The 57,137-nt window shown below is 43.2% G+C and carries 57 protein-coding genes and 9 tRNA genes (2 of these 66 cut by a window edge); 24 read left to right on the top strand and 42 right to left on the bottom strand.

The window, feature by feature from the left end:
• Positions 1-1,526, bottom strand: partial view of a 2',3'-cyclic-nucleotide 2'-phosphodiesterase gene (gene cpdB, locus L4C54_RS17265; protein ID WP_428809144.1) — the 5' portion only. Its footprint begins 436 nt before the window's first position; the window shows 1,526 of its 1,962 coding nt (coding positions 1-1,526); its start codon is at positions 1,524-1,526; its stop codon lies off the left edge, out of view.
• 486 nt (positions 1,527-2,012) lie between these two features.
• Here cpdB and cysD point away from each other — a divergent pair, with 486 nt between their 5' ends.
• The 4 genes from cysD to cysC all read left to right on the top strand — a co-directional run bounded on the left by cysD (position 2,013) and on the right by cysC (position 6,831).
• Positions 2,013-2,921, top strand: a complete 909-nt coding sequence (gene cysD, locus L4C54_RS17260) for a sulfate adenylyltransferase subunit CysD (protein WP_428809143.1) — start codon at positions 2,013-2,015, stop codon at positions 2,919-2,921.
• A gap of 17 nt (positions 2,922-2,938) precedes the next feature.
• Complete coding sequence (cysN, locus tag L4C54_RS17255) at positions 2,939-4,366, top strand: sulfate adenylyltransferase subunit CysN (protein ID WP_428809142.1); 1,428 nt, start codon at positions 2,939-2,941, stop codon at positions 4,364-4,366.
• An 86-nt stretch (positions 4,367-4,452) separates the two neighbouring features.
• Entirely contained in the window at positions 4,453-6,177 is a 1,725-nt protein-coding gene (locus L4C54_RS17250; RefSeq protein ID WP_428802642.1) for an SLC13 family permease, read from the top strand.
• Between the two features lie 30 nt (positions 6,178-6,207).
• Positions 6,208-6,831, top strand: coding sequence for an adenylyl-sulfate kinase (gene cysC, locus L4C54_RS17245; RefSeq protein WP_428809141.1), 624 nt, complete (start codon positions 6,208-6,210; stop codon positions 6,829-6,831).
• 17 nt (positions 6,832-6,848) lie between these two features.
• Here cysC and L4C54_RS17240 read toward each other — a convergent pair whose 3' ends face one another.
• The 8 genes from L4C54_RS17240 to msrA all read right to left on the bottom strand — a co-directional run bounded on the left by L4C54_RS17240 (position 6,849) and on the right by msrA (position 13,197).
• A complete protein-coding gene (locus L4C54_RS17240) occupies positions 6,849-7,751 on the bottom strand; it encodes a TIGR03899 family protein (protein ID WP_428809140.1) in 903 nt (300 codons plus the stop codon).
• A gap of 298 nt (positions 7,752-8,049) precedes the next feature.
• On the bottom strand, positions 8,050-8,556 hold the full coding sequence (locus tag L4C54_RS17235; RefSeq protein ID WP_428802639.1) for a DUF3299 domain-containing protein: 507 nt from the start codon (positions 8,554-8,556) through the stop codon (positions 8,050-8,052).
• Between the two features lie 8 nt (positions 8,557-8,564).
• Positions 8,565-9,824, bottom strand: a complete 1,260-nt coding sequence (locus L4C54_RS17230) for an ABC transporter permease (RefSeq protein WP_428809139.1) — start codon at positions 9,822-9,824, stop codon at positions 8,565-8,567.
• Positions 9,821-10,537, bottom strand: a complete 717-nt coding sequence (locus L4C54_RS17225) for an ABC transporter ATP-binding protein (protein WP_428802637.1) — start codon at positions 10,535-10,537, stop codon at positions 9,821-9,823. Before L4C54_RS17225 ends, L4C54_RS17230 begins: the two co-directional genes overlap by 4 nt.
• 70 nt (positions 10,538-10,607) lie before the next feature.
• Positions 10,608-11,369 (bottom strand): zinc uptake protein ZrgA, encoded by a 762-nt coding sequence (gene zrgA / locus L4C54_RS17220; RefSeq protein WP_428809262.1) that lies wholly within the window; start codon positions 11,367-11,369, stop codon positions 10,608-10,610.
• 45 nt (positions 11,370-11,414) lie between these two features.
• Complete coding sequence (locus tag L4C54_RS17215; RefSeq protein ID WP_428802635.1) at positions 11,415-11,714, bottom strand: DUF2607 family protein; 300 nt, start codon at positions 11,712-11,714, stop codon at positions 11,415-11,417.
• A 172-nt stretch (positions 11,715-11,886) separates the two neighbouring features.
• Complete coding sequence (locus tag L4C54_RS17210) at positions 11,887-12,438, bottom strand: YtfJ family protein (RefSeq protein WP_428809138.1); 552 nt, start codon at positions 12,436-12,438, stop codon at positions 11,887-11,889.
• A 132-nt stretch (positions 12,439-12,570) separates the two neighbouring features.
• Complete coding sequence (gene msrA, locus L4C54_RS17205; RefSeq protein ID WP_428809261.1) at positions 12,571-13,197, bottom strand: peptide-methionine (S)-S-oxide reductase MsrA; 627 nt, start codon at positions 13,195-13,197, stop codon at positions 12,571-12,573.
• A gap of 150 nt (positions 13,198-13,347) precedes the next feature.
• On the opposite strand from msrA, the gene tamA reads away from it, so the two are divergent.
• The 3 genes from tamA to L4C54_RS17190 all read left to right on the top strand — a co-directional run bounded on the left by tamA (position 13,348) and on the right by L4C54_RS17190 (position 19,312).
• A complete protein-coding gene (gene tamA, locus L4C54_RS17200) occupies positions 13,348-15,063 on the top strand; it encodes an autotransporter assembly complex protein TamA (protein ID WP_428809137.1) in 1,716 nt (571 codons plus the stop codon).
• Positions 15,064-15,076: 13 nt separating this feature from the next.
• A complete protein-coding gene (gene tamB, locus L4C54_RS17195; RefSeq protein WP_428809136.1) occupies positions 15,077-18,853 on the top strand; it encodes an autotransporter assembly complex protein TamB in 3,777 nt (1,258 codons plus the stop codon).
• A 105-nt stretch (positions 18,854-18,958) separates the two neighbouring features.
• Positions 18,959-19,312 (top strand): DUF2799 domain-containing protein, encoded by a 354-nt coding sequence (locus tag L4C54_RS17190; RefSeq protein ID WP_428809135.1) that lies wholly within the window; start codon positions 18,959-18,961, stop codon positions 19,310-19,312.
• Positions 19,313-19,391: 79 nt separating this feature from the next.
• On the opposite strand, the gene ppa is transcribed toward L4C54_RS17190, so the two are convergent.
• Together ppa and fbp are read right to left on the bottom strand one after the other, a co-directional pair.
• Positions 19,392-19,919: an inorganic diphosphatase gene (gene ppa / locus L4C54_RS17185; RefSeq protein WP_428809134.1), complete on the bottom strand. Its 528-nt coding sequence runs from the start codon at positions 19,917-19,919 to the stop codon at positions 19,392-19,394.
• Between the two features lie 221 nt (positions 19,920-20,140).
• Entirely contained in the window at positions 20,141-21,151 is a 1,011-nt protein-coding gene (gene fbp, locus L4C54_RS17180) for a class 1 fructose-bisphosphatase (protein ID WP_428802629.1), read from the bottom strand.
• 241 nt (positions 21,152-21,392) lie between these two features.
• Between fbp and mpl the strand changes: the two genes are divergently transcribed.
• The 5 genes from mpl (at position 21,393) to thiQ (ending at position 27,073) form a co-directional block, all read left to right on the top strand.
• Positions 21,393-22,745 (top strand): UDP-N-acetylmuramate:L-alanyl-gamma-D-glutamyl-meso-diaminopimelate ligase, encoded by a 1,353-nt coding sequence (gene mpl, locus L4C54_RS17175; RefSeq protein ID WP_428809133.1) that lies wholly within the window; start codon positions 21,393-21,395, stop codon positions 22,743-22,745.
• Between the two features lie 35 nt (positions 22,746-22,780).
• On the top strand, positions 22,781-23,401 hold the full coding sequence (locus tag L4C54_RS17170) for a flavin prenyltransferase UbiX (RefSeq protein ID WP_428809132.1): 621 nt from the start codon (positions 22,781-22,783) through the stop codon (positions 23,399-23,401).
• 341 nt (positions 23,402-23,742) lie between these two features.
• Entirely contained in the window at positions 23,743-24,747 is a 1,005-nt protein-coding gene (gene thiB, locus L4C54_RS17165; protein ID WP_428809131.1) for a thiamine ABC transporter substrate binding subunit, read from the top strand.
• 32 nt (positions 24,748-24,779) lie between these two features.
• Positions 24,780-26,375, top strand: a complete 1,596-nt coding sequence (gene thiP, locus L4C54_RS17160; RefSeq protein ID WP_428809130.1) for a thiamine/thiamine pyrophosphate ABC transporter permease ThiP — start codon at positions 24,780-24,782, stop codon at positions 26,373-26,375.
• On the top strand, positions 26,369-27,073 hold the full coding sequence (gene thiQ / locus L4C54_RS17155; RefSeq protein ID WP_428809129.1) for a thiamine ABC transporter ATP-binding protein: 705 nt from the start codon (positions 26,369-26,371) through the stop codon (positions 27,071-27,073). Before thiP ends, thiQ begins: the two co-directional genes overlap by 7 nt.
• A gap of 90 nt (positions 27,074-27,163) precedes the next feature.
• Here thiQ and yjgA read toward each other — a convergent pair whose 3' ends face one another.
• The gene (yjgA, locus tag L4C54_RS17150; RefSeq protein ID WP_428809128.1) at positions 27,164-27,694 is read right to left on the bottom strand and encodes a ribosome biogenesis factor YjgA; all 531 of its coding nucleotides are present in this window, start codon (positions 27,692-27,694) and stop codon (positions 27,164-27,166) included.
• Between the two features lie 121 nt (positions 27,695-27,815).
• On the opposite strand from yjgA, the gene pmbA reads away from it, so the two are divergent.
• Positions 27,816-29,159 (top strand): metalloprotease PmbA, encoded by a 1,344-nt coding sequence (pmbA, locus tag L4C54_RS17145; RefSeq protein ID WP_428802622.1) that lies wholly within the window; start codon positions 27,816-27,818, stop codon positions 29,157-29,159.
• A gap of 153 nt (positions 29,160-29,312) precedes the next feature.
• On the opposite strand, the gene mgtE is transcribed toward pmbA, so the two are convergent.
• The 12 genes from mgtE to L4C54_RS17085 form a co-directional block, all read right to left on the bottom strand.
• On the bottom strand, positions 29,313-30,668 hold the full coding sequence (gene mgtE, locus L4C54_RS17140) for a magnesium transporter (protein ID WP_428802621.1): 1,356 nt from the start codon (positions 30,666-30,668) through the stop codon (positions 29,313-29,315).
• A 130-nt stretch (positions 30,669-30,798) separates the two neighbouring features.
• Entirely contained in the window at positions 30,799-31,077 is a 279-nt protein-coding gene (locus tag L4C54_RS17135) for an HPr family phosphocarrier protein (RefSeq protein ID WP_428802620.1), read from the bottom strand.
• A 45-nt stretch (positions 31,078-31,122) separates the two neighbouring features.
• Positions 31,123-31,983 (bottom strand): RNase adapter RapZ, encoded by an 861-nt coding sequence (rapZ, locus tag L4C54_RS17130; RefSeq protein WP_428809127.1) that lies wholly within the window; start codon positions 31,981-31,983, stop codon positions 31,123-31,125.
• Between the two features lie 8 nt (positions 31,984-31,991).
• Positions 31,992-32,438: a PTS IIA-like nitrogen regulatory protein PtsN gene (gene ptsN / locus L4C54_RS17125; protein ID WP_428802618.1), complete on the bottom strand. Its 447-nt coding sequence runs from the start codon at positions 32,436-32,438 to the stop codon at positions 31,992-31,994.
• Between the two features lie 2 nt (positions 32,439-32,440).
• Positions 32,441-32,728, bottom strand: coding sequence for a ribosome hibernation promoting factor (gene hpf / locus L4C54_RS17120; RefSeq protein WP_428802617.1), 288 nt, complete (start codon positions 32,726-32,728; stop codon positions 32,441-32,443).
• A gap of 25 nt (positions 32,729-32,753) precedes the next feature.
• Complete coding sequence (locus tag L4C54_RS17115) at positions 32,754-34,226, bottom strand: RNA polymerase factor sigma-54 (RefSeq protein ID WP_428802616.1); 1,473 nt, start codon at positions 34,224-34,226, stop codon at positions 32,754-32,756.
• Between the two features lie 51 nt (positions 34,227-34,277).
• Positions 34,278-35,003: an LPS export ABC transporter ATP-binding protein gene (gene lptB / locus L4C54_RS17110; RefSeq protein WP_428802615.1), complete on the bottom strand. Its 726-nt coding sequence runs from the start codon at positions 35,001-35,003 to the stop codon at positions 34,278-34,280.
• A gap of 2 nt (positions 35,004-35,005) precedes the next feature.
• Complete coding sequence (gene lptA / locus L4C54_RS17105) at positions 35,006-35,500, bottom strand: lipopolysaccharide transport periplasmic protein LptA (RefSeq protein ID WP_428809126.1); 495 nt, start codon at positions 35,498-35,500, stop codon at positions 35,006-35,008.
• A complete protein-coding gene (gene lptC / locus L4C54_RS17100) occupies positions 35,481-36,044 on the bottom strand; it encodes an LPS export ABC transporter periplasmic protein LptC (protein ID WP_428809125.1) in 564 nt (187 codons plus the stop codon). Before lptC ends, lptA begins: the two co-directional genes overlap by 20 nt.
• Positions 36,041-36,613, bottom strand: coding sequence for a 3-deoxy-manno-octulosonate-8-phosphatase KdsC (kdsC, locus tag L4C54_RS17095; protein WP_428809124.1), 573 nt, complete (start codon positions 36,611-36,613; stop codon positions 36,041-36,043). The genes lptC and kdsC overlap by 4 nt, the downstream gene beginning before the upstream one ends.
• The gene (locus tag L4C54_RS17090; RefSeq protein ID WP_428809123.1) at positions 36,613-37,584 is read right to left on the bottom strand and encodes a KpsF/GutQ family sugar-phosphate isomerase; all 972 of its coding nucleotides are present in this window, start codon (positions 37,582-37,584) and stop codon (positions 36,613-36,615) included. Before L4C54_RS17090 ends, kdsC begins: the two co-directional genes overlap by 1 nt.
• 20 nt (positions 37,585-37,604) lie before the next feature.
• On the bottom strand, positions 37,605-38,570 hold the full coding sequence (locus tag L4C54_RS17085) for a calcium/sodium antiporter (protein WP_428809122.1): 966 nt from the start codon (positions 38,568-38,570) through the stop codon (positions 37,605-37,607).
• A 244-nt stretch (positions 38,571-38,814) separates the two neighbouring features.
• On the opposite strand from L4C54_RS17085, the gene mlaF reads away from it, so the two are divergent.
• The 8 genes from mlaF to L4C54_RS17045 all read left to right on the top strand — a co-directional run bounded on the left by mlaF (position 38,815) and on the right by L4C54_RS17045 (position 44,244).
• Positions 38,815-39,609, top strand: a complete 795-nt coding sequence (mlaF, locus tag L4C54_RS17080) for a phospholipid ABC transporter ATP-binding protein MlaF (RefSeq protein WP_428809260.1) — start codon at positions 38,815-38,817, stop codon at positions 39,607-39,609.
• A gap of 14 nt (positions 39,610-39,623) precedes the next feature.
• Positions 39,624-40,400 (top strand): lipid asymmetry maintenance ABC transporter permease subunit MlaE, encoded by a 777-nt coding sequence (mlaE, locus tag L4C54_RS17075; protein WP_428809259.1) that lies wholly within the window; start codon positions 39,624-39,626, stop codon positions 40,398-40,400.
• Between the two features lie 2 nt (positions 40,401-40,402).
• Positions 40,403-40,894, top strand: coding sequence for an outer membrane lipid asymmetry maintenance protein MlaD (gene mlaD, locus L4C54_RS17070; protein WP_428802609.1), 492 nt, complete (start codon positions 40,403-40,405; stop codon positions 40,892-40,894).
• 4 nt (positions 40,895-40,898) lie between these two features.
• Complete coding sequence (locus L4C54_RS17065; protein WP_428809121.1) at positions 40,899-41,567, top strand: ABC transporter substrate-binding protein; 669 nt, start codon at positions 40,899-40,901, stop codon at positions 41,565-41,567.
• Complete coding sequence (locus L4C54_RS17060; protein WP_428809120.1) at positions 41,567-41,884, top strand: STAS domain-containing protein; 318 nt, start codon at positions 41,567-41,569, stop codon at positions 41,882-41,884. Before L4C54_RS17065 ends, L4C54_RS17060 begins: the two co-directional genes overlap by 1 nt.
• A 3-nt stretch (positions 41,885-41,887) precedes the next feature.
• Positions 41,888-42,142, top strand: a complete 255-nt coding sequence (ibaG, locus tag L4C54_RS17055; protein WP_428802606.1) for a BolA family iron metabolism protein IbaG — start codon at positions 41,888-41,890, stop codon at positions 42,140-42,142.
• Between the two features lie 9 nt (positions 42,143-42,151).
• On the top strand, positions 42,152-43,417 hold the full coding sequence (murA, locus tag L4C54_RS17050) for a UDP-N-acetylglucosamine 1-carboxyvinyltransferase (RefSeq protein WP_428809119.1): 1,266 nt from the start codon (positions 42,152-42,154) through the stop codon (positions 43,415-43,417).
• Positions 43,418-43,503: 86 nt separating this feature from the next.
• Positions 43,504-44,244 carry a 1-acylglycerol-3-phosphate O-acyltransferase gene (locus tag L4C54_RS17045; protein WP_428802604.1) on the top strand — a complete coding sequence of 247 codons (741 nt, stop codon included), beginning with the start codon at positions 43,504-43,506 and terminating at the stop codon, positions 44,242-44,244.
• Between the two features lie 294 nt (positions 44,245-44,538).
• Here L4C54_RS17045 and L4C54_RS17040 read toward each other — a convergent pair.
• From L4C54_RS17040 to mutY, 13 genes are all read right to left on the bottom strand, one after another.
• Positions 44,539-44,614: transfer RNA gene (locus tag L4C54_RS17040), tRNA-Asn, on the bottom strand.
• A 33-nt stretch (positions 44,615-44,647) separates the two neighbouring features.
• A tRNA-Thr gene (locus L4C54_RS17035) sits at positions 44,648-44,723 on the bottom strand.
• A 39-nt stretch (positions 44,724-44,762) separates the two neighbouring features.
• Positions 44,763-44,838 (bottom strand) — tRNA-Asn (locus L4C54_RS17030).
• A gap of 31 nt (positions 44,839-44,869) precedes the next feature.
• A tRNA-Thr gene (locus L4C54_RS17025) sits at positions 44,870-44,945 on the bottom strand.
• Positions 44,946-45,012: 67 nt separating this feature from the next.
• Positions 45,013-45,088, bottom strand: a tRNA-Phe gene (locus tag L4C54_RS17020).
• A gap of 221 nt (positions 45,089-45,309) precedes the next feature.
• Positions 45,310-46,935: a methyl-accepting chemotaxis protein gene (locus L4C54_RS17015; RefSeq protein WP_428809118.1), complete on the bottom strand. Its 1,626-nt coding sequence runs from the start codon at positions 46,933-46,935 to the stop codon at positions 45,310-45,312.
• 339 nt (positions 46,936-47,274) lie between these two features.
• Positions 47,275-47,350, bottom strand: a tRNA-Asn gene (locus tag L4C54_RS17010).
• 55 nt (positions 47,351-47,405) lie between these two features.
• Positions 47,406-47,481: transfer RNA gene (locus tag L4C54_RS17005), tRNA-Phe, on the bottom strand.
• A gap of 7 nt (positions 47,482-47,488) precedes the next feature.
• A tRNA-Thr gene (locus L4C54_RS17000) sits at positions 47,489-47,564 on the bottom strand.
• Positions 47,565-47,627: 63 nt separating this feature from the next.
• Positions 47,628-47,703 (bottom strand) — tRNA-Phe (locus tag L4C54_RS16995).
• Positions 47,704-47,806: 103 nt separating this feature from the next.
• The gene (gene mltC / locus L4C54_RS16990) at positions 47,807-48,958 is read right to left on the bottom strand and encodes a membrane-bound lytic murein transglycosylase MltC (protein ID WP_428809117.1); all 1,152 of its coding nucleotides are present in this window, start codon (positions 48,956-48,958) and stop codon (positions 47,807-47,809) included.
• A 121-nt stretch (positions 48,959-49,079) separates the two neighbouring features.
• Complete coding sequence (locus L4C54_RS16985) at positions 49,080-49,352, bottom strand: oxidative damage protection protein (protein WP_428802601.1); 273 nt, start codon at positions 49,350-49,352, stop codon at positions 49,080-49,082.
• Positions 49,349-50,425: an A/G-specific adenine glycosylase gene (mutY, locus tag L4C54_RS16980; RefSeq protein ID WP_428809116.1), complete on the bottom strand. Its 1,077-nt coding sequence runs from the start codon at positions 50,423-50,425 to the stop codon at positions 49,349-49,351. Before mutY ends, L4C54_RS16985 begins: the two co-directional genes overlap by 4 nt.
• A gap of 165 nt (positions 50,426-50,590) precedes the next feature.
• Between mutY and trmB the strand changes: the two genes are divergently transcribed.
• Both trmB and glsB read left to right on the top strand, forming a co-directional pair.
• The gene (gene trmB, locus L4C54_RS16975; RefSeq protein ID WP_428809115.1) at positions 50,591-51,310 is read left to right on the top strand and encodes a tRNA (guanosine(46)-N7)-methyltransferase TrmB; all 720 of its coding nucleotides are present in this window, start codon (positions 50,591-50,593) and stop codon (positions 51,308-51,310) included.
• 138 nt (positions 51,311-51,448) lie between these two features.
• Positions 51,449-52,369 (top strand): glutaminase B, encoded by a 921-nt coding sequence (glsB, locus tag L4C54_RS16970; RefSeq protein WP_428809114.1) that lies wholly within the window; start codon positions 51,449-51,451, stop codon positions 52,367-52,369.
• Positions 52,370-52,372: 3 nt separating this feature from the next.
• On the opposite strand, the gene L4C54_RS16965 is transcribed toward glsB, so the two are convergent.
• Positions 52,373-53,296 (bottom strand): LysR family transcriptional regulator, encoded by a 924-nt coding sequence (locus tag L4C54_RS16965; RefSeq protein WP_428809113.1) that lies wholly within the window; start codon positions 53,294-53,296, stop codon positions 52,373-52,375.
• A 167-nt stretch (positions 53,297-53,463) separates the two neighbouring features.
• On the opposite strand from L4C54_RS16965, the gene L4C54_RS16960 reads away from it, so the two are divergent.
• A complete protein-coding gene (locus L4C54_RS16960; RefSeq protein ID WP_428809112.1) occupies positions 53,464-54,564 on the top strand; it encodes a DUF1254 domain-containing protein in 1,101 nt (366 codons plus the stop codon).
• Between the two features lie 68 nt (positions 54,565-54,632).
• Here L4C54_RS16960 and hemW read toward each other — a convergent pair whose 3' ends face one another.
• The 4 genes in view from hemW to yggU are tightly spaced (at most 45 nt apart) and all read right to left on the bottom strand, a layout consistent with a single transcriptional unit that may run on beyond the window.
• Positions 54,633-55,805 (bottom strand): radical SAM family heme chaperone HemW, encoded by a 1,173-nt coding sequence (gene hemW, locus L4C54_RS16955; RefSeq protein ID WP_428809111.1) that lies wholly within the window; start codon positions 55,803-55,805, stop codon positions 54,633-54,635.
• 12 nt (positions 55,806-55,817) lie between these two features.
• Positions 55,818-56,408, bottom strand: coding sequence for an XTP/dITP diphosphatase (locus L4C54_RS16950; RefSeq protein ID WP_428809110.1), 591 nt, complete (start codon positions 56,406-56,408; stop codon positions 55,818-55,820).
• 28 nt (positions 56,409-56,436) lie between these two features.
• The gene (locus L4C54_RS16945) at positions 56,437-56,868 is read right to left on the bottom strand and encodes a DUF4426 domain-containing protein (protein WP_428809109.1); all 432 of its coding nucleotides are present in this window, start codon (positions 56,866-56,868) and stop codon (positions 56,437-56,439) included.
• A gap of 45 nt (positions 56,869-56,913) precedes the next feature.
• Positions 56,914-57,137 carry the 3' portion of a DUF167 family protein YggU gene (gene yggU, locus L4C54_RS16940; protein WP_428809108.1) on the bottom strand. 67 nt of this gene lie beyond the right edge of the window, so only the last 224 of its 291 coding nucleotides appear in the window; its start codon lies beyond the right edge, outside the window; the stop codon is at positions 56,914-56,916.

Genomic DNA, 57,137 nt, shown 5'->3' with positions numbered 1-57,137 from the left:
ATAGTGACATCAATCTTGTATTCAACGCCATCCATTACATCGAAGTTGTAAGTACGGAAACCATCCCAATCGATAAGCGATTGTGGTGCTGTTGTTGTTGCATCGATATGCTTAAATTGACCTGCAGAACACTCTAACCACTCTTGCACTTCACGACCTGTCACTTTAAGCGCAACGAGCGTGTTCGGGTAAAGGTATAAGTCAGCAGCGTTACGGAATGTTAGTTGGCCAGACTCTACTTCAGTAAAGTTAGCAGGATCATTCTTACGACCACCGGCTTTAAATGGTGCAGCAGCTGAAAGCACTGGGATGCCATCAAGATCAGGGTCACCTTGAATAAACGTCTCTACGTAATCTTTCTGTGCAAGGTTGACGATTTGAACCGTTGGATCATCTTGAACCAGTGACAAGAAGCTGTACATCACGTCATTTGCTTTACCAATGGGTTGGTTAACAAAGTCACGAGTGCCTTTATGATCGTCTTTAAGTGCTTCAATAATACCGGGATCAGCTTTGGCTAAAGATTTTTTGTTCGCTTTATCGAATATTGGTCGAGCTTCTGATTGGCCTTTAACCACGCTCCAGTTACCGTCTTGCTGTTTTAGAACTAGATCCATTACACCAACATGGCTACCCCAGCGACCAGGCATAACAGCGGTAACACCGTTGATCGTACCTTTCTCGTTATCAACACCTTGAATGTTGTCGAAACCACGACCAGGGAATACAGCATGAGAGTGACCAAATGCGATTGCATCAATGCCATCTACTTCTGACAAGTAATAAGTAGAGTTTTCAGCGCCTAGCTTATGAGGATCAGAAGAAACACCTGAGTGAGGAATCGCGACGATAACATCTGCGCCTTCTTTCTTCATTTCAGGAACAAGCTTCTCTGCCATCTTTTTGATGTCTTTCGCGAAGACTTGACCTTCTAGATTCTTCTTATCCCAAACCATGATTTGTGGTGGAACAAAGCCGATGTAACCCACTTTGATTTCGTGAGCTTTTCCATCCACATCTTTAAAAGTGTGAGTCTTAATTAGATACGGCTTGAAGTAATGATCGCCGGTCTTCTCATCAAATACGTTGGCACTAACGTATGGGAAGTTTGCGCCATCAAGCGTTTTTGCGAGGAAATCTAAACCGTAGTTGAATTCATGGTTACCAATGTTACCCACATCATAATTAAGCTGGTTCATTGCCTTGTAAACAGGGTGAACTTCGCCTGCTTCAATGCCTTTTGCAGCCATGTAGTCACCCATTGGGCTGCCTTGGATAAGATCACCATTATCGACTAAAACACTATTTTTTACTTCTTGTTGTGCTTGTTTTACTAGTGTCGCGGTGCGAGCAAGGCCGATTTTTTGTGACGGAGCATCTTTGTAGTAATCGTAATCCATCACGTTGGTGTGAATATCTGTTGTTTCGATGATACGTAGCTTGATGGTATCGGCCATTACAGGGCCAGCCATCATTAACATGCCACCAAGAACTGCCATCGAAAGGGGTTTCACTGCCATTTTCATTTTGTTCTCCATTACGGGGGATAAAGAATAATCTTGATTAATGTAACAAAAACTAGTGCAACAAAGTGTTGTGGTTATATTAAAACGTGATCTGCTTGCATGATGGGTCAAATAACTGCCAACAAGATCTCACTAATGTAAATGCAATGTTCAACTTCAATTGTGCTTGAAAATCAGAAGATTATTTTGCTTATCCATTTTTGTTATAAAAAATGAACTTTTAGAATTTCAAGTAATATAAAGAGATGGTCATAATGCACTCATAGATAAAATGGATGCGATTATGGTGACACATTAAATTCTGTGTACATTCTAACCCGCCCCAAAAAATCATTACTGTTGATTAGGATAGACGCTTTTGTCTTAAAGGTTAGATGGAATCTTTTCTAATACTCATTTCAACAATAGTGCTATTGCCAACTCAATATAATCCTGACCATAGATTTAGGGACAAAATTAAGCCTAAAGGCTTACAAGGAAATAGATATGGATCAACAACGCTTAACCCACTTGAAGCAACTTGAAGCTGAGAGTATTCATATTATTCGAGAGGTCGCTGCTGAGTTTGATAACCCAGTAATGATGTACTCGATTGGTAAAGACTCATCGGTCATGCTTCACCTTGCTCGCAAGGCTTTCTATCCAGGGAAAATACCGTTCCCGTTATTGCACGTCGATACGGATTGGAAGTTTCGTGAAATGATCGAGTTTCGCGATCATGTAGCGAAAAAACATGGCTTTGATCTTTTGATTCATAAAAATCCAGAAGGGTTGGCAATGGGTTGTAGCCCGTTTAAACACGGCTCTTCAAAGCATACTGACATAATGAAAACTCAAGGCTTAAAGCAAGCATTAAATAAATACGGGTTTGATGCGGCTTTTGGTGGCGCACGTCGCGATGAAGAGAAATCACGAGCAAAAGAGCGTGTTTATTCATTTAGAGATAAGAACCATACATGGGATCCTAAGAATCAACGCCCGGAGCTATGGAAAACGTATAACGGTCAGGTGAATAAAGGCGAGAGTATCCGAGTATTTCCGTTATCGAATTGGACTGAACTCGACATTTGGCAATACATCTATCTTGAGAATATTGAGATTGTACCGCTTTACCTTGCAGATAAGCGTCCGGTCGTTGAGCGTGATGGAATGCTAATCATGGCTGATGATGATCGCTTAGAGCTACAAGAAGGCGAAGTTATTGAAGAGAAGTATGTTCGTTTTCGTACTCTTGGCTGCTACCCACTAACCGGTGCTGTTGAATCAGAAGCGAATACACTGCCTGGCATTATTGAAGAGATGTTGGTGGCAACATCGAGTGAGCGCCAAGGGCGGGCGATCGACCATGATCAGTCAGGATCAATGGAATTGAAGAAGCGACAAGGTTATTTCTAAGGATCTAAGGAAAGAATATGAACAATGTAATTGAAGCTCAGGTGGCTGAGCTTGGTATTGAAGGCTACCTAAATCAACATCAACATAAATCATTACTTAGATTCCTTACTTGTGGCTCGGTAGATGATGGAAAAAGTACTTTAATTGGACGCTTACTTCATGACACTCATCAGATTTATGAAGATCAACTAGCAGCGGTACACAATGACAGCCAACGTGTTGGGACGACAGGTGAAAAGCCAGACCTTGCTCTATTAGTGGATGGTTTGCAGGCTGAGCGTGAGCAGGGCATTACCATTGATGTAGCGTATCGCTATTTCTCAACTCAAAAACGTAAGTTCATCATCGCAGATACTCCGGGGCACGAGCAGTATACAAGAAACATGGCAACCGGTGCGTCTACGTGTGATGTTGCGATTATATTGATTGATGCCCGTAAAGGGGTGTTGGACCAAACACGTCGTCATTCGTTTATCTCTAATTTGGTCGGCATTAAGCACTTTGTCGTTGCCGTGAATAAGATGGACTTGGTCGATTATTCGCAGGAAACGTTTGAAAGAATTCGTAACGAATACCTCTCGTTTGCTGAAAACCTACAAGGTGAAACCGATATTCAAATACTTCCTCTTTCTGCGCTAGAGGGTGAGAACGTAGCATCGCCAAGCAAAGAGATGAGTTGGTTTAAAGGGTCAACACTGCTTGAGTTACTTGAAACCGTTGATATCGATCGGTCAAAACTAGAAGGTGAATTCCGTTTCCCTGTTCAGTATGTGAATCGTCCGAACTTAGACTTTCGTGGCTTTGCTGGCACCATCGCTTCAGGCACGGCTAAAGTTGGCGATAAAATCAAAGCGCTTCCTTCAGGCAAAGAGTCGAAAATTGCACGTATTGTTACGTTTGATGGCGATTTAGAAGAGGCGCAAGCAGGCCTTGCTGTAACACTAACATTGGAAGATGAGATCGATATCAGCCGCGGTGACTTGATCGTACTTGATAGTGCTCAAGTCGAATCGACTAATCACCTTTCTGCGGATGTGGTGTGGATGACAGAGCAAGCTCTGCAACCTGGGCGTGAGTACGATATTAAGATTGCAGGTAAGAAAACGGTAGGCCGTGTTGAGGCAATTCGTTACCAGTATGACATCAATAATCTGTCGACCTTCTCAGCCGCTGAGCTTCCTTTAAACGGTATTGGCTCTTGTGAGTGGACATTCACGGAATCCGTCGCTGTAGATAGCTACCAAGATTGTACTGATACAGGTGGCTTTATCATTATTGATCGCCTTAGCAATGTCACGGTAGGTGCTGGTCTGGTGCGTGAAAGTTTAGCTGAGGTTGAGCTGCAAGTAGGTAATATTTCAGCATTTGAAGTAGAGCTAAATGCGCTAGTTCGTAAGCACTTCCCACACTGGAATGCGAAAGATCTTAGCCAACTATTAAAATAGTGCTTTGGTAAGTGACTGTTTAAATGAAATACTTTGATAAGTAACAATATGAAGTGAGCAGTCACTATCATATCTAAGGATGGATTATGTGGGAGCAAGGATTGGTCATGGCGATGCTACTTGGCATCATCACCTGCTTGTTGGTCACTCGAATAAAGCCGAGTATTATTTTTGCTAGCGCGGCATTTTTAGCGTTTATGGCAGGAACGATTGAGCTTACTTCGATTGCGACTAATTTCACTAATTCATCCTTATTAACGTTAGTGCTACTCATTTTGGCGTCGTGTGCGCTTGAGAAAACACGATTGATTAGCTGGGTTAGCCGAAATATCTCAGAAGGGCGTTTAGGCACAGTTGTCGCCAAGTTGGGTATTTCGACGGCACTGTTATCGTCATTTACCAATAATACTGCAGTGGTGGTTTCACTGATTGGTGCCATTAAACGCAACCAAAAGCACGCACCATCAAAGTTGTTAATTCCACTCTCATACGCCGCTATTTTAGGCGGTACATTGACTCTGATTGGCACCTCAACAAACCTGATTATAAATAGTTTTGTTGAAGATGTTGGCTTGCCTAGTCTCACATTTTTCACTCCGACTCTCATTGGATTAGCAGTCTTAGTGGGTGGGGTGATTATTCTGATCCCATTAAGCTACCTGCTACCTAACTATGATGACCACGCGCAAGATGATCTGCCTTACTTTTTAGAAGCGATTGTCGAGCCGGGTTCGCCGTTGGTGGACAAAAGCATTAGTGAAAATAATCTGCGAGCACTGAGAAAACTGTTTTTAGCCGAAGTGATTCGCGATGGTGAGAGCATGCCATCGGTTGAGCCTGATTTTGTGCTTCAAGCTAAAGATAGGTTGCTGTTTTGTGGAGACATAGAAAGCGTTGCGACACTGCAAGAGATACAAGGATTGACTCTGTTTGGGCAACATCACTTGAATGGGCAGGGGTTCGTTGAAGCGGTCGTGAGTTCATCCGCCAGTTTTTGTAATAAGACACTTAAATCGAGCCATTTTCGTGACCGTTTTGATGCGGTCGTCGTGGCTATTCGACGTGGTCACGAGCGCTTAGAAGGTGGTCTTGGCAATATCGTTCTTACCGCTGGTGACACTTTGGTTCTTGTCCCTGGTAAGCGTTTTGAGACCGAGCGTCGTGCGCATCGTCGTGAGTTTGTTTTGATTAATGATTTAGATTCCAGTGCCAAGTTAGATTCCAATAAATCCAGCCTTGTATTAGCGGGTTTCGCTTTGGTCATTGGTTTAGCTTTGCTAGAGCTGGTTCCCATTATTAAAGGGCTTTTGGTTTACATACTGGTGCTGCTTGCCTTTGGCGTTGTGAAAATTAATGAGCTTCGTCGTCGCTTCCCTATTGATATTGTGGTTATTGTTGGCTCTGCCCTCTCAATTGCTCAACTAATGCTTTCCTCTGGCTTATCAGTTCGTATGGGTGAGATGTTTATGGAAGCCTTTAATGGCTGGGGCGTATTTGGCGCGTTAATCGCAGTCTACTTAATGACATTAATATTGACAGAGTTAGTGACCAATAATGCAGCGGCCGCATTGGCTTTTCCTATTGGCTACAGTATGGCACTAGGTTACAACGTCGATCCTATGCCGTTTATTATGGCTGTGTTGTTTGGTGCAAGCGCGAGTTTTATCTCTCCTTACGGGTATCAAACCAACCTTCTGGTTTACAGCGTGGGCAACTACAAATTAACTGATTATATGAGAATAGGGATCCCAATTTCGATTGTGTACTCAGTGCTTGTACTAAGCCTAATTCCTATTTTTTTCCCATTTTGAATTTAAAGCTTTAATTTAAGGAAGTAAGTTATGGCTACTTTGACGCCAGAGAAAGATGAAAATGTTGTGTGGCACCAACACGTTATTGATAAAGAGTATCGAGCGAAAATAAAGCAGCAAAAACCATCAGTGCTTTGGTTTACAGGCCTTTCTGGATCGGGTAAATCAACCGTTGCTGGTGCGCTTGAAAATAAACTCGCTGAACTTGGCTACCATACCTATCTGTTAGATGGCGATAACGTTCGCCATGGGTTATGTAGCGATCTTGGTTTTTCAGAGCAAGATCGTCGTGAGAACATTCGTCGTATTGGTGAACTGTCTAAACTGATGGCAGATGCTGGGCTTATTGTATTGTCAGCATTTATCTCACCACATCGCTCAGAGCGTCAGTTAGTTCGAGAGATGCTACCAAGTGGAGAGTTTTTGGAGGTGTTTGTGAATGCGCCTCTAGATGTGTGTGAGAAGCGTGATCCGAAAGGCTTATACAAAAAGGCTCGAGCAGGAGAGATCACTAATTTTACCGGAATCGATTCTGTGTATGAAGCGCCAACTAATCCTGAAATTGATCTACTGGCGGGTGAGTCTTCTATTGATGAATTAGTCGAGCAATGCCTTGCTGTACTTCGTAAACAAGGCATTATTCAAGCGGGTTAAACGTGAGGTTAGGCGAATTAAACGGTGTGATGGATGGTACTTTTCACATCTGTATGCACCGTGAACTTTTGGCTCAGTAGTGCGATCACTTGATCGTAATACTGGGCATTCGGTTTATTACCTAAAAGCTTACATAGCTCGTTACCTGTAGGGCTAAAGCGATAATAAAGCAGTCTCACACCTTTCGTTTGAGGCTGAAGCGAATGATTCTTACCCTGATAGCTTAATGGTAGTGGAGGATCGATCTCTATCTCCCCCGATTCAAGCTCAGTACCATGCAGTAACCCAAGTTCAATTAAGACCAATAAACTCGAATAGGGAAGCTGAAAATTACCGGTATTGACGGCGGTTGTGGTGTCCCGTTTACCAAAGCTAAATATTCCATTACGTGCTTTATAGCCAACCAATAATTTCTTACTGTTATCGGTACCAAAGCTGCAAGCTAGTGAGGCTGCTTTCTGCAGTACCTGAGCTTCTTTTGGACTCATATCTTGTAGCACTTTGAGCGCTTTCATTGAGGTAGAGCCTGGGTTCGTCACTTCTCGCTTTAAGACCTGTGCCCATAACCTTTGCATTGAAGGGTTATGTATCTCTTGTGCCATATCAAAATATCGATATAGCCAATCTCTATCGGGCTTTCCTGCGGTTTCATCTCGACATGCGGCATGAGTGGCTTTAAGGATTTGTTCGAGATTCTTCTGCCGTTGCTCGTGCCTTTTTCGCTCTCTTTCCATTGCTCTATCAAGTGGTGTTTTTTCCACTGGATCTTCTTGCAGAAGCGCGTCTAGACCATAAGTTTGAGCGATATTAAGCACACAGCTAGCACTGTCTTTAATGTAGGTCGATTTTTTCTCTTGTTGCTTCTTGGTGTTACCTGTCGGTTCATGTTCGATAACGATGGGTTTGTTATCACTTGCCATAGATGTCCCTCATGCCACTGAGCTTTTTCACAACTACTTAAAATGTAACGTGTTATGAGCAGGACTGCTAGAGAAAGACTAAATGATGTACAAAAAATGAGACTATTAAAGATGATAACAATTTGTTAAAGTTGTTATCATTGATTGAGAGGGCTTATGAAGTATATCAAAGAGAATAAAGTTAAAAAGCACCTATCAATCCTTCTACTCTTACTGCTATATATGGCGATATTAGCGTATTTATCTAGCTTTCTATCATAGAGTAGAAGATTGACAGGTCAGTTTGTTACGTTAACGGCTACATGTCGTCATATTCAGTAATAGCAGTCCCTTCTAGGAAGTAAGCGGTTTCTGCTAGTTCATGACTGATTGTTTCGGTTTTTAACGTTCCTGTTACATATATCACATCCCATAATTGTTGCACGGGTGCACCTTCAGGAAACTTCACGTAGATAATCTGATTGGGCGGCGGTGGCGGAACGTGAATACAAGCACCAAAATAGGGTACAAGTAGAAATTCAGTGACTTTATTTGCATCCCCTTCAAGCGGAATAACAAAACCTGGAATTTTAACTTTACTATTATTAAGTTCAGGTCGAACAGTCCCAACTTTTGACTGTGCCATTACATCGCCAGAGTGATCAAGCGCAGGCATGCCCGCATTATCAAATTGATTTCGCTCAGATTCTGGAACTAAATCTATCCAATTTAGCACCATCGCTTCTTCAGCTGTGCCAGCAGCTGTAGCAATGTTAGGCACTAGTGCTGCTAGAGACAACACAATGCTTAAGAGAATTTTATTCATATTGATTCCTAAATCCTAATAGTCATACCGTCGCTTAGAGACTGTCTGTAAGCTCTTAGCGCTGGAATAAAGCCGATGATAATACCCGCCAGTTGAACAAATCCTAACAGAGTCCACTCGTAGGTGGTAATCGCACTCATGGTAATGGTTATTCCATATTGTTGCTGGATTATTGGTTGTCCAACTGCTAGGGCGAGATATAAGCCACTCACACCAACTAAAATACCAACAAATGTCAGTGCGCTTGCCTCACTAATGAGTAGGGCAAAGACATGTTTTGGACGTGCGCCCATCGCTCTGAGAATTGCCATTTCTCGCCTTCTCTCTTGAAGGCTCGTTAATAGACTGCTGAGCATACCAAGTAAGCCTGCGATAACAACAAATATTGAGACAGCCATTAGTGCCTGCTCTGCAACCGACATCATTCCCCAAAGCTCATGTAGAGCAACGCCGGGCATAATAGCGCTTAACGGTTCTTGTGGGTAAGTATTGATTTGGCGTTGTAGAGCAAATGTTTGAATTTTAGATTTTAGCCCAAGCATCATTGCTGTGATCTGCTTAGGTTCAAATTGATGCTGGCTTAGTTGCTCGGCTGAAGGTGCATTACCTAGGTTTGCCCCCGACTCCCAACCGACATGAATGGCTTCAATAGCTTCAAGAGAAGTGTGGACCGTTTTATCTACTGGTGTCCCTGTAGGCGCAAGAATACCGACGACGGTAAAGGGAAGGTTGTCGTGTCGACTGAATCCAACGTCACCAATGCCATGAGCAATGATGATTTCGCTGCCTACCTTGTAATCTAGAGATCTTGCGACATCTGAACCGATAACCGTTTCAAAAAGAGTATTGAATGGCTTACCTGCACTGAAAGTAAGTGATTGCTTACTTCCATATTTATAATGTTCAAAGTAGCTGTCATTGGTTCCCATCACTCGGAAACCGCGATGTGAATCGCCTAAAGAGATAGGAATCGCCCAGTCTACCGCTCGGTGTTGACGAAACTCTTGGTAGCTTTTCCAGTCGATGTTGTTGGTGGCGTTACCAATTCTAAATACAGAGTAGAGTAGTAGGTTCACTTGCCCTGAGCGTCCGCCAACAATCAAGTCAGTGCCGGAAATCGTATTGGCAAAACTATCTTTCGCTTGAGTTCGTATACGCTCAACGCCCATCAGCAATATGACTGAAATGGCGACGGTTAAAATAGTGAGTATTGCTGTCGCTTTTCTATTACGAACACTTTTCCAAGCAAGGCTTGTTATGGCTTTCATTGGTTTTCACCTGCTTTATTTAACTGCTTTAGATTAATGGAGCGGTCAAACAGCGCTTCGAGTGTTGGATCGTGACTAACAAATACTAAGGTGGATTTAGCAAGGTTTGCCTGCTCCATCAAAAGCTCGATAAATGCGCTACGGTTTTCATGGTCAAGTGCCGAAGTTGGTTCATCAGCGATAATGAGCTTGGGTGAGCCGATCAGGGCTCTTGCTGCCGCGACTCGTTGTTGCTGCCCAATACTCAGCTCAATCACCGGTTTATTGAGTAGTTCCTGTGGTAGGTGCAAACGAGTTAAGAGTTCTTTCGCTTCTTGCTCTGGAGACTGCTGCAGTTGTTTTTTTCGTTGTGTAGAAAATTGACAAGGCAGGATGACATTCTCAATCACACTCAGATATGGAAGAAGATTAAATTGCTGAAAAATATAACCGATATTATCGGCACGAAATTTATCACGTAAGCTTGGGTTAAGCGTACGAATTTCCGTACCTAATACATCAACCTGACCTTGCTGCACTTGGTTGATGCCAGTTAGTAGCCCTAGCAGTGTTGATTTACCACAACCACTTGGACCTTTAATAAAGACGTGCTCACCCTCTTGAATCGAAAACTCGGGGATATCTAATATCGCTTGGCTAGCATTTGGCCAAGTAAACTGCAAATTCGTTATGTTGACTACCGTGTTAGCGGTATCAGACAAGGTACTATCCATTTCAAATTCCAATCAGTGAATGTGCTAGGGCAAGTGACTTACCCTAGCAAAAATATCTTAATAATGAAGGCTAAAAAGAGACTGTATTGTTCTTCGGTGTTAATTTCGTTGCCGACTGTGCTTTGTCAGTAAGTAAGTTAACACTGATCGATTCTGTGCCTTTAAATTGTTCGAACCAATCGGTTGAGATAGTTTGCAGTTTATTTATGTCATCACAGTGAAAGTGGTATTCAATCGTGAAAGTGCCGTGCCCATCATTATGATCGCCATGGTCATGCCCTTCATGATCGTCATGTCCATCGTGCTTGTCGTGGTCGTGGTGCTTGTGATCATCATGACCTTCATGCTTATCGTGGTCATGATGTTTGTGATCGTCATGGCCTTCATGCTTATCGTGGTCATGGTGTTTGTGATCGTCATGGCCTTCATGCTTATCGTGGTCATGGTGTTTGTGATCATCATGTCCATCATGCTTGTCGTGGTCATGATGTTCGTGATCGTCATGGTCATCACCACCTAACGTATGTGTCACTGACTTAAATTCAACATGACATTTTGCTGCAGCGTTTAAAGCGAAAATATTGTCTACATTGTCTAAAGTTTTAAGTGCGCTTGCTAGCGTCTCTTTTTGTTGTTCGTTTTGTGGTTGATGCTCAAATCCAACGACATCAGCACCAGGAGCGGTGACTTCAATCAGTAGTTCGTGTGCATCTTGAGCGATATTGAATTCTACATGGCCGTGAACGTGTGCTTCATGTTGGCGAAAAGTGCTATCAGCGAGGATTGGAGTACTCATAAGTAAGCCGATAGTTACAGCAAGCGTTGTCTTCATTTTCATTTGGATCTAATCCTTAATTGTTGAATATATATAGTACATCTAATAGTAAGAGATTAGTTGAAATGGAGGAGAGCGCGCTAAGTAAGCATGGAAAGGAACAACGATTGTCGCTGTGATATAGAAAAGTGGCGCACTGCTTAGAAGGACTTGATCAAGCCCTGTGGGCATAGCGTGTGTAAGCCCGTTAGCCACTGCTGAAAATAGTTGGCACTGGTGTTGGCTATGGTGCTCTGGATGAAAATCATACTGATGTTCCACGTATGCGAAATTAAGCCATAATACTCCAAGTAAAGAGCATAGCGAGATCAGTCGTTGAGTAGCTGTTATCGGCTGAATCATGGCAACGTGAGCAGTCCAGTAGAGTGTAAGTGTTATAGTATAACAATATTGTTGGCATGAATGTCAGAGTAATTTGAGTAAAAATTCCACTAAGAAAAACAGCGATAACACAAAGGCTATCGCTGATAATAGAGTATTGATTAAGGCTTGTTAATTTCCTTTGTTTGGCTAATTAAAGCTGTCCACGGATAAGCGTTAAAATAGACTCTATGTTGCTTTCATCTAAAGCTCCTTCCTGAACAAAAACAACGACTCCATCTTTGTCTTGAACAATAATGGCCGACGACTCTTCTTCTAGTCCCCATGCCTCTGCTACAGCACCATCAGCATCGAGAACCATTGATGACCAAGGAAACTCTTTCTTACTGTTTTGAGCTTTGGATTTTACTATTGAGCCTGTTCCCCACATCGCATCATCTTGGTTAATGATGGTGGTGGTTTGATATACATCTTCTGGGAACTTAGCCGCTGTGATTGCGGCCATTAGTGGCGCGTTGAGTTCTTTTGAACTGCCACGCCCTGCGATAGCTTGGATAACACGAACCTTGCCTAACATGGCTTGATTATTCCATGATTGAAAGCTGGTTTCGCCATCCGTTAGTATGATTTCCCCATGCTTTTTAACCTCAACATCGTTAACGGGTTCACCCAAAGAGATGTTGTGAGCGTTAGTTAGAAATGGAGAGCAAGCAAGTATCAGAGTAAGAAGTTGTTTCTTTTTCATTATTATATTCCTTTTGATTGGCCGAAAAAGTATATACCCAAACCCTATCAAAGAGAGAAATCCAGTTAACTAAGGCGTGAACTCTGTGGCTTATTTGGTCTAATTACTCTAATTCGTTGCAGAGTAGAGAGATTATTTGAGAAAACAAACGCCTGTACCGCCTAATCCACAATAACCATTAGGATTCTTAGCAAGATACTGTTGATGATACTCTTCTGCATAGTAAAAGCGGCCAGCGGGTAGTACTTCGGTTGTAATCTCGCCTTTACCTTGCTTAGAAAGAAGGCTTTGATACTGCTGTTTAGATTCAGTAACCGTCGCTGCTTGCTCATCACTGTAGATATAGATGGCTGATCGGTATTGTGTGCCAGTATCGTTACCTTGTTGCATGCCTTGGGTTGGATCATGTCGCTCCCAAAAATGAGTCAGGAGTTGTGTGAGCGAAATGATCGACGGGTCGTAAAAAATACGCACGACTTCAGTATGGCCAGTTTGTCCGGTGCACGTCTCTTCATAGGTCGGGTTTTTCGTATAACCGCCGGCATAGCCAACAGAAGTACTAGTGACTCCCTCTAATGGCCAGAACAATCGCTCGGCGCCCCAAAAGCAGCCCATTCCAAATAACACTTGGTGTTGACCAAGTTGAGGAGATTCGGTAATAGGCGTGTTATTTACATAATGCATTACAGGTGGCACTAATGCAGTGTCTCGGCCAGGTAGTGCATCATGTGGGGTAACCATCACTTGTTTTGGATTCATCACGATCGATCTCATAATATATGTAACCTGGTTAGTATTAAGAGGTTAATAAAAAGTGCTAATTATATGAATAGCTAAAGACTAACTGAATTAATCTAGGTATTATTTTTATTAGCAGTAACTCTCATTTGTGGTTTATATCAATTAAGCATGATAACTAAGCGATTTCCAGTATTAATCTTGAGCCTTGTTTTATCCAATTTCGCTACGGCAAGTGAGATTGAGTTAAGCGTAGTTGGGCTAGAAGGCGCATTACAAGATAATGTGGATGCTTATTTGTTGTCGATCCCTGAAACAGATTATGAAGTCTCTTTACGCTTTCAGTCTCGAATTGAAACTAATATTACTGAAGCGATTAATGCACTGGGTTACTACGATCCTAAATTTCGTTTTGAAATCGTGGATGGAAAAGAGCTGATCGTCCATGTTACTCCGGGTGAGCCTGTGGTGATTACAGAGCTTGATATAGTGATCACTGGTGAAGCACAAAACGATGCTACTTTTTCTCAATTAATCTCAAACAGTGGCTTGGTCATTGGTCAGCCGCTCAATCATGGTCGGTATGATGCGCTGAAGTCTTCGATTCGTAATATGGCGCTGCAAAAAGGCTACTTTAAGGGCGATTTTTCTGTTAGCCGATTAGAGGTTGTTCCCAGCCTAAATCAAGCGATGATTCGTCTGCATTACGACAGTGGTATTCGTTATCATTTTGGCTCGACCTTTATCACTGGTAGCCAAATAAGAGATGAGCGCGTTCAATCTCTTCAGCCCTATCAGAAAGGAGACCCGTACCTTATTTCAAAGGTGGGTGAGTACAATCAAAACCTTTCTAATACCGACTGGTTCTCATCTGTCTTTGTTGAGCCCGATTTGAGTCAGCTGGACGACAATCGAGAGCTGTCGATGAAAGTTTCATTGTCGCCACAATCTCGTAATCAACTTGAAACAGGTCTTGGTTATTCAACCGATGTGGGTGTCCGAGGCACGCTAAAGTGGAAAAAACCGTGGGTTAACGATCGAGGACACAGCTTTGACAGTAGCATTTCACTTTCTGTGCCTGAGCAGAGTGTTGTCGCGGGTTATAAGATCCCTTTAGATGATGCTCTTCATGAGTATTATCAAATTCAATACGGAATGAAAAAAGTGGATAAGTTGGATACCAAGAGTCTGGAATCTAACTTATCTGTTGGTCGTCACTGGCTTTTAGACAGCGGTTGGCATCAAACTGTTCGAGTTCGTTATCTGATCGAAAACTATGAGCAAGGGCTTCAAGATGATGTAGGTCAATTTGTTCTTCCCGGTGTCTCTTTCTCGCGTACACGGACCAAAGGGGGCAGCATGCCGATGTGGGGGGACCGTAAATCCATTACCCTCGAGTATGGTGATCCAGCTCTTTTATCAGAAACCCGTTTAGTCCGATTGGTTGGTGGTACTTCGTGGATTCGCGGCATTGGTAATAACCACCGAGGGCTATTCCGCATTGATGGCGGCGCTAACTTTACTCGCGAGTTCGAAAAATTATCACCGTCACTGCTGTTTTTTGCTGGTGGTGATAACAATCTACGTGGTTATGGCTATGAATCGATCTCTCCAAAAGATGAGATTGATGCCTTAACCGGTGGTAAATATATGTTAACTACCTCACTTGAGTACCAATATCGTGTTGTCGGTAATTGGTGGGTAGCAACGTTTTATGATTATGGTGATGCCTTCAATGAGTCAGCTGACTTTAAAGCCGGTGCTGGTGTTGGTATTCGTTGGGCATCTCCAGTAGGTCCGATACGTCTTGATTTTGCCAAAGGGCTCGATGTAGAAGAAGGGGGAGATGAGTACAAAATTCACTTCACTTTAGGCCCAGAATTATGATGAAGACAGCAGTATGACTAAAGTAGTTCTGAAGTGGACAAAGTGGTTTTCAATGAGTCTTATCTCATTGGTTATATTGTTACTGATTTTAGTAATTGGTTTGTTATACACCAATACAGGGCTCAATATTGCTCTATGGGGGGCACAACAAGCGTTACCTCAACTTCAAGTCGGTAGCTCTAAAGGGGCTATTTTTCCTCGCTTTACGCTTAATCAAATTACCTTTCAAGATGAAGATCTATTTATTGATCTTAATGCGGAATCAATAACACTCGCCATCAACCCTAGCTGTTTTTTAGAGCCTTCAATTTGTATTAATGAACTGACGGCTGATGGCCTTAACTTTTCAATGCCTCAACTGCCTGAGTCTGAAGATGTACCACCGAAGGCTGAGAGCAATACAAAGCCGTTAAAAATTTCAACACCAATACCAATTCGAATTAGTAAGGTTCGCTTATCGAATATCAATCTTGATATTTTGCAGAATCAAGTGAGTTGGCATAGTCTGACAACGGGCGCCCGATTCCAGAATAATCAATTACGTCTACGCCCAACGGTTTGGCAGGATATATCTCTTTCTCTAGCCACTTCAGATGGGAGTGAGGCCGCCGATCAAAGTAAACCGGGGACACCATCAGATAATAATGAGCCTACGCCAATTGAGCTCCCGTCAGTGACGATGCCACTCTCGTTAGTTGTTGAACGCTTTGATATCAATGAGTTCAAGTTAGAGCAAGCGTCACCTATTGTCGTCAATCATCTTGGATTAGAAGCAAATGCCTCAGGTTCAATAGTCGTTATTAATCAGCTAGAGCTCGCGATGCCAGAGGTTGAGGCTGACTTATCGGCAAGCATTGATTTACAAGATGGCTATCCGTTGGAGGCTCAATTATCCGCGTTGGTGAAGCACCCACAGGCCAATGGGCAAAAGGTGTCATTAACAGCGACAGGTAGTGTTGCAGAGCTTTCAATCGAGAGTGAGTTTAGTGGGTTAGTAAAGGCTTACTTACAAGTAGATATTCAGCCGCTTGAGCCTAGCTTGCCTTATAGCGTTTTACTAAATGGAACCCAAGCTCAGTGGCCATTGTCGGGTAAAGCTGATTATCAGGTGGATATTAAACAGCTATCAAGTTCGGGCAGCCTTGATGGGTATAAACTCGCACTTGATGCCGGTATCAAAGGTGTGAGCTTTCCTGATATAGCGATAGAGATGGAAGGTGATGGCGACTTAGAGCAGATTAATGTTAAGCAGATACAGCTTGAAACACTGGGTGGAACGATTGATGGGGAAGTCTTCGCGAACTGGAGTGACCCGATTAATTGGCAAGGAAAACTCTACCTAAACCATATTCAGCCCGGTTTGTATTGGCCGGAAGCCGAAGGGAACATCAGTGGTGATATTCATACAAAAGGAGCACTGACGGAACAAGGGGGTTGGCTAACTGACACCCCAGTTATCGATATTGATGGAATACTTCGTGATTATCCACTGAATATTGCTGGATCGTTGACCGCATCAGATAAACTGGGCGATGGTTCTTTTCATATTCAAACGCCAAGTTTAAAACTCTCTCATGGTCCAAACTCTGTTGAAGCAAAAGGCGAGTTAAGTCAGCAGTGGAACATGAAGGTTGCATTATCAATTCCCGAATTCGCTAAGTCTATTCCTGATCTTAATGGATCAATGTTAGGGGATGTAGCACTGTCAGGGCAGCTTACAGAGCCGAGCGTTCATCTTGCAATGACGGCGCATGATCTGTCTTGGCAAGATGAAGCGAGCATGGATCTTCTATCAGTGAGTGGGGATCTTAAACCTCTCCCCGAACCTCTAGTCAATGTTCATATTCAGTCGAAACAGATCCAATATCAACAACACCTGATTGATGATGTGGATCTGAAATTGAAGGGAGCACTTGATGATCACGAACTACTTATCGATATTCAATCTGAAATACTCTCGACAAGCCTAGCTATCTCCGGGGCATTGCAACAAGAGCCAAGTATAAGCTGGAAGGGGGCACTAGAGCGTTTATCACTGACGATGATACAAGGCCAATGGCAGTTAGAGGACGAGACTAAAATAAGTGTTGATGTTGATAAACAGCAAGCGTTTATTGCAGCGCATTGTTGGCGACAAGATGGTTCTTCAATATGCCTTGATAAGGATATTAATGTTGGAGAACAAGGAGAGGCTGAGCTTTCCATTCACCACTTTAACTTTGACCAATTAGCTCCATTAATGCCTCAAGATACAGCCATCGAGGGCGAGGTGAATGCTCAAGCGAGTGCAAAGTGGGGCCCAAATATCGCTCCAGAAGTGAGTGCTAGAGTTCAAATGCCAGCTGGGCAGGTGACGAGTTTGCCTAATGCTCCCTTACGTGTTGGTTGGAATTCAGTTGCGTTAAATGCAAAGTTGGCAGATAACCAACTGCAAGCGAATTGGTTATTCGATTTAACTGACAATGGTGAAATATCGGGAGATGTCACCATTCCAAATGTTGAGCAGCCAGATAAGCAGCTTGAAGGTGATCTTCGCCTGTCAAAAATTGGTTTAGCCTTTTTATCTCCGCTCATTGGTGAATACAATAAATTTGACGCGCAAGTTAACTCACAGCTGGCATTGAGTGGCGAATTAGCTAAGCCGAATGTTACCGGTGAACTGCGAGTCGAGGAGATACTACTACGTGGTGAACTGTCACCCTTGGATATTCAAGGTGGCGAAGTCATAGCAACATTTGGCGGAACAGATGCGACACTTCAAGCCAGTATAGAGACTCCTGATGGCCCTTTAAGTATTGAGGGTGATGCGGATTGGAAAGACCTAGAAGCTTGGAGTAGCCATATTCGAATCTTTGCTAATGAGTTACTCGTTAGTCAACCACCAATGCTTAAAGTGAAGGTGAGCCCTGACATGATGATTAGCCTCGCACCAGAACAGGCGAAAGTGACCGGAACCATCGATTTACCATGGGGCAATATAGTCGTTGAAGATCTTCCTCCGAGCGCGATTGGCATTTCTAAAGATCAAATTCTTCTTGATGAATCTATGCAACCTATTGATGATTCCGCTGCTAGCGTTTTTGCTATTGAAACAGACATTCAAATTACGATTGGTGATGCATTTACGTTATCGGCGTTTGGCCTAGAGGGCAACTTAGTCGGGCAGCTTAATGTGACTCAAAAAGATAAAGGCCCAATCATTCATGGTGAAATCAATATCTTAGAGGGAACATATCGCTCCTTTGGCCAAGACCTTATTATTGATGAAGGTAAAATATTAATGAACGGTCCAGTGGACCAGCCTTATGTCTCCATCAGTGCGATTCGTAATCCAGAAAATACCCGAGATGATGTTGTAGCAGGTGTTCGTGTTGATGGATCTGTTGATGAGCCTACGGTCACTATTTTTTCAGAACCTGCCATGCCACAGGCCAATGCACTCTCTTATCTTCTTCGAGGCCAAGACATTGATGCTGAAACTGGTGGTAATGCCATGACAACGACATTGATTGGCCTCAGCCTTGCGAAAAGCGGTAAAGTTGTTGGCGAAATAGGCGAAGCATTTGGTGTACAAGACCTACAATTAGATACAGCAGGGTCGGGTGAAGAGTCTCAAGTGACTGTGAGTGGCTATGTGTTACCCGGACTTCAAGTGAAATATGGTGTTGGTATTTTTGATGCCGTTGGGGAGTTTACTATTAGGTATAGATTGATGAGTGACTTGTACCTTGAAGTTCTCTCTGGCGTAGATAACGCGGTGGACCTGCTTTATCAGTTTGAATTTGAATGATGACGCTTTTGTTGTGAAAGAAACAGTGTCATCAGCGGGTCTCTTATCACTAGGTTATGAGTAGTACCTAAATGTATTGTACTAAACCGGATAAAGGGAAAAGTGATGAAATATTTATGGTTACTGGTAGTACTGTTTACTGTTGGTTGTGCGCAATTAATGACGCCTGAATCTATAGCTGAAGCAGACTGGGCTGAATTCGGCAAGCAGCGCGGTCTTGATGGCCAACTGTTTCATTCTCAGGAAAGGCTAGCAAAACATGACTCACAAGACATATTAACGGATGAGTTATATATGGCTTACAGCACTGGATATGACGAGGGTAAGGTGGAATATTGCTCTCAAAGCGCTCACATGCTTGGCGTCATGGGCAAGCCATATCGAGGTGTTTGTGACGATATCAAGACCTTCTTTAGGCAAGATTATAATTCCGGCAGAGAGTCTAGTGGTGCGCTTTAGCTAGTTTTTTACTTGAGATATCAACAATGTTCAGCTTAATGATCCTTAGCTGAACATTGTTTTTTCACTGTATCCAATATTATTTTTGAGCTCGTTTATGAGAAAGCATAATCTCTTCTCTCGCAGCCTTTACATCTTTCCAGCCATCGACTTTGACCCACTTTCCAGCTTCCAAATCTTTATAACGCTCAAAAAAGTGGCTAACTTGTGCTTTTAATAGCTCAGGGATATCGCCCACATCCTGAATATCATCATACTCTTTGGATAGTTTAGAGTGAGGGACAGCAAAGACTTTTGCGTCTTCACCTGATTCATCACTCATCATCAGAACGCCTACTGGGCGACAACGAATCACTGAACCCGGTATTAATGGGAAAGGGGTTGGGACGAGTACATCGACCGGGTCACCATCTAATGAAAGCGTGTCATTTATGTAGCCATAGTTGCAAGGGTAGAACATCGGTGCTGACATAAATCGATCCACAAATACCGCACCGGAATCTTTATCCACTTCATATTTTATTGGGTCGGCATTGGCTGGTATTTCGATAATGACATAGAGGTCGTCAGGCAGCGATTTTCCTGCAGGTACGAGATTCAAACTCATCAAAAACTCCTTAATATTGGTATTCGCATAGCAAGCCGTATTTCAAAATTGCTTTGAGATATGAATGTTATTGATGGTTAAAGTTTAGTCATTAATCAGCAGGATGCTAAATTGTAGGGGCACATTTATGAAGTGTGGCAAATCAGGGGGATAGGGAACGTTAACAATGAAAATAGACAAGTCAGTTTTGGCTGACCTGTCTATAAAAATACTATTATTGATTAGTCTTGGTTGTTTTTAATAAACTCTTCAACTTTATTCACCATGCTTTTCGAACCAGTGAAGAAAGGAACACGCTGGTGTAGTTCAGTTGGCTTTAAATCCATGATGCGATTAACACCATCAGAAGCTGAGCCGCCTGCTTGTTCAATGATAAATGCCATTGGGTTGCACTCGTACAATAGGCGAAGCTTACCGTTCGGGTGAGCTTGGGTGCTCGGGTAAAGATAGATACCACCTTTTAACAAGTTACGGTGGAAGTCTGAAACCAATGAACCGATATATCTTGAAGTATATGGGCGTCCATCTTCTGGTTCATTCTCTTGGCAGTATTTAATGTATTTCTTTACGCCCGTTGGGAAGCGAATGTAGTTACCTTCATTGATGGAGTAAATTTTGCCATTGTCTGGCGTCATCATATCAGGATGAGAAAGACAGAATGTGCCAATCGAAGGGTCGTAAGTAAAGCCGTTAACACCATTACCCGTGGTGTAAACCAACATCGTTGAAGAACCGTAGACGACATAACCAGCAGCAACCTGTTTGTTGCCTGGTTGAAGGAAATCTTCTTGTGTTGGTGGTGTACCTACAGGGGAAACTCGGCGGTATATTGAGAAAATTGTTCCGACAGAAACATTCACATCAATATTAGATGAGCCATCAAGTGGATCCATTAAGACGACGTATTTAGCGTTCTTATTGAGTTCTTTATTAAACGCAACGGCTTCATCTTCTTCTTCACTGGCAACGCCACAAACTTGATCGCGAGCTTCTAGCGCTGCTTTAAATTTCTCGTTTGCGTACAGATCCAGTTTTTGTTGCTCTTCACCTTGAACATTATCTGTTCCAACAGAACCTGTGATATCAGCGAGTCCTGCTTTATTTATTTCTCTGTTTACGATTTTTGCAGCAAGTCGAATTGAAGAAATAAGAGATGAAAGATCACCGCTAGCGTGGGGGAAGTCCGCTTGTTTTGAAACAATGAACTCGCCAAGGGTGCGCATTTCAGACATGTTATATCCTTAACAATAATGAGTATGGGGGCGTGGCGATAACGTTTGCCTCTTAATTGGGCTTTATGCAATCACACTAAATATAGTGTAAGCGTTAGATCTTATTTATGGTAATGAAGTAACCGATTGAGTTCTCAAATCATTTGTCGTTTGTCAGCGATTTGCAATCTCACTTCCCTTTGATGGCGAAATGGCGATAATGAGACTCTCAATCGAAAATCACTTCGTAAGGCTAAGTTGTATGCATATTCATATCTTGGGAATTTGTGGCACATTCATGGGCGGCGCAGCAGTATTAGCGCGTCAACTCGGGCATAAAGTAACGGGTTCAGATGCCAATGTGTATCCACCTATGAGTACGTTGCTTGAGTCTCAAGGTATTGAAATCATTGAGGGCTTTGCCCCGTCACAGCTTGACCCACAACCTGACTTAGTGGTTATTGGTAATGCCATGAGCCGAGGTAACCCTTGTGTTGAACATGTTTTAAATACCAACATCCGTTACACCTCTGGGCCGCAATGGCTGCAAGAGTTCTTGCTTCATGACCGCTGGGTACTCGCGGTTTCAGGAACGCATGGCAAAACAACGACTTCTAGCATGCTTGCTTGGATTTTAGAGTCGTGTGGTTATAAACCGGGATTTTTAGTCGGAGGGGTGCTTGGAAACTTTGGAATATCGGCTCGTTTAGGCGAGAGTATGTTTTTTATAGTTGAAGCAGATGAATACGACAGTGCTTTTTTTGATAAGCGTTCCAAGTTTGTTCACTACCACCCTAGAACACTCGTCATGAATAACCTTGAGTTCGATCATGCTGATATCTTTGATGATCTTGAGGCGATTAAGCGTCAATTTCATCATTTAGTAAGAACCGTCCCAGGCAATGGCCGAATATTAGCACCAAAACAAAACTCAGATATTGATGATGTTTTGCAACGAGGCTGTTGGAGTGAAACAGAACTTACCGGTCCTAAAGGGGAGTGGCGAGCGGAAAAGGTAAAAAATGATGGCTCTGTATTTGATGTCTATTTGTATGATGAATGTATCGGTCGAGTGGCATGGGATTTAGTTGGTGATCATAATGTTGATAACGCCTTAATGGCGATTGCAGCGGCAAGACATGTTGGTGTTACCCCCGATCTCGCGTGTGAAGCTTTGGGGCAATTCATCAATACCAAGCGTCGATTAGAGCTTAAAGGTGTGGTTAATGGTGTGACGATCTATGATGATTTTGCGCATCACCCAACCGCGATTGAACTCACTTTAGATGGCTTACGTAATAAAGTCGGTGAGAATAAGATCATTGCTGTTCTAGAGCCACGATCTGCGACAATGAAGCGAGGTGTGCATAAGGAAACATTGGCTGCATCACTGACTAAAGCCGATTCAGTTTTTCTTTATCAGCCAGATAATATTGATTGGTCTTTGCAAGACATTGCGGATAAATGCCAACAGAATACACATGTCAGCAATGATATTAATGAATTAGTCGCTAAAATTAGTTTAGAGGCACAGTCAGGCGATCAAATATTAGTCATGAGCAATGGTGGTTTTGAAGGCATTCACGATAAGTTACTTAATGCATTAGAAGCTTAATTGATGATTTATAGAAAATTGAAAAGTAATTAGAGATGAAAGAACAGACTAAAAAAGCCATAACACTGGCGTTTACAGGTGCATCTGGTGCTCCTTATGGTATTCGTTTATTGGAGTGCTTACTAGCTGCCGATTATAAAGTGTATTTGCTTATCTCTTCAGCTGCGCGCGTCGTAATGGCTACCGAGCACGGGTTAAAGCTACCGAGTGGTCCTGATGCTTGCAAAAAAGCGCTGGTTGAACACTTAGGTTGCGATGGCGATAATTTAGAAGTTTGTGGTAAAGAGGATTGGTTTTCTCCGGTTGCGTCAGGCTCTGCCGCACCAAAGCAAATGGTCGTTTGTCCCTGTTCTGCGGGCAGTGTTGCGGCAATAGCTCACGGTATGTCTGACAACTTAATTGAACGTGCTGCCGATGTGGTGATGAAAGAGCGAGGACAGCTTCTTTTAGTGGTTCGTGAAACGCCATTCTCGACACTTCATTTAGAGAATATGCACAAGTTGTCACAAATGGGCGTAACTATCATGCCTGCCTCGCCAGGTTTTTATCATCAACCTCAGTCTATCGAGGATCTTGTTGATTTTATGGTAGCGAGAATATTAGACCATTTAGGTGTAGAGCAAGGGCTAGTACCACGTTGGGGCTACTCTAAATAAGGATCTTTCATCCAGGTTTGTTAGTTTAGTTGTTGAAGAAACGTTAATCCTTATGGATAAGTCACTCAATACAAATTACAATCACAAATGACTCATCGGGGAGCCAGATACGTATCTACGTGTCAGCTGAGATCAAGCCAAGCTTGGGACCCGCATTTCGGTTTATCTGTCGTGACAAATAAACCGTTATTAACCTGAACCAGATAATGCTGGCGTAGGAATTGAGGGTGGAGCATCGCACTTGTTTATCTCAAATAGCAGTGTCGATTCTTGTAGTGGCTATATATCGTATACCACTGTCCCACCTTGTTTCTGCGCTGCTCAACTAAGGAGAGCGAGCAGTGAAAAACCCTCTAAATACAATTACCCTAGCGACACTAACATCTCTATCCGCTTTGTCATTCATGGCGCAAGCTTCAGATACCCTGACTGTCTATACATACGATTCGTTTGCTGCAGACTGGGGCCCGGGTCCAACGGTTGAAAAAGCGTTTGAAGCTCAATGTGGTTGTGACGTTAAATTTGTCGCACTGGATGATGGTGTTTCTATTCTTAATCGCCTTCGCTTAGAAGGAAAAAATAGCAAAGCGGATATCGTTCTAGGCCTTGATAACAACTTGATGGCGGAAGCGAAGAAAACAGGGCTGTTGGCTACGCACAAAGTAGATACATCGAATGTTGCTCTACCAAATGGTTGGAGTGATGATACCTTCGTACCTTATGACTTTGGTTACTTTGCTTTTGTTTACAACAAAGAGACGTTAGCTAATCCACCAAAGAGCTTAAAAGAGTTAGTAGAAGAGCGTGATGATCTGAAAGTGATCTACCAGGATCCGCGCACATCAACACCCGGACAAGGCTTATTGTTGTGGATGAAGTCAGTCTACGGTGAAGAGAGTAATGATGCATGGCAGCAGCTAGCTAAAAAGACGGTGACCGTGACGAAAGGTTGGTCTGAAGCGTATTCTATGTTCCTGAAAGGTGAATCTGATCTAGTGCTTTCATACACAACATCGCCAGCTTATCACCTGATTGCCGAAGATGATGCGAAATACGCAGCGGCAGATTTCTCAGAAGGACACTACACGCAGATAGAAGTTGCAGCGAAAGTGAACAGCTCTACTAACCAGAAATTAGCCGATGAGTTTATGGCGTTCATTCTAAGTGATGAATTCCAATCAGCGATGCCAACCGGAAACTGGATGTATCCTGTGACAGACATTAAGCTGCCTCAAGGTTATGAGACATTAACACTGCCACAAAAAGCCCTTAGCTTTAGTTCAGACAAAGTAGCAGCAGAGCGTAAAGCTTGGATTCGTGAGTGGCAAAGCGCATTAACGATGTAAGCTGTGGTGATTAGATTAACTGAGAGTCAGTATTGAATTCCATTCCTAAGATTGGCATATGGGTCGCGATAGCTATCGCGACCTTTGTCATTTCTGCATTAACAGCATTATTGTTAGAAGCGCCGTCCTTCGATCTTAGTTTAGTATGGGGCGATCCTTACTATCGTCATGTCACTAAGTTCAGTTTCTATCAGGCACTATTATCCTCATTGCTCAGTGTCGGATTTGCAATTCCAGTTGCGCATGCACTGTCGCGTCGCCATTTTAAAGGTAAAGATCTCGTACTCAAACTGTTTGCTACAACACTGGTGTTGCCTGTATTGGTTGGCGTATTTGGTTTGCTTGCGATTTACGGAAACAGTGGGTTGATATCGGTATGGCTCCAGCGCTTTGATAGCACAATGCCATTCTCGATCTATGGGTTGAATGGAATCTTGCTTGCTCACGTTTTCTTTAATCTCCCTTATGCCAGCCGACTGTTACTGCAAGCATTGGAAACCGTGCCTACTGAGCAACATAAACTTTGCGCGCACTTGGGCATGAGTCACTGGGATAAGTTTAAATGGGTTGAATGGCCAAGGCTGAAGCAGCAACTGCCACATGTGTTTGGCTTGGTGTTTATGCTCTGTTTCACCAGTTTTGCAACGGTGATGGCATTGGGAGGCGGACCAAAATCAACCACTATCGAGCTTGCCATCTATCAGGCAATCAAATTTGAGTTTGATCTTCAGGCTGGTGCGTTACTTGCGATATGGCAAATGCTGCTTTGTGCGGTGATTGCATTTAGTATTCAACGACTGTCAAAGCCTTTACCCGTAAGCTCTGGTGCAACACAAAAGCGCCTCTATTTGATCAATGATACATGGCGTTCAAAAGGGTGGGATAGCTTTTGGATCATGGGTGCTCTATTGCTCGTGTTACCCCCTTTACTTATGGTTATCCTTAGCGGGATGAATAGTCAATTACCTGTTGTGTTAAGTGACAGCCGTTTTTGGTCTGCGCTGTGGTCCTCTCTTAAAGTCGCCAGCTTGGCCAGCATTATTGCCGTGACCGTCGGGGTGAGTATTCTCGTTACTAGCCGCACACTTCGCTTGAGGAGCCAACATCGTCATGCCGACCAAATAGAGTTAATGGGCACTATCATTTTGGTGACGCCCGGCTTAGTCGTGAGTACTGGACTATTTTTGTTGCTGCGAAATATTACTGATGTATTTAGCGTTGCGAGTGTGGTGGTGGTTTCAGTAAATGCCTTGATGGCACTGCCTTATGTGATTAAAACCCTCGCTCAGCCCATGCTGCACATTGCCCAGCAATATCAATATGTGTGTGCCAGTCTTGGAATGAAAGGTTGGCAACGATTTAGAGTGGTTGAATTAAGAGCGCTTCGCAAACCAATGGCGCATGCCTTTGCGATAAGCTTTATGTTTTCTATAGGCGATCTCAGTGCCATTGCACTGTTTGGCAGCCAAGAGTTCAGAACACTACCTTTGTATTTATTTCAATTATTAGGCAGCTATCAAATGGATGCAGCCGCGGTTGTTTCAGTAACGTTATTACTATTGAGTGTGAGCTGTTTTGCAGTGATTGAAATGTTATTTAAAGCTAATGGGAGAGTGGGTAAGTGTTAAGTTTAAAAAATATAGATTACCACTATCATCAAGAGTGCTTTTGTTTTGATTTGAACATTGAGAAAGGCACAATTACGGCTTTAATGGGGCCGAGTGGGGCGGGTAAATCGACTTTACTAAGTTTGGTCGCTGGGTTTATCGACCCTGTTTCTGGCTCGATTGAAGTGGAAGAAAATTCGGTTGTGGGTCAGGCACCTTACCTGCGTCCATTTTCGATGTTATTCCAAGAGCACAATCTTTTTGCTCATCTCACAGTTCGAGAAAACATAGGCTTGGGCCTGCACCCAGGTTTGAAGCTCAATGACGCTCAAAAGCAGCAAGTGGTTGATGCAGCGCAACAAGTATCGGTCGATGAATTATTAGATAGGTTGCCTGAACACTTATCAGGAGGACAACGTCAGCGTGTTGCTCTAGCTCGGTGCTTTGTTCAGCCTCACCCGATCTGGTTACTTGATGAGCCTTTTTCTGCCCTTGATCCTGTCCTACGTGAAGAGATGTTGGCGCTGGTTAAACGTCTTGCTAATGAGAGAAACATTACTGTATTGATGGTGACACACCATATTAATGATGCTAAGTCGATTGCCAGTCACTTTGCGTTCATTGCCAATTACAAAGTAGAAGTTGTTGATACAGTCGATCAATTGACTGAATTGCATGAAAATAAACAGTTGGCTGAATTTGTTAAAGCCGCACAGTAGTTTTCATCTCTAAAACCATTTTTAAGCAATAAAAAAGGTTGATAAAATAAACTTATCAACCTTCTTACGTTACTTTTCGTGGAAGCTATACTATTTTTGTGTCGCTTCGTGCTGCTCTTTCAATACCTGAAAAACTTCGCGGAAGGCTTTTGCAGGCTTACCGGCTTTCTTCTCTTTATTGGCTTGACGAACTAGCTGGCGTAAGCGCTGGCGATCGGTATCAGGGTATAGATCCATAATATCAGCAATAGCACTATCACCTTCTTCAATCACTCGGTCGCGTAGCTTTTCAAGTTTATGAAATTCGACCGTTGCTTGTGAGTGCTTGTTGCGGATCTTATCTAGCCCCGCTTGCAATGGTTCAGTATCGAGCGTACGCATCATCTTACCAATGTATTGCAGTTGACGACGTTTCGCTTCATTCTTGAAACGTTGCGCATCTTTAATTGCATCAGCAAGATCTTCACTCATTGGGATCTTTTTCAACATAGTTGGTGTTAGAGCAACTAGCTCTTCCCCCAACTTTTGCAAGATATCCATATCGTGCTTCATTTCGGTTTTGCTCACCCAAATGATCTCTTCTTCCGGTTCCCAAGGCGCTTTCTGGTTTTTACGAGCCATCTTTTCTGCCTATATCACTGTCTTAAACTAATATTAGGTCTATTTTAACAACAATCGTGGGGAGATTGCGAAATTCTTGTTATCCTAAGCCAATATAATTCAAAAATGACTCAGATTAGATATGGATGTAAAACAACAAGTCGCTCAACAGCGCGTTGATTTAGAAGCCGCAGTCGCGAAAGCTCTTGAAATGGCTTCAGTGAGTGCAGATGCTGCAGAAGTTGCGATCACTAAATCAACGGGACTCAGTGTTTCTACTCGCATGTGCGAAGTTGAGAACGTTGAATTTAACAGTGATGGTGCGTTAGGGATTACTGTTTATCGAAATCAACAAAAGGGCAGTGCATCAACGTCTGATCTGAGTGATAAAGCGATTGCACAAACTGTCGCGGCAGCATTAGATATTGCTCAATATACTTCAGCCGATCCCAATGCAGGTCCCGCACCGAAAGAGTTTATGGTTACGGATATTCCAGATTTGGACCTTTTCCACCCGGATACGCCAGATCCTGATTACGCAGCACAGATTGCAATTGCAGCTGAAGAGAAAGCACTCTCATTCAGCGATAAAATTAAGCAGAGTGACGGCGCAAGCTACGACAGTCACTATGGCGTAAAGGTTTATGGTAATAGCCATGGTCTACTTGCAAGTTACGCATCGAGCCGTCATAGCACGAGCTGTTGTGTAATTGGTCAAGGTCAAAATGGTGAGATGGAGCGTGATTACAGCTATACGCTTGCACGTCATCGTGACGAACTATGGACACCAGAATCTGTTGGCCAGCAAGCGGCAGAGAAAACCATTAGCCGTTTAGATGCTAGAAAGCTGGCAACAGGAACTTATCCTGTGATGTTTGCGGCTGATGTGGCAACAGGGCTTATTGGTCACTTAGTCATGGCTATTAGCGGTGGTAACCTATATCGTAAGTCATCATTCTTGCTTGATAAACTCGGTGAGAAGATTCTACCAGAGTGGTTTAACATCTCAGAGCGCCCTCATGTTCTACGTGGTTTAGCGTCTAGCCCATTTGATAGTGAAGGTGTTTATACTCAAGACCGTGAAATTATCACTGATGGTGTTTTGGCTACTTACCTAATCACCAGTTACGCCGCGCGTAAAATGAATATGCAGGTAACTGGCCATGCTGGTGGTATCCACAACTGGTATGTTCAATCGACAGGTCAAAACTTTGAGCAGATGCTTAAAGAGCTTGGCACTGGCCTGCTAGTTACTGAAGTAATGGGCCAAGGTGTGAACATTGTGACTGGTGACTATTCTCGTGGCGCAGCTGGTTTCTGGGTTGAGAATGGTGAAATTCAATATCCAGTCTCTGAAATTACCATTGCTGGCGATTTGAAAGATATGCTTTCACGTATCGTCGCCGTTGGTAGTGATGTAGAAACTCGCTCTCAAATTCAAACCGGCTCTATTTTACTTGATACGATGAAGATTGCTGGCGAGTAACAAGTTTAGTTAAGCTTATAAAGCTAGATACCGAATAGAGAAAAGGCTTAACAGTGATTGCTGTTAAGCCTTTTTTAACTTTCTACTACCGGCTTTCACAAGAAAGCGCAGAGGAATTTGTTTTAATAACTAAATATTCTAATAACCAAATACTTAAATAACCAAAGTCGCCAAACCAAGGAAGACAAACAAGCCAATGACATCGGTGATGGTTGTGAGCATCATGCCGCCTGCCAGTGCAGGATCGATATCCATCTTTTTAAGCATGATAGGGATACTTACACCGGCGATACCAGCCACGAGTAAGTTGACCATCATAGCGGCAGAAATAATCCCACCGAGTACCCAGTCAGACTTCCAAGCAACAACAATTGCGCCAATGATTAATGCCCAGAGTATGCCATTTAAAAAGCCGATAGCCGCTTCCTTTAGCAGTAGTTCACGCTTGTTAGAGTCACCGATATGACCCAGAGCAAGACCACGAATAACGAGTGCCACGGTCTGGTTACCAGCAACACCGCCCATCGATGGAACGATGGTCATTAAGACGGCGATAGCTGCCATCTGTTCAAGCGTTGCTTCAAACATATTGGAAACGGATGCCGCAGTTAGAGCTGCGAGGACATTCACACCAAGCCAGATACTACGCTTGCGAGCGGATTTTACGACTGGTGCAAAGGTATCTTCATCATCATCAAGGCCCGCCATACTCATCATCGAGTGTTCGGCATCTTCACGAATTACATCAACCACATCATCAATGGTAATACGGCCAACAAGGTGTTGGTTCTTATCGACAACCGGTGCAGAAACCCAATTACGACGCTCAAACAGGCTAGCGACATCAGAATCACTGGTGTCTACCGAAATTGCCTCATCTGCGTCATCCATTACCTCGATGATTGGCATATCAGGTTGTGTGGTCAATAGTGCTATTAGTGGCAGTTGACCAATCAAGCGACTCTCTTGATCGATAACATAAAGTGAGTCCGTCGCCTCAGGCAGTTCACCTTTCATGCGAAGGTATCGCAACACAACATCCACATCGACATCTGCACGAATAGTGATAACGTCGGTATTCATAATACCGCCGGCCGTACCTTCAGAGTATGAAAGTGCAGTTTCTACACGCTGACGATCAGAAATGTCCATCTGTGACAGAACTTCACGCGAGACATCGTCAGGCAAGCTACGCAAAACGTAAGCAACATCATCGGTATCCATACCTTCGGTTGCTTCAGCCAGTGTCTCTGGAGCCATCTTCGAGACGAGTCCATCTTTGACATCTTCGCTGAGCTCATCGAGGATCTCACCGTAATCTTCGGGATCGGTCAGTTGCCATAGAACTTCACGGCTTTTTCGTGGAGAGGCTTCAAGGAGGTGAGCGATATCTTCAGGTTCCATGTCTTGCAGTTGGCGTCTGACATGGACAAAGCGACCATTTTCTAGTGCGTCGGTTACTTCTTGGAGGGCTTGGTGAGCCTGATCAAATTCAATTTGCTCTGCCATGGATTCCCCCTATCTCTTAGTACTTACAATGCTTTGAATAGTAACTTAATTCTATACCTAAGCAACTAATAATGTGGCTGACAGATGATAAAAATAATGTGGGTATTTAAGTGGTGAGTGGCGTTGAGGGTTACTCTTCTTCTTCAAAACGGTCTTCAATTAAATGACAAATTGCTTCTAGAGCGTTAATTGCGTCATTACCTTCAGCGTTGATCGTAACATGTTGCCCTTGAGCAGACTCTAGCATCAGAAGTCCCATTACGCCGTCAGCGGTTGCTTCCGTACCTTCATGATTGATGATCGTTAGGATGGCGTCAAAAGACTGAGCAAGCTCAACAAGTTTAACAGCAGCGCGAGCGTGCAGCCCAAGACGGTTTTGAATTAAAACAGTACGACTTTGTTGCTGCATATTAGTCCCTTTAAATAGCGGTATTAATAAAATAGAGGCAGGGTTTTATGAGTGATGCTCTTCTAAAGAGGCATGACGAATTTGAACCTGTTTGCCAAGCTTCGAAAAGTACTCACCAATCTGTTGAGTCAAATAGACGGAGCGATGTTTTCCACCAGTACAACCAATGGCTACCGTTAGGTAACTACGATTGTTGTTTTCTAAATTTGGTAGCCAATTAGAAATGAAGGTTTGAATCTGATTTTTTAATTCCGTTACTTCATTGTGGCTTTCTAAGAACTCAATAATCGGCTGATTGAGCCCCGTCATTGGGCGAAGCTCTGGCTCCCAGTGGGGATTGGGTAGAAATCTGACATCAAAGATATAGTCAGCATCGTTAGGCAGACCATATTTGAACCCAAATGACTGGAAAACCATGATTAGATCTTTGCTTTCACACCCTTCAACTTTCATTCTTACTGTTTCACTCAGTTCGTGAAGAGACTGGTTACTGCTATCAATAAGTAGGTTAGCGTGCTCTTTAACTGGCGAGAGAACCGTTTTTTCTAGTTCGATAGCTTGAGCAAGTGAAGGTTTTGAGTCACTTAGCGAGAGAGGGTGGATTCGACGGGTTTCGCTGTAGCGCTTAAGTAGCGTTTCTTGGTTTGCATCAAGAAACAGCACACTGATATTGCTGTTCTCTTGCAGTTTAGTGACGAGGTCATCGACCAATGTAGGTTCTTTTGGCAGGTTTCGAATATCGATACTTACTGCTACGTTTTGTTTGCTGTCACTGACCGAGTGCATAAATGCATCCAATAAATTAACAGGAAGGTTATCAACGCAGTAGTATCCAAGATCTTCGAGAACTCTCAGTGCAACGCTTTTTCCGGCACCTGAGTGACCACTAACAACAATTAAACGCATGATAGAACTCAGTGATTGATCATGATGTTGTAAAGCTCTTCATCATTTTGAGCATTACGCAGCTGTTTTAACACTTGTTTGTCATTTAGGCGTGCAGCCATGGATGACAATGTTTTGAGGTGTTCTTTACATTGCTCTTCAGGTACCAGTAAAGCAAAAAGTAAATCAACAGGTCGATTATCAATCGCACCAAACTCGATTGGCTGCTCGCACTGCAGTAGTACAGCGATTGCGTGGTCACTTGAATTCATTCGTGCGTGAGGAATGGCAATACCGTTACCAATCCCTGTGCTGCCAACCTTTTCGCGGCTGAGCATACATTCAAATAACTCTGTTGAGTTTTGCCCTGTTTGGTTTGCAACGATCTCGCTGATCATCTCTAGGGCTCTTTTTTTGCTGGTGCATTGAACTGCACTTTTGGTGCAGTTCAATGTCAATACTTCGCTTAATTGCATGGTTAATGGCTACTTAGCTTTTCTTTGTGCTTATTGAGTTGTCTTACGAGTTTATCCACGAGTGAGTCAATCGCCGCATACATACTTTCATCATCTGCGGTGGCGTGAATATCTCCCTGATTTACGTGCAGCGTAGCTTCAGCGATCTGGCGTACTTTTTCAACCTTCAATACCACATGAACGTCATTTATGTGGTCAAAAAACCGCTCGAGCTTTTTAAATTTGGTATTTACATAGTCTTGCATTGAATCGGTAAGATCAACGTGATGGGCATTAATATTGATTTGCATAGACTTTCCTTTTCAGTTTGGGCCTTTATAGCAGGCGTTTACGCTGACTTGATGGGGCAATGCCCAAAGATTCGCGGTACTTCGCTATCGTCCGTCTAGCAACCTGAATCCCTTGTTCAGCCAGTAAGGCTGCAATTTTGCTATCACTGAGTGGTTTTGCGGTATTTTCTGCCGCAACCAACTTTTTGATAAGAGCACGTATTGCAGTGGATGAACATTCTCCTCCGTTGTCAGTACTGACATGGCTAGAGAAGAAATATTTCAACTCGAATATACCTCTAGGGGTATGCATAAATTTCTGTGTCGTGACTCGAGATATGGTTGACTCATGCATTTCAACCGCTAATGCAACATCATTGAGAACCATCGGTTTCATCGCTTCTTCTCCATATTCGAAGAAATCGCGCTGATGTTCAACTATGCATTTGGCAACTTTGAGCAGCGTCTCGTTTCTGCTTTCTAAGCTTTTGATTAACCACTTGGCTTCTTGCAAGTTACTTCTGATGTATTGGCTATCAGGGCTACTGCCTTTACCAAGACTGGCATATTGCTGATTAACTTTTAGCTTTGGAACACTGTCTGGGTTAATGGTGACAACCCATTTGCCATGATCTTTAAACACAGAGACGTCAGGAATAACGTACTCAGCATGGTCTGGTGTAATGCGGCTGCCGGGTCTTGGATCAAGTTGTTGGATCAGAGTGAGTACGTCACGAAGATCGGCTTCTTTTAACTTAGTCTCTTTGATGATCAGTTTGTAATCACGATTACCGAGTTGATCGATGTGATCGCTGAGCACCAGCTTTGCTTCTTCTAGCCAGGGTGTCTCTTTAGGGAAAGTAGCGAGTTGAAGGAGTAAGCAGTCTTGTAGATTTGCAGAGCCAACCCCAAGAGGGTCAAACTGCTGAATACGTTTGCGAACCGCTTCTATCTCGTCTAGCTCTATCTCTTCGCTATCAAAGCTTTCTAAGATATCGGTGGTCGAGATAGTGAGATAGCCATAGTCGTCTATAGCGTCAATGATCGCTAAGGCGATGGTTCTATCGGTATCGCTAAATGGAGTTAAATCGAGTTGCCAAAATAGGTAATCTTGCAGTGACTGGGTTGTTTCGCCTTGATAGACAGGTGCATCATCATCGAATGCAATCCCGGTGCTACCAGTGTTAGCGGAATAGACATCTTCCCATGTTGTGTCTATCTCAAGGTCATTGCTGATCTCCGACTTTTCAATTAACTCTGAACTGTCTTTTAGATCTGGTTCTGCTAATTCAGGTTCGGCGACTTCAACCGTCGGTTCTTTATCTTCAGTCGTGTTTTTTTCTTGGGCGACGGGTTCGTCACTCGGCTCTTCGACATCGAGCAGCGGATTAGAATCAAGCGCTTCTTGAATCTCTTGCTGAAGGTCGAGAGTCGACAATTGCAACAAACGAATCGCTTGTTGCAACTGGGGAGTCATGGCTAACTGTTGACCTAGCTTGAGCTGTAATGAGGGTTTCATTCAGTATCGCTTACCTTGTTATTATTAGAATCCACTTCGCTCTCTATTTAATCATAGACGGAATTGTTCACCGAGATAAACTTGTTTTACTTGTTCATTATTGAGAACATCTGCCGGAGTTCCTTCCGCGATAAGATGTCCTTGGCTCACTATGTAAGCTTTTTCACATACATCAAGGGTTTCACGAACGTTATGGTCGGTAATCAGTACACCTAAACCACGATCACGTAAGTGCTCAATGATTTTCTTAATATCGATAACTGAGATTGGGTCAACACCTGCAAACGGTTCATCAAGCAAAATGAACTGAGGGTTAGCAGCCAGTGCTCGTGCTATCTCGACTCGGCGACGCTCACCACCAGAAAGCGCCATACCGGCACTTTTTCGGATGTGTTGAATGTGGAACTCTTCGAGCAGATCCTCGAGTTTATCTTGTCGCTCTTCTTGTGTGATCTCTTCACGAGTTTCAAGAACGGCCATGATGTTATCTTCTACTGATAGCTTACGAAAAATAGACGCTTCTTGTGGAAGGTAGCCAATCCCCATTCGAGAGCGGCTGTGCATCGGTAGGATACTAATATCTTTATCATCGATACTGATCTTACCTTCATCACGTGCAACCAACCCAACAATCATGTAGAACGACGTTGTTTTACCTGCCCCATTCGGCCCAAGTAACCCGACAATTTGTCCCGACTCAACCTGTAGGCTCACGTCAGAAACTACGCGGCGGTTTTTATAACTTTTCGCCAGATTTTCAGCTTTTAGTATCGACATAGTTATTCTTGTACCGTTTGAGGTTGTAGTACTGTAGATACGCGATCGCCATTATTACCATCAGCAATAAGCTTCTGGTCTGTAATCTGATAGCGGATCTTTGAACCGCGAGTGATGCTGTCGTCTTGAGAGAGCATGGCGCGCTTGATCATCGTTAAGCGGTCATCAACCATTTTGTAATAGAGCTCTTCAGCTTCACCGTAAAGCGTCTTGCCATCATCTGTAAGTTGAGAGAAGGTTGCTAGATCGCCATACCCTTCAATCTCTTCAATGGTGCCATCTTCTGGGTTACGCAGCACAATAACTTTGTCAGCATTAATATTAATGCTGCCTTGCTTTAACTTAACGTCACCAATGAAAGTGACTTTATTGCTTTGCATATCAAGATGCTGGCTGTCTGAATCTATGTAAACGGGTTGGTCTTTATCTGTCGAGAGCGCCATTGCGCTACCTGAAGCGGCCAAACAAGCAATCAGGCTAAGGTGCGAGAGTTTCATATCTACCTTGAACATAGTTGTAAAGAACAGCGTTGTTATCAGCAAAGTTGCCTTTCATCGCCTGTCCTTCTGTTTCAAATTGTGGGCCCACAAGAACAACTTGGTTGTCAGCCCAAAAATCACGATTGGTTAATTTAATACTGAGTTCTTCTGTCGACATCGTATCAAAACCTGATTCAGCGAGCAGGTTATTAGCAATTACATTGTCATACAGAGTCAAAATTTGATCGCTATCGAGTAAGGCTCTATCAGCGGTAATTTCCCACTCTTGCTCAGTACCTTCTTTGTATATTTTAAGTACTGGTAAATCAAACCAAGTGTCACCACTTTCGGCAAAGTTTTCCAAATATACCGAGGTAATGATATAGCTGCGAATGCCACTTTCCGTGTAAGAGACGTTCTCAATATCACGACCTGTAAACATTGGAAGCTCTTGGTTTGGTGCTACTTGAATATCAAACTCTTGTTCTTTGTCATACAGGTAATACGTCGACCATGTGATGACAAAAAATAGTAATAGATAAATAATACGAGACAGACTCATATACTAAGGCCTTTATGGCAATCAAGTTCATCGCGTGCTTGAAGAATTAAATCACACACTTCACGAACGGCCCCGTGACCACCTTTAATCGATGTGACGTAGTTGGCACGTTTGGCGAGCAGTGGGTGTCCATCAGCAACGCAGACTTTTAAACCGACTTTTTCCATTACTGGCCAGTCAATTAAGTCATCTCCAATATAACCTGTTTGTTCTGGTGCAACATTGAGCTTGTCACAAATATCCAAATAGGCTTTTACTTTGTCGTCTTGACCTTGATAAATGAGTGAAATACCAAGAGCTGTCATGCGATTTTCAACAATTTGAGATTTACGGCCAGTAATAATGGCGATTTCAATACCTGCGTTCATTAACGACTTAACACCATAGCCATCACGGGTATGAAAAGTCTTAAGCTCTTCACCATTGTTGCCCATATAGATGCGACCATCTGAGAATACGCCATCAACATCGCATATAAGCAGTTTGATCTCTTTGGCGATAGCAACAATTTCAGCATCAACAGAGCCGTATAGGGTTTCTACTTGATTTTTAAGAGCATGAGTACTCATTACATTACTCCAGCTTTTAGCATGTCATGCATATTTAGTGCGCCAACAAGTCGGCCTTCATGGCAAAGCATAAGACCATTGATGCTTTTCTCTTGCATCAAGTTCAACCCTTCTGCGGCGAGCATATCAGGATGTGCAATGCTCGGATTTTTCGTCATAACTTCACCAATGGTTGAGCTATGAATGTCGATACGTTTGTCTAGAATACGCCTTAAATCACCATCGGTAAATATACCGACGAGGTGTTGGTCTTTATCGACAACAGCTGTCATACCAAGCCCCTTTTGGCTTATTTCGAGCAAAGCATCACGAATAAGGGTGTCGGCAGTAACAGTCGGTAATGTATTACCAGAATGCATGATATCTGACAGTTTAAGCAGTAACTTGCGCCCAAGGGCACCACCAGGGTGAGACATTGCAAAATCTTCAGCAGTAAAGCCACGTGCTTCCATTAAAGCCACGGCTAATGCATCGCCCATCACAAGTGTTGCAGTTGTGCTGGAGGTCGGTGCAAGTTCAAGAGGGCAAGCTTCTTTTGGTACGGTAATTTGCAAGTGGAAATCCGCAAGTGTTGCCATATTAGATTTAGGTTTGCCAGTCATGCTGATGATGCAAATATTACGACGTTTTAGTACCGGAAACAGCGATAGAATTTCAGACGATTCACCCGAATTTGAAATCGCGAGTACAATATCACTAGAACCAATCATGCCTAAATCGCCGTGAGCGGCTTCTCCAGGGTGAACAAAGAAAGAAGGCGTTCCGGTACTCGCTAATGACGCTGCAATCTTATTGCCAATGTGCCCAGACTTCCCCATTCCCATGACAACAACCTTACCTTTGTTGGTAAGGATTCGCTCACAGGCTCCAGAGAAGTCTTGATTAAGATACTGTTCTAGCTGTTCCAAAGCTTGAATTTCAGTCGTCAGGACTTGCTTGGCGACACGGCGATAATCAAAAGTTGAGGACATAGCGCTACTCCAAATCTGCGTTATGCAGTCATATTGATGATGAGATAAGCCTGATAAGCAATAAAGAGGGTGAATAGAACTCCGCCCTCTATGCGATTAATACTGCGAGATTTGCCCAGAGCCATAACAACGAGTAGAAGAGAAACGGCTAGCATGACCCAGAAGTCGCGGTCCATTGCCTGTGCATTAATAATCGATGGGCTTAAAATACCAGGGATGCCCATCACTGCGAGAATATTGAATACATTTGAGCCAATAATGTTACCGACCGCCATGTCGTCTTCGCCCTTTAATACACCGGCTAAAGAGGCAGCAAGCTCAGGCAAGCTGGTACCAACGGCAATAATAGTGAGACCAATGACTAGGTCACTCATGCCAAAGAATTTAGCGATAATTACGGCGTTATTGACTAGTACACTTGCTGCAATCGGCAGAATAATCAAACCGATGACAACCCACATACCGGCTTTTATGTTACTCACACCCTCAGGGACTTCGGACTCTTGTTCATCAATGAGTGCATCACCATTTTTCTTCTCATTTCTGCTGATGCGTAACATCGTTAGGATGAAAAAGGCGAATAGAACAAACAGTAGTATACCTTCAGGGCGGCCAAGGTGATTATCCCACAAAATAACACCAGCAACTAAGGTCACGCCTATCATTAAAGGAAGTTCACGCCTTAGAACCGCAGAGCTAATCGAGAGAGGCTTAATTAACGCGGTAATACCGAGAATTAAGGCAATGTTTGCGATGTTTGAACCCAATACGTTACCAACGGCAGTATCGGTTTTGCCATCCAATGCGGCAGTGGCTGAAACCATCATTTCAGGTGCTGAAGAACCCATGGCTAGTATTGTCATACCGATAACCAATGGTGATATTCCAACATTTCGTGCAAGTGCAGCAGCACCAAAAACCAGTTTGTCCGCACTCCATACTAAAAATACGAGTCCGACAATGAGAAATGCTACAGCTTCCAGCATGATGATTCCTAAAATTATTTCAATAATGGCATAACCGTTAATTTTGACGGTTTGGTCGCTAAAAGGGAAGATTTAGATGAAATTAATTCTCTGTTAGTCGGTAACTTGTCTCGATGTTGACAACAAAGGGACGAATTTTTTCGACGCAATATCGAATTCAAAGCCTAATACTTTAATTTAATGAGTAATATGCTTATGATTCATAATCTAATGGATGCACATTTATGGATGATACTCAGTGCCTATGCCAGCAAGTGATCTCATTACAATCAACCAATTAAACTTCTCTCGTTCGGGAAGAGTCATTTTTGACGATATAACCTTGTCTGTTCCTACCGGAAAAATTACCGCGATTATGGGGCCGTCAGGGATAGGCAAAACGACGCTACTTCGATTGATCGGTGGTCAGCTATCACCTAACTCTGGCGAAATATGGTTTGATGGTGACAATATTCCTCAGCTAAATCGCAAGCAATTGTATCAAGCCCGTAAAAAAATGAGCATGCTGTTCCAGTCAGGTGCTCTGTTCACCGACTTAAGCGTGTTTGATAATGTTGCCTACCCTTTGCGAGAGCATACCAAGCTAGACGAGTCGTTAATTCGCACCTTAGTTCTGCTAAAACTTGAAGCCGTAGGTTTACGTGGTGCAGCGCAATTAATGCCAAGCGAGCTATCTGGTGGTATGGCAAGGCGTGCAGCCTTAGCTCGAGCTATCGCGCTTGACCCTGAACTCATCATGTATGACGAACCTTTTGTTGGCCAAGACCCGATCACTATGGGGGTTTTAGTTGAGCTCATCCGTAACTTAAATCAGGCGTTGGGTGTCACCTCTGTCGTTGTTTCTCATGATGTCCCTGAAGTGATGAGTATTGCCGACTGGGTTTACTTACTTGCTGATGGAAAGGTCATTGCACAAGGCTCCCCTCAAGAACTTGAGGAGAATACTGATCCTAAAGTTGTACAGTTCTTACAAGGTTTCGCGGATGGACCCGTTCCATTTCGTTACCCTGCTCGTGATATTAAACAGGAGTTATTTTAATGATTGCGACTTTGATGGCGTTTATATCAAGCATTGGTCAGCGCGCGATCTCAATATGTGAATCTTTTGGTCGAGCCAGTTTTATGCTTTATGGCGCGCTTATCACTCGACCACAACCGATAAAAAACTTTCCTCTATTGTTGAAGCAACTGCATAGCGTTGGCGTTCAGTCTTTAGCCATTATCCTCGTATCAGGTCTATTTATTGGCATGGTACTGAGCTTGCAGGGTTACGTAGTATTGGTTGATTACGGTGCTGAGGGCAGTTTAGGCCAAATGGTTGCACTCTCTCTATTACGAGAGCTGGGCCCTGTAGTGACGGCATTGCTCTTTGCAGGGCGAGCAGGCTCTGCGCTAACTGCTGAAATTGGCCTTATGAAAGCAACCGAACAGCTATCAAGCCTAGAAATGATGGCTGTCGATCCCCTTAAGCGAATTATTGCACCAAGGTTCTGGGCGGGGATTATTTCTATGCCGCTGCTTGCGATGATCTTTATGGCAGTTGGCATTTGGGGTGGTCAACTGGTAGGGGTCGATTGGAAAGGCATCGATCACGGAAGCTTTTGGTCAGCGATGCAATCTTCGGTAGAACTGGGTAAAGACATTGGTAATAGCGTGATTAAATGTATGGTGTTTGCTTTTACCATTACATGGATAGCGTTATTTAATGGTTATGACTCTGTACCTACATCTGAGGGAATTAGCCAAGCCACGACACGTACTGTTGTACACTCATCTCTAGCTGTATTAGGGCTAGACTTTATACTGACCGCATTGATGTTTGGGAATTAATCATGCAACAAAATAAAAAAATGGAATTTTGGGTTGGCGGCTTCGTACTGGTGGGAATTTGCGCAGTCTTGATAATGATTTTTCAAGTTGCTGACGTTAAAGGACTAGGTTCGAACGATACTTATACCCTACATGCTGAGTTTGACAACATAGGAAGCTTGAAGGTGCGTTCTCCCGTTAAAGTGGGTGGGGTCGTTGTCGGTCGAGTAACCAGTATTGGTTTAAACCCTGATAATTTACTGCCTTTCGTGTCGATGGATGTAAGTAGCGATTATCAACAGTTCCCTGAGACATCAAGTGTACAAATTCTGACTTCTGGTCTGATTGGTGAGCAGTACATAAGCCTAATACCAGGTTTTGTTTTTGATGATGAAGAGATGCTAATTGATGGTGATTATGTAGAAGATACTAAATCGGCATTGGTGTTGGAAAACTTGATTGGCCAAGTGCTTTATAGTCTAGGTGGGTCTGATGATAAAGAGGCTGAGGAGTAGTCGTATGTTTAAAGCTCGTAAATTGAGTAGCCACTGGTTCAGTACTGTCATTGGATTCGTTAGCTGCTTATTAGTATCGACTTCTGTTCACGCCGAAGTACTCGATAAGACTCAGCCGTATCAAATGATGAAACAAGTATCAGAGCAAGCTTTCTCACGCTTAAAGGCGGAGCAGGATATTGTGCAGCAAAACCCTGAGCACCTGAAAGTGATTGTGGAAGAGGAGTTGATGCCGTACGTCAATGACAGATACGCAGCGTTAAAACTACTTGGTCAGAATGTCAAAGGTGCAGATAGAAGTGATGTCGGTGTTTTTATGCAGGCGTTTCGTAAATATCTTGTCACCTCTTATGCTCAAGTATTGACGCAATATACCAATCAAACGATTGAGTTAGGGCCAGAGCCGCGCTTAGAAGCTGGTAAGAGAATTACCACTATTAAAGTCGATATTATTGATGCACCTAGACCGAATATAAAGCTTGAGTTTAAGCTGCGCAAAGATAAGAAAACGGGAGAGTGGGCCGCGTTTGACCTTATTGCAGAAGGTATTAGCTTGTTATCAAGCAAGCAGTCAGAGTGGAGCGGAAAGATTCGCCAAGAAGGAATATTAGCCGTTGCGAAAGAACTTGAGTCATTAGCAGCAAAGCCTATTCATTTTGAGAGAACACAGTGATGAGTCATCCTCAGTGGCAGCAGTCTAGTTTTGATAGTGTTAGTTTGCTTGGCATTATTGATAGAGAAACCGTCCCGTCGCTGTGGAATTATGCGCAAACATGGCAAGTGGACGAAAAAGAGGTCGAAATATCACTAAAACATGTAGAAAGAATTGATTCTGCAGGAATGGTGATGTTAATTCACCTAATAGAGCATGCAAAAAAGCAAAACTGTCATATAATGCTCAGCTTCGTGCCAGAGCAGCTGAGCACCTTATTCAAGTTAAGCCATATAGAATCAATCTTAACTGAACACATACACATAAAGCAGGGGTGAATTGTGGATAGCGCAAAAGTACAACAGATTTTAGAAGAGACATTAAGCCTTCAAGAAGTGCACGTAAAAGGCGAGGGAAGCCATTACGAAGTCGTCGCTGTTGATGCTTGTTTTGATGGGATGAGCCGCGTTAAAAAACAACAACTTATTTATGCACCTCTGATGGAATTCATTCAAAGAAACGACATCCATGCAGTATCAATAAAAGCGTTTACGCCCGCTGAGTGGGCACGCGATAAAAAATTGATGTCGTTGTAAGGTTATTTAATGGAAAAGTTTCGAGTAATTGGATCGAAGGCACCGTTAAGCGGTGAAGTGACGATCTCTGGTGCTAAAAATGCAGCACTGCCTATTTTATTTGCTTCAATCTTGGCTGAAGAGCCGGTTGAGGTAAGCAATGTTCCACATCTTCGTGATATCGATACGACGATGGAGCTGCTTAAGCGCTTAGGTGCGAAGGTTTCACGTAACGGCTCAGTTCATGTTGATCCGAGTAATATTGATGAATACTGCGCACCGTATGACTTAGTGAAAACGATGCGTGCTTCTATCTGGGCCCTTGGTCCTTTGGTTGCTCGTTTTGGTTATGGTCAAGTATCATTACCTGGCGGCTGCGCAATAGGTGCGCGTCCTGTGGATCTTCATATCCATGGACTAGAGCAACTTGGCGCAACAATCACGCTAGAAGATGGCTACGTTAAAGCTTCTGTTGACGGTCGTCTTAAAGGCGCTCATATCGTCATGGATAAAGTCAGCGTAGGCGCAACAATCACGATTATGTGTGCAGCAACGCTTGCAACAGGTACGACTGTTCTTGATAACTCAGCACGTGAGCCTGAAATTGTTGATACTGCTGACTTCCTTAATAAGTTAGGCGCTAAAATCAGCGGTGCAGGTACTGACACAATTACCATAGAAGGTGTTGAACGCCTTTCTGGTGGTAAGCATGCAGTTGTCGCTGACCGAATCGAGACGGGCACGTTCCTTGTTGCTGCTGCAGTTTCTGGCGGTAAGGTTGTATGTCGTAATACTAATGCTCATCTGTTAGAGGCGGTATTAGCTAAGCTTGAAGAAGCGGGTGCTGACGTTGAGACCGGTGATGATTGGATCAGCGTTGATATGACCGATCGAGAGCTAAAAGCGGTAACGATTCGTACTGCCCCTCACCCTGGTTTCCCAACGGACATGCAGGCTCAATTTACGCTGTTGAACTTGATGGCTAAAGGCGGCGGTGTGATCACCGAGAATATCTTTGAAAATCGCTTTATGCACGTTCCTGAGCTTATGCGTATGGGGGCTAAAGCCGAGATTGAAGGCAATACTGTTATCTGTGGTGATGTTGAAGAACTAAGTGGTGCTCAAGTGATGGCAACCGATCTTCGCGCTTCAGCGAGCCTTGTGATTGCAGGTTGTATTGCACAAGGTGAAACGGTTGTTGACCGTATTTATCATATCGATCGTGGTTACGATAAGATTGAAGATAAGCTGTCTGCACTGGGTGCAAATATTGAGCGATTCAGAGAATCGAGTTAATATCAGCTTCAGAATTAGAGCCGAAACCTTATCCCTAATTGGCATAGCGTTTCGGCTTTTTTATTAGGTTCTATTGGAGAACAACAATGATTGCACTCTTTCGTATAATTGCCTTGGCTGTTTTTGCGATCGTCATGTTTGTTTTTGGTTGTGGTTATTGCTTATTTAGCCCTCGCAATCCTAAACACGTATTTACCTTTGGTCGCTACTTCGGCCGTATGTCGAAAGTATTTGGTATAAAATTAGAGCTACGTATCCCTGACGATGCATATGAGCGTGGCCAGCATGTCTATATTGCCAACCACCAAAACAGCTGGGATCTATTTACTATCTCTTCTGCGGTAACACCGAAAGTGGTAACGGTAGGGAAAAAAAGCTTAGCTTGGATGCCTCTGTTTGGTCAGCTTTATTGGCTAACCGGTAATATCCTTATTGATCGCGCTAACCGCTCTAAAGCGAAAGGAACGATCGATCAAGTTGTCGACAGCATTAAGAAAAGTGGCGTCTCGGTATGGATGTTTCCTGAAGGGACGCGTTCACGTGGTCGTGGATTACTTCCATTTAAAACGGGAGCCTTTCACGCTGCAATTGGTGCCAAAGTGCCTATTATTCCGATTGTGTGTAGCTCAACAGGCCACGTTAAACTTAATCGTTGGAACAATGGTCATGTTATCGTTGAAATGCTTCCGCCCGTAAGCACAGAGGGCTACGATAAGAGCACTCTTCGTGAGCTATCTAATGGTTGTCGTGAGCAGATGAAAGAGAAGCTTGAAGCACTCGATAAAGAAGTAGAAACGTTGAATCAAGCTAGAACAGCAAAGAGTTAAGCTTACTCGTTAGATTTTAAAAACCAGCACTTGATGCTGGTTTTTTTGTGTCTGAGATTTAGTGGTCAACAGTGCATTGGTAATACGTACAGGGTAATTAGAGTAAATTAGGGAGGGTTGTCTCAAAAGGATACAAAGATAGGGCATAGAGCGATATAGGCACGAATAGAGTGGGGGGGCAGGACAGTGAGCTATAAGTATTAATCAGTGGGACTAAATTGCCAGATCATGAAATGCTAGTAGCAAATTATAGGTATAAAAAAACCTCATCAAATGATGAGGTTTTTTTGAATATGGCTCCCTTTACTGGACTTGAACCAGTGACATACGGATTAACAGTCCGGCGTTCTACCAACTGAACTAAAAGGGAACAGATTTTGTATTTCTTCCTAAAGGGAAGAAATGGTGCCGACTACCGGAGTCGAACTGGTGACCTACTGATTACAAGTCAGTTGCTCTACCTACTGAGCTAAGTCGGCACGTATTTTTTAACTACCGTTTTCACGTTAGTTGTAATGTGGCTCCCTTTACTGGACTTGAACCAGTGACATACGGATTAACAGTCCGGCGTTCTACCAACTGAACTAAAAGGGAACAGATTTTTCTAAAGTAAGTTAGGAAAGAATGGTGCCGACTACCGGAGTCGAACTGGTGACCTACTGATTACAAGTCAGTTGCTCTACCTACTGAGCTAAGTCGGCACACTATATTCTTCTTAAACTTTCTTTCTTAACTGCTGATACTAACACACCAACAATTTTTAAATTGTGGTGCCCGGAGGCGGAATCGAACCACCGACACGAGGATTTTCAATCCTCTGCTCTACCGACTGAGCTATCCGGGCAACGAGGTGTATTAAACGGTTTTTCTCTTTTCAGGTCAACACTAAATTGCAAAAAAAATATCGTTTGTTGTTTTTCTATACTCAGTGAGGCATTTTTACTCATTATTAAGGGCTGGAGGACGATATATGGTCATTGTGATAGGGCTCAAAAACTTAGACAGCGAGTAATAAATCAAAAAAAAGCACGCTTTCTAGCGTGCTTTTACTATTTGCTACCCAAATTATTGCTTAACAGTGAACTTGTTGACCCAAGTTTCTAATTCATTTGAAAGAGAAGTCAGGGTTTGTGTACTGTTATGACTCTCAGTAACAACACCACTTAGTTGAGTACCGCTCTCCTCAATCATGTTAATACGCTTAGAAATATCATCACCTACTTGGGTCTGTTCAGCCGCTGCAGTCGCGATCTGGTGACTCATGGCTGAAATAGACTCTAAGGCGACAACAATCTGCTGTAGAGCTTCAGAAGCATTTTGAGACTCTGTTACTGTGCTTTGGCTTGTCTCAGCACACACTTCCATTGTATTGATAGCGTTGCGCGAGCCTTCTTGAAGGTTGTTGATCATCTGCTGTATTTCTTTGGTGCTCTCTTGAGTTCGACCTGCGAGATTACGAACTTCATCAGCAACAACGGCAAAGCCGCGACCTTGTTCACCAGCACGAGCAGCCTCAATGGCGGCATTAAGCGCAAGTAGGTTGGTTTGCTCAGCGATATCGCCAATTACGTCCAGAACCTTCACAATGCTGTTTACGTCATTATCAAGGTCGGCAACAGCTTGGCTTGCTGTACCTAGCTGAGTGGCGAGCCCTTCAATGTTATCTACCGTGTTGTGGATTAACTGCTGAGTATGCTGGCTCTGCTTATCCGCTTCATCAGTGTTGCTAGCCGTATCTCGAGCTGAGTCTGCCACATTCATTGCTGAAGAGGCCATCTCAGTCATCGCAGTCGCGATCATGGCAGTCGATTGCTGCTGAGTGTCAGTTAGGCTAGCGATGCTGCCTGCACGCGCTTCTACTTGGCTTAATTCACCACGTAGAGCGTGCATCGAGCTATCGAGATTAGTAACGAGCTCGGCGAGTGAGCGACTCATTTGCTGTACAGCATGATAAATACTGCCATTTGGAGCTGTATTCTCAAAAGAGATCTGAATATCACCATTGGCTACCGCTTGAACGGCATCACTTACTTCCTGAGGTTCGCCACCAAGTAAGGCTAAGATCTTACGAATGGATATGATAACAATCGCGAGAATCCCGCCTGCAATGACAAGGCAAAGGAATAGTTGCCATTGAGCAGTCGCCCAAAAACGAGCATTTGCTTCGTTGAAACCAATCCCTGTGCCTACGACCCAATTCCAGCGAGGTGTTTTTTGAGCGATAGATAGCTTTTCTTCAATGGAGCCATCAGGCTGCTTTTGAGTCCAAGTATATTCAATGATCCCGCGGCCTGAACGGCTCAACTCATTTAATATGATTTGGCCGACGCTATTGCCGCTGCCATCTTTGAATTCGTGAAAACTAGTATCGTGAATCTCTGGGTCATGAGGGGCCGCAACAAATATCATATTTTCATCGGCAACATATACATACTCATTATCTTTGTAGATATTGTTACGCAGAAGACGTGTCGCAAGCTGCTTTGCTTGCTCATCATTAAGAGTGCCATCAGCTGCCATCTTTTCAACTTCAGTCAAAATACTGTAGGCACTTTTAAATAGTTCAGTCACTCGCGCCTTATTATCAATATTACTTGCAACGCGAAGTGTCCATAGACCTGTCATGGTTAGCGCTAAGAGAGCGATAAGTATGAGACCTGAGAGTAAATAAGCTTGTGTCTTTAATTTCATTGCTTCTGTCTCCACAAAAGTAGTGGTGTGTAAATGATACAAAGTATCGAATTGCCATATACGCGTAAGGATAGTGTAGAAGTGTAAATTCGAATATTCGATTAATCTTAAAACTTGATAGAGATTAAATTTCTAGAGCAAAAAAAGTATCTAGCTAAAGTGTTGTTATCAAACGGCTTATATCACTCTGTGGTTAAATGCCATTATGTACATAGATAGAGATTGAAGTGTAATTGCGAGGGATAGTCTGTTTTCTTTGGACAAAAGGGGAGCGGACTGGAAGATAGGTAATCTTCAGATACAAAAAAGCCTCATCAAATGATGAGGCTTTCTTTAAAGTGGCTCCCCTTGCAAGACTTGAACTTGCGACATACGGATTAACAGTCCGCCGTTCTACCAACTGAACTAAAGGGGAATTATCTGTGTCAACATCAGGTCTAAAAGACCATTATTTGTTAAGCACCAAATAATGGTGCCTCGAGGCGGAATCGAACCACCGACACGAGGATTTTCAATCCTCTGCTCTACCGACTGAGCTATCGAGGCAAAAGAATGGTGCCGACTACCGGAGTCGAACTGGTGACCTACTGATTACAAGTCAGTTGCTCTACCTACTGAGCTAAGTCGGCACACTAAATTCTTATTGCTTCTGCTGCTGTTTAATTTTACTTAGACACCAACAAATCAAATTGTGGTGCCCGGAGGCGGAATCGAACCACCGACACGAGGATTTTCAATCCTCTGCTCTACCGACTGAGCTATCCGGGCAACGGAGCGCTATTAAACGGATTTTCTTCCACTTCGTCAACAGGTTTTTTAAAATAAATGCAAAAAAGTGATTAACCGCTGTTTATTTACTCAATTGTTTCGTTTAGGTTTTCCCAGAGTTAAATTCTTTCTTGTAGTTGGTTACTTTTTCTAGGTAGCGCCTTGCTTCCGCATTGGAGTGCTTATTTGTCAGTGCCCAATAAACTTGATTCGGTTGTAATGAGTTGAGGTCACGCATCGCTCGTTTACGGTCATTGCGGTTAAATGTATTTAATACACCACCTGCACCACCGTTGTAAGCCGAAATCATACTGTACTCCAGAGAGAGTGGATGATTAATGTCTTTGAGGTAGCGGTTTTTTAGGATGTAGAAGTATGCAGTGCCCGTATCGATGTTCTTTGCTGGATCGAATAGGTACTCAGGTGATGGCTCGCCAGGTTTTTTCTTAACTAACTTAAACACATCACGGCCTGCCGTTTTTGGCACGACTTGCATTAAACCATAAGCATTTGCCCAGCTCACCGCATAGGGGTTAAAGCTGCTTTCAGTCTTGATGATGGCGTAGATAAGGTCTTCTGGAATATCGTATTTTTGCGATGCTTGGCGAACAATACTCGCGTATTTGTAGCTTCGGATTTCTACTTGATCCTCCACCATAGGGATCTCTACGTAGTAGGCTTTCTTGAAGTCTACATCTTTAGTTTTCAAATGGTTAGCTATGAGGTAGTCAGCGAACTTATTGGCGCGCCAAGACCACTGAATTGGTTTGTCGTCTTGGTCGACGACTTGTTCATACAGAAAAGGTCGCCCTTCAAGTTTGATGCTTTTTGACGAGAATAGATCGACATTTAGCGGGTCATCGGGCGTCAATAATGTCGTGACAATGGCATTTCTCAGATGTTTTTTAGGGTCTGTTGGCGAGACTGTTTCAACAACAATCGTACCTTTGTCAAAGTTTACTTCAGAGCGACTTAGGTAATTATCAATGTACTTTACGTAGTTACTTTTACCCGCGACTTTAATCTCTCGGCTACCCCAACGCTTTTCAATGTTGCCACTAAAGCTGCTGATTAGTGCGTCTAAAGCGCCGATATCTTTTTCAAATTGGCCAGGAAGCTCGGCAAGTTTGGTGGCAAATCGATTAGTTGGCTCGTAGTTAACGTCGTAAATACTCTCAACAAATTCTCGACTACATCCGGTTAATACTGTTGCGCTAACTAGTGCCGCTGTAAAAAAGTAGGCTACCTTTTTCATAGATTCCCTAAGTTCATCATAGATCCCTAAATAACGTCTTCGTCAATCGTAAAGGTTTAGCACCACTAATAAACGGTGCTAAGCCTAAATTTAATCGGAAGACGTTCTAGCTGTTTTTCGATTACTGACTTGGTGGTGTATAGCCTTCTATATGGACTTCTTTACCTTCAAATAAGAAGTTAACCATTTCAGTTTCAAGCAGTTTTCGATGCTCTGGATCCATCATGTTGAGCTTCTTCTCGTTGATCAACATCGTTTGTTTGCTCTGCCACTGTGCCCAAGCCTCTTTTGAAATATTGTCAAAAATACGCTTACCAAGTTCGCCTGGGTAAAGTTGAAAATCTAGCCCGTCCGCGTCTTTGTTTAAACGAGCGCAAAATACAGTACGGCTCATAGTGATTCCTTTTTAAAAGTTGATTGAAGCTCAAATGGTAAGCTTTCCAGCAGTTGTTTTACTGGAGCAGCTAAGCCGACTTCATCTGGTTGAGATAAGTTATACCAAAGACCTTTGGCCTCTTCCATTATCAAATCTGGTTGTTTTGATAACTCTAGCAATATCGGAGTGATATCGAGGTGATAATGGCTAAATGTGTGGCGAAATGAGATTAACGTTTGTTGATTATGTATATGTTTATCTTGAATTGCTCGCTTATCAAGCTGATGTTCAACGGCTTCATCAGTATGCTCAGGAAAACAGTAGAGACCACCCCAGATACCACTTTGAGGTCTTTGCTCCAGCCAAACTTGATTGTCGTGATGTAAAATAACAAACCAAGTCTCTTTTACTGGTTTCTCTTTTTTCGGTTTTTTTCCCGGGTAGTCGAGCGGGTTATCTTGTTTATTTGCCAAGCATAACGTTTCAATAGGGCAGAGCGTACACTTAGGTTTGCTACGTGTGCAGACCATTGCGCCCATATCCATCATGGCTTGGTTATATTTATCGACATCGCTATCGGGTGTGTGCGCTTCAGCAATTTCCCAGAGCTTGTTTTCTACTTTTTTTTGTCCCGGCCAGCCATCAATAGCAAAGCTGCGAGCCAAAGTTCTTTTCACATTGCCATCTAAAATAGCGTGAGGCTGTTTAAACACAGACGATAGAATCGCAGCAGCTGTGGAACGCCCAATTCCTGGTAAAGCGTTCATTTCCTCTAGCTGTAGAGGAAACTCGCCGTTGTATTCCGTGGCAACAATTTGCGCGGCTTTATGTAAATTACGCGCTCTAGCGTAATAGCCAAGGCCTGTCCACAGGTGTAGCACCTCATCCTGCTTTGCGTTCGCTAAGTCGATAACAGTAGGAAAACGCTGTAAAAATCGCTCATAGTAAGGGATAACAGTCGCGACTTGAGTCTGTTGCAACATGATTTCAGATAGCCAAACACTGTAGGCCGTTTTGTTTTGTTGCCAAGGTAAACTTTTGCGCCCGTAGGCGTCATACCATTCTAAAATGGCGTTTGCGAAAGGAGTCACGACATGCTCTATGTTTTTCTTTTAATAGACCTAAAATTGCACCACAATTACGGTTGGATGTAAAACAGACAATTTGTGTGGGAATTTATCTGTAGAAAGACTTGCACCTGAGGCAATTCTTTGGATAATCCCCGCTTTGATGAATCAATGTGCAGGCAAATACCAATGAGTGAAGTGACCACTAACGAATATACTGAAGACGGCAAACTGGTTCGTAAGATCCGTAGTTTTGTTCGTCGCGAAGGCCGCTTAACAAAAGGCCAAGAAAATGCGATGAATGAATGCTGGCCAACAATGGGTATCGATTACAATCCTGAACTTCTTAACTGGAGTGAAGTATTCGGTAATGAAAACCCGGTTGTATTAGAAATCGGCTTTGGTATGGGTGCTTCATTGGTAGAAATGGCGAAAAACGCACCTGAGAAAAACTTCCTAGGTATTGAAGTTCATAGCCCAGGTGTTGGTGCTTGTTTAGCTTCTGCACGTGATGCTGGTGTAACGAACTTGCGCGTGATGTGTCACGATGCGGTTGAAGTGTTCGAGCACATGATTCCAAACAACAGTCTGCACACGCTACAGCTTTTCTTCCCTGACCCTTGGCATAAAGCGCGTCACCACAAGCGTCGTATTGTTAAAGCTGAATTTGCTGAAATGGTACGTGGAAAGCTACAGCTTGAAACGGGTATTTTCCACATGGCAACAGATTGGGAAAACTACGCAGAGCATATGATTGACGTTATGCAGCTAGCTCCGGGTTTTGCAAATATTGCAACGGATGGTAATTACATCCCGCGTCCAGATGAGCGTCCTTTGACAAAATTTGAAGCACGCGGTCATCGATTAGGTCACGGTGTGTGGGATATTAAATACAACCGCATTGCTTAATCGATTTATTAAAATTAATATCGAGAAAAGCCAACACGTTATGTTGGCTTTTTTGCCCTCTACGCTTTCTATTTTCGTTAGAAGGTTTTAAGTCTAGAGCAGGTTGACGATGTAAAGCACTTGGAATTGGAGCGGTAGATGAAACCAACGCAGTTGATCTTAGACGAAATTTTGCAAGAAGTTCGCCCCTTGATTGGTCAAGGCAAAGTCGCGAACTATATTCCTGCTCTTGCCAAAGTGGCGAATGATAAATTAGCGATTGCTGTATACACCAAGGAAGGCGAAGTGATCAAAGCTGGTGATGCTGATGATGCTTTCTCCATTCAATCAATTTCAAAAGCGCTTAGTCTAACGCTTGCCATGTCGCTGTATAAGCCCGAAGAAATTTGGCAACGGGTGGGCAAAGAGCCGTCAGGGCAGGCTTTTAACTCGTTGATCCAGCTAGAGATGGAACAAGGTATCCCACGTAATCCATTTATCAATGCTGGTGCGATTATCGTAGCTGACTTATTGCAAAGCCGTCTATCTGCGCCTAGACAGCGTTTATTGGAGTTTGTGCGTCAGTTGTCCGGTGATACTCATATTGTTTACGACAAGGTCGTAGCGGCCTCAGAAATGATGCATAGCGATCGTAACGCGGCGATAGCTTACCTTATGCGTTCATTTGGTAATTTTGAAAATGATGTTATTCCTGTTCTCAATAATTACTTCCACGCTTGCTCACTGAAAATGAGCTGTGTGGATCTTGCGAAGACGTTTAGCTACCTCGCCAACAAGGGAACCTCGGTACAGACGGGTAAGCAGATCATTACTCCGACACAAACGAAACAGCTCAATGCTCTACTGGCGACTTGTGGCTTGTATGATGGTGCAGGGGAGTTTGCTTATCGCGTTGGTATGCCGGGGAAATCGGGTGTTGGCGGTGGTATTGTTGCTATTGTGCCTAATGAAATGAGTATTGCGGTTTGGTCTCCAGAGCTTGATGCATCGGGAAACTCATTGGCTGGTACTCAGGCGCTTGAGCTATTATCTGAGCGAATTGGTCGCTCTATCTTTTAGAGCTTAGTTAAACCGCTTTAGGAGCGATGAGACTTCTTGAGCTAACCAACGGGTTATTTTGGCCTCTTTACTTGGTGTTGGGTAGTAGATACCAAAACGTCGAAAAGGCAACTCGTCAAATGGAATGTCAATCAGTTGGAGCTCTGCCGGTAACTCTTGCTTTGCACCACTATGTATAGGCATAAACCCATCGCTGATCTTTAGCTTTTCATAGCATAACGTAATTTGATCAGACTGGAAGCTTACGCGAGTTTGAAGCCCTGATTCATCGAATATTCGTTCAACGTGACTCTTTTGATTCGCAAAGCTAGGTTGAATAGCGAGCACTAAAGGGAAATGGGAAAACTCTGACAACGTATGTGGAGATTTCGTTAAAGGGTGCTCTTTACGGACGCAGAATTTGAAATCAATGTCGCACACTGGTTTTTGGATAATCGATTTCGATATATCTAAAGGGTAGTAATTGATCGCTAAGTGGACATTCTTATTGATAAGGTCATTCTCAGTTTGCCATGTCCAATTCACAATTTTTAGTGTCGCATTAGGGACTAAAGAATTGAAATGTCGAATGATGGCTGTGCTATAGGGTTTATAGAATGTGGGGCTAATTGCAATGCAGATTGAGCCTGAAAATGTGTCATCAAAGACGTCTGCTTTGTTGCTCAGCATCTCCCCGATAGAATTGATCACATCAGGGAGTTGTTCCAATATTTGCTCACAATATTCAGTGGGCTCTAATCCATTCTTATTTCGAACAAACATGTCATCGCCAAGTTGATGCCTCAGCTTTTTCAGCCCTTTACTGACCGTCGATTGGGTAACGAACATTCTTTCCGCCGCTTTACGGCTATTTCTCTCTTCTCCGATGATTTTTAAAAGAAGTAACAGATTAAGATCTAGGCTAAGTAGATGACGCTCATCAATCATATTATTGCTACCATTATTCCATTTGAGAAAGTATTAAAGCTAAAGTACGCGATTATGTTAGCCCTAACATTCCATTTTGGAAAGTAATGAAGTCGATATATTCGCTTCAGAACGCCTGAGCATCGCTATAACATCATGGACAGAAAATAACTGTTCCCAATGGTGAAATGATGAAAAAATTAGCTCTAGCGATGGCAATCAGTGCCGTAGCATTCGGTGTAACTGCACAAACTCAAGTTCCTATGTTAGGTGACAACATTCCAACTGTTAGCTCTGAAGGTTGGGCTGTTGATACTCAAGAAAAGTGGGGCGTAAGCCCAATTGAGTACATCCACATGGAGCACCAATTCTTCGCAAACTTGTTCCAACAACAAGTTGGTGTGAATGAGTTTTTCCACTTTAAACAACTATCAACTAAAGACATGGTTTGGGTTGTATCACCAAACCAAGACACGATTTACTCTGTAGCGGTTGTTGATGCGCGTCATGATTTCTCAGTAACTGTTCCAGATACTGGCGATCGTTTCATTTCTATTCAAGTACAAGACTTTAACCATACATATGTAGATTACCAAACTGGTGGCGGTGAGTATGAGTTTAAAGCGGAAGACATTAACACCGATTACGTTATCGTAGGTATCCGTATTGGTACAACAGCAACACCAGAAGATGCTAACCACATTGTAGAAGAGTACCAACCACAGCTAGCAATTAACTCTGAAGGTGAAGGCGAAGTTAACATAGTTGAGTTTGATTCTGCACTAATGCTAGAGATGCGTGGAGAGCTTGTTGAAGCATTCCAAGATGTTGATACGCCTTTTGGCTGGGTCGGTTACTCGCTAGATGACATCAAAAACTGGGAAGCAACAACGTATGTTATTGCAAATTCATTTGGTCTTTCTCATCACTCTACAGCGATGTACACCAATGGTTTCCCTGAAGCGAAAGGTGGTGACTGTTACTACGGTAAGTTCGAAGCGATCCCACACGGCGCATTTGGCTCTGTAACGGTTTACGGCCATGATCGTTACTTAATGACGGACTATGCTGATGCCGCAACGTCTGTCGGTACTTATCACCATAACTGGCTTGAAAATGAAGACGGTACTTTTGAAATCATGTTTGGTGCACCTGAGTGTGCGGTTGAAGGAATGAACTTCCTAGCAACTCCAGATGATAACTGGCACTTCATGGTTCGTGCATACCAGCCTGACGTTGAAGCTATGTATGAATACCAAGTTCCAGTACTACAGCGCGTAGAGAAATAATTTCTCTTAGCCATGGTTTAAAATAGTAAAAAAGCGAGCATTTAGTTGCTCGCTTTTTTCTTTTTTTTTTATTCACTATCTGGCATAAAGACTTCAATCAAGTCGTTGAAAAATAGTTTACCTTTCTCTGTGATCTGCCAATTCAGCTCTGAATCAATCAAGTACCCTTTTTCAATCGCCCACTTGGTCATAGGCTTAATGCTTTCTAGGCTTAGCCCAGTTGTATCAATAAAGTCCTGCTTCGGACACGCTTCCATTAAACGAAAACGATTCATGAAAAACTCGAAAGGGCGGTCATCACTCTCAACCAGGTTTTCATCTGAAAGGTATGGCTTAGTCAGGTTTTGATACGCAGCTAGATACCCCTTTGGGTGTTTAACTTTAGTTGTGCGAACGATGCGTCCATCAGCAAAGCTGAGCTTTCCATGAGAACCACAACCGATACCCAAGTAATCGCCAAAGCGCCAGTAATTCAAATTATGCAGGCACTGAAACTCAGGTTTGCTGTAGCCAGAAATTTCGTATTGAACATAACCGGCATCGCTGATCTTTTGATGTCCTTGCTCAAAAATATCCCACAGTTCATCATCATCAGGCAGAGTCGGTGTTTTGTAGTAAAACAGGGTGTTCGGCTCAATCGTTAGCTGATACCAGGAGAGATGAGGAGGGTTTAGTTCAATTGCTTTATCAAGATCATCTAATGCTTGTTCGATACTTTGATCCGGTAGGCCGTGCATTAAATCGAGATTAAAACTATTGAGTTTAATATCGTGAGCCAGATTGGCTGCGTTGATCGCTTCTTGCGGCCCGTGAATACGTCCTAAGCGCTCTAGTTTCTCTTGCTCAAAGCTTTGTACTCCGATTGAAATACGAGTGACACCCGCCGCCTTATAGCCAGTAAAGCGTTCCACTTCTACAGTGCCAGGGTTGGCTTCCATTGTGATTTCGATATCGTTCTTAAATGGAATACGTGACTCAATGCCCTTAAGCAGGGTATCAATCCCCTCGGCTGAAATTAGACTCGGCGTGCCGCCACCAATAAAGATGGAGTGAATAGGACGAACATTATCGTTAAGTTTATAGCGCTCAATATCACTATCTAGGTCTTCAAGCAGCGCTGAAATATACTCTTCTTCTGGGATCTTCCCTTTTTGTGCATGCGAGTTAAAATCGCAATAAGGACATTTTTGTACACACCATGGAATGTGTACATATAAGCTCAGTGCAGGAGGCTTTAACATCGTTTTAGTCGCTTACTTTTCAAGTGCTGCAAATAGGCTTTTAAGCGCTTTTCCGCGATGAGATAGCTGCTTTTTACGAGTTGATTCTAGAAGAGCAGACGCACAGTCTTCTTCTGGTACGTAAAAAATAGGATCGTAGCCGAACCCATTCTCACCTTCAGCTTCGGTGAGAATGCTACCTTCCCATTTTCCGTGGCATACGATGGGAGTTGGATCGTTTTCATGACGCATTAGTACTAAGACACAGTGGAAACGCGCTGTTCGCTGTTCTTGTGGGGCATCTTTCATCGCCTCAAGCAATTTTTCTAGGTTCTCAAGATCGGTCGCTCCTTTGCCAGCATAGCGAGCAGAGTAAACGCCTGGGGCTCCATTTAGAAAATCAACTTCTAGCCCTGAATCATCTGCGATTGCAGGCAGTCCGGTCTCTTTTGCAGCGTGGCGCGCTTTGATGATGGCATTTTCAATAAATGTCGTGCCTGTCTCTGCTACTTCTGAAACGTTAAACTCACTTTGGGCGATAACATCGAAACCAAAATCAGACAGTAAGTCTGCCATTTCACGCACTTTGCCTTGGTTGCCAGTCGCTAATACTATTTTTTTCATTGTCTTCTCGAATATGGATGGGTTGAAGCTACTCTTCAACGTAAAACTTTTGTTGGAAAGTTAATGGCCCAGCACCAGAGTTGCCTGCGTGTACGTCAATATTAAACGTAAGAACTTCTTCGTTACTGATTGGAAATTCAGCTAGATAGTAGATGGCATCTGCTTCTTTGATTTCTCGAAATTTTAATTGGCGAATTTGGCCGATTAGGTTTCGTGCGCTGCCTGATACTTCTGCTGTTGTTGCTGGTTTACCAAGTTGAGAGTTGTCCAGCACACTGATGTTTAAAATTGCAGAGTAACCGTTACGTTTCAGTTTGTAACTGGTTGCCACCTCTTTGGTTAAGAAGGTGGAGTTAAATGCAGAATAATGCACTTCTACATCTTTAATCGTCGTAAATTGTCCAGCCCATGTTGGTGATGCGAGTACTGCACTGACAAGCAAGATCATCCATTGTTTCATTAAGCATTCCTTATCTAAAATCTAAAGTCACAAATTAAAAAGCCATCATAAGATGGCTTCAATATTACTTGGGATGAGAGTTGGGCTTTGAACTCTTATCTGTTTGTGCCGCCCTAGCTCACCTTTTTCAATATCTATTAACCCTTTAGCGACTTTAAATTGTTTGGAAAGAAATTTAGTCAAATGTGCGTTTGCTTTTCCGTCAACAGGAGGAGCTGTAATGGCAATTTTAAGTTCATCACCATGTACGCCAACAATTTTATCTCGAC

Origin of the sequence: Vibrio lamellibrachiae (assembly GCF_050337265.1) — a bacterium.
Taxonomy (GTDB): Bacteria; Pseudomonadota; Gammaproteobacteria; order Enterobacterales; family Vibrionaceae; genus Vibrio; species Vibrio kyushuensis.
Note: the sequence above shows the minus strand (reverse complement) of the source record. Positions and strands in the feature narration are given on the sequence as shown.

Bases quoted from the DNA above. Each gene is read 5' to 3' on its own strand.
- hemW (WP_428809111.1), bottom strand. From the start codon at position 55,805: ATGTTAAAGCCTCCTGCACTGAGCTTATATGTACACATTCCATGGTGT.
- L4C54_RS17045 (WP_428802604.1), top strand. From the start codon at position 43,504: ATGATTGCACTCTTTCGTATAATTGCCTTGGCTGTTTTTGCGATCGTC.
- mlaE (WP_428809259.1), top strand. From the start codon at position 39,624: ATGGCGTTTATATCAAGCATTGGTCAGCGCGCGATCTCAATATGTGAA.
- L4C54_RS17085 (WP_428809122.1), bottom strand. From the start codon at position 38,570: ATGCTGGAAGCTGTAGCATTTCTCATTGTCGGACTCGTATTTTTAGTA.
- cysD (WP_428809143.1), top strand. From the start codon at position 2,013: ATGGATCAACAACGCTTAACCCACTTGAAGCAACTTGAAGCTGAGAGT.
- yjgA (WP_428809128.1), bottom strand. From the start codon at position 27,694: ATGGCTCGTAAAAACCAGAAAGCGCCTTGGGAACCGGAAGAAGAGATC.
- L4C54_RS17215 (WP_428802635.1), bottom strand. From the start codon at position 11,714: ATGATTCAGCCGATAACAGCTACTCAACGACTGATCTCGCTATGCTCT.
- murA (WP_428809119.1), top strand. From the start codon at position 42,152: ATGGAAAAGTTTCGAGTAATTGGATCGAAGGCACCGTTAAGCGGTGAA.
- mlaF (WP_428809260.1), top strand. From the start codon at position 38,815: ATGCCAGCAAGTGATCTCATTACAATCAACCAATTAAACTTCTCTCGT.
- L4C54_RS17190 (WP_428809135.1), top strand. From the start codon at position 18,959: ATGAAATATTTATGGTTACTGGTAGTACTGTTTACTGTTGGTTGTGCG.
- hpf (WP_428802617.1), bottom strand. From the start codon at position 32,728: ATGCAAATCAATATTAATGCCCATCACGTTGATCTTACCGATTCAATG.
- msrA (WP_428809261.1), bottom strand. From the start codon at position 13,197: ATGAATCCAAAACAAGTGATGGTTACCCCACATGATGCACTACCTGGC.
- lptC (WP_428809125.1), bottom strand. From the start codon at position 36,044: ATGAGTCTGTCTCGTATTATTTATCTATTACTATTTTTTGTCATCACA.
- L4C54_RS16985 (WP_428802601.1), bottom strand. From the start codon at position 49,352: ATGAGCCGTACTGTATTTTGCGCTCGTTTAAACAAAGACGCGGACGGG.
- zrgA (WP_428809262.1), bottom strand. From the start codon at position 11,369: ATGAAGACAACGCTTGCTGTAACTATCGGCTTACTTATGAGTACTCCA.
- mlaD (WP_428802609.1), top strand. From the start codon at position 40,403: ATGCAACAAAATAAAAAAATGGAATTTTGGGTTGGCGGCTTCGTACTG.
- L4C54_RS16965 (WP_428809113.1), bottom strand. From the start codon at position 53,296: ATGATTGATGAGCGTCATCTACTTAGCCTAGATCTTAATCTGTTACTT.
- L4C54_RS17115 (WP_428802616.1), bottom strand. From the start codon at position 34,226: ATGAAACCCTCATTACAGCTCAAGCTAGGTCAACAGTTAGCCATGACT.
- L4C54_RS17230 (WP_428809139.1), bottom strand. From the start codon at position 9,824: ATGAAAGCCATAACAAGCCTTGCTTGGAAAAGTGTTCGTAATAGAAAA.
- ptsN (WP_428802618.1), bottom strand. From the start codon at position 32,438: ATGCAATTAAGCGAAGTATTGACATTGAACTGCACCAAAAGTGCAGTT.
- cysC (WP_428809141.1), top strand. From the start codon at position 6,208: ATGGCTACTTTGACGCCAGAGAAAGATGAAAATGTTGTGTGGCACCAA.
- L4C54_RS17225 (WP_428802637.1), bottom strand. From the start codon at position 10,537: ATGGATAGTACCTTGTCTGATACCGCTAACACGGTAGTCAACATAACG.
- glsB (WP_428809114.1), top strand. From the start codon at position 51,449: ATGAAACCAACGCAGTTGATCTTAGACGAAATTTTGCAAGAAGTTCGC.
- L4C54_RS17135 (WP_428802620.1), bottom strand. From the start codon at position 31,077: ATGCAGCAACAAAGTCGTACTGTTTTAATTCAAAACCGTCTTGGGCTG.
- L4C54_RS17090 (WP_428809123.1), bottom strand. From the start codon at position 37,584: ATGTCCTCAACTTTTGATTATCGCCGTGTCGCCAAGCAAGTCCTGACG.
- L4C54_RS17235 (WP_428802639.1), bottom strand. From the start codon at position 8,556: ATGAATAAAATTCTCTTAAGCATTGTGTTGTCTCTAGCAGCACTAGTG.
- L4C54_RS17065 (WP_428809121.1), top strand. From the start codon at position 40,899: ATGTTTAAAGCTCGTAAATTGAGTAGCCACTGGTTCAGTACTGTCATT.
- L4C54_RS17240 (WP_428809140.1), bottom strand. From the start codon at position 7,751: ATGGCAAGTGATAACAAACCCATCGTTATCGAACATGAACCGACAGGT.
- trmB (WP_428809115.1), top strand. From the start codon at position 50,591: ATGAGTGAAGTGACCACTAACGAATATACTGAAGACGGCAAACTGGTT.
- kdsC (WP_428809124.1), bottom strand. From the start codon at position 36,613: ATGAGTACTCATGCTCTTAAAAATCAAGTAGAAACCCTATACGGCTCT.
- pmbA (WP_428802622.1), top strand. From the start codon at position 27,816: ATGGATGTAAAACAACAAGTCGCTCAACAGCGCGTTGATTTAGAAGCC.
- tamA (WP_428809137.1), top strand. From the start codon at position 13,348: ATGATAACTAAGCGATTTCCAGTATTAATCTTGAGCCTTGTTTTATCC.
- mpl (WP_428809133.1), top strand. From the start codon at position 21,393: ATGCATATTCATATCTTGGGAATTTGTGGCACATTCATGGGCGGCGCA.
- L4C54_RS17060 (WP_428809120.1), top strand. From the start codon at position 41,567: ATGAGTCATCCTCAGTGGCAGCAGTCTAGTTTTGATAGTGTTAGTTTG.
- fbp (WP_428802629.1), bottom strand. From the start codon at position 21,151: ATGTCTGAAATGCGCACCCTTGGCGAGTTCATTGTTTCAAAACAAGCG.
- rapZ (WP_428809127.1), bottom strand. From the start codon at position 31,983: ATGCGTTTAATTGTTGTTAGTGGTCACTCAGGTGCCGGAAAAAGCGTT.
- lptB (WP_428802615.1), bottom strand. From the start codon at position 35,003: ATGTCGATACTAAAAGCTGAAAATCTGGCGAAAAGTTATAAAAACCGC.
- L4C54_RS17170 (WP_428809132.1), top strand. From the start codon at position 22,781: ATGAAAGAACAGACTAAAAAAGCCATAACACTGGCGTTTACAGGTGCA.
- mltC (WP_428809117.1), bottom strand. From the start codon at position 48,958: ATGAAAAAGGTAGCCTACTTTTTTACAGCGGCACTAGTTAGCGCAACA.
- L4C54_RS17250 (WP_428802642.1), top strand. From the start codon at position 4,453: ATGTGGGAGCAAGGATTGGTCATGGCGATGCTACTTGGCATCATCACC.
- L4C54_RS17015 (WP_428809118.1), bottom strand. From the start codon at position 46,935: ATGAAATTAAAGACACAAGCTTATTTACTCTCAGGTCTCATACTTATC.
- L4C54_RS16960 (WP_428809112.1), top strand. From the start codon at position 53,464: ATGATGAAAAAATTAGCTCTAGCGATGGCAATCAGTGCCGTAGCATTC.
- ppa (WP_428809134.1), bottom strand. From the start codon at position 19,919: ATGAGTTTGAATCTCGTACCTGCAGGAAAATCGCTGCCTGACGACCTC.
- cysN (WP_428809142.1), top strand. From the start codon at position 2,939: ATGAACAATGTAATTGAAGCTCAGGTGGCTGAGCTTGGTATTGAAGGC.
- L4C54_RS17210 (WP_428809138.1), bottom strand. From the start codon at position 12,438: ATGAAAAAGAAACAACTTCTTACTCTGATACTTGCTTGCTCTCCATTT.
- lptA (WP_428809126.1), bottom strand. From the start codon at position 35,500: ATGAAACTCTCGCACCTTAGCCTGATTGCTTGTTTGGCCGCTTCAGGT.
- L4C54_RS16950 (WP_428809110.1), bottom strand. From the start codon at position 56,408: ATGAAAAAAATAGTATTAGCGACTGGCAACCAAGGCAAAGTGCGTGAA.
- L4C54_RS16945 (WP_428809109.1), bottom strand. From the start codon at position 56,868: ATGAAACAATGGATGATCTTGCTTGTCAGTGCAGTACTCGCATCACCA.
- tamB (WP_428809136.1), top strand. From the start codon at position 15,077: ATGACTAAAGTAGTTCTGAAGTGGACAAAGTGGTTTTCAATGAGTCTT.
- mgtE (WP_428802621.1), bottom strand. From the start codon at position 30,668: ATGGCAGAGCAAATTGAATTTGATCAGGCTCACCAAGCCCTCCAAGAA.